This window comes from Caballeronia zhejiangensis, from assembly GCF_022879815.1.
Classification (GTDB): Bacteria; Pseudomonadota; Gammaproteobacteria; order Burkholderiales; family Burkholderiaceae; genus Caballeronia; species Caballeronia zhejiangensis.
This window is the reverse complement of record NZ_CP084283.1, coordinates 1,806,576-1,863,063: the sequence shown is the minus strand read 5'-3', so window position 1 is coordinate 1,863,063 and position 56,488 is coordinate 1,806,576. Positions and strand designations below refer to the sequence as shown.

Below are 56,488 nucleotides of genomic sequence, written 5' to 3'. Positions count from 1 at the left end.
CGTTCGAAAGCGTGCTGCCGAGATGGCAGACGCGCTGCCACGTATCGGCGTCGTGCTCGCCCGGATGCGGAACGATGCCGCCATCGCCCGGCAGCTTCTGCAGCAGCAGGCCGACGGCGCGGTCGGTATCGGCGGCGAGCCACAAGCGTGTGTCGAGCTGCTCGGAGTGATGCATGTAGTGCTCGAGCACTTCGGCCATCGACTTGAGCGCGCCATGCTCGTCCGACAGCGGCACGATGCCCTGATACGGTTGCTGCCCCGGCTTTTTGTCGGAGGGATCGAGCGTGATGACGCAGCGGCCGCGCCCGTGACGGTTCAGCAGGTCCGGCAGCGACATTTCGCTGTCGAGCTCGCTCTCGCCGCCATCGGCCAGCTTCGCCGTGGCGCGCAGCGACAGGTTGGAATTGCACTGCACGACCAGCATCTTCACGGGGCCGTCGCCGTAGATCTGCATGATGAGCGTGCCGTCGAACTTGAGGTTCGCGGACAGCAGCGCGCATGCGGCCATCATTTCGCCGAGCACGTTGCGCACGGCCACGGGATACGAGCGGCGCGCGAGCACTTCCTGCCACGTATGACGCAACGAGACGATCTCGCCGCGCACCGGCGCCGCGTTGAACATGAATTTCTGCAACTGGTCGTTCACAACTCTTCCTTGGGTGTTGAGGCTGCTGCGCCGTCTCGTGCGGCGTCCGTTCAGCCGATACGCACGAGGTGCGCCTTGTAATATTCGCGACGGTCGGCATAACTCGCCGTGGCCGCACGCATGCGGGCGATATCCGCCTCGCCGATTTCCCGCACTGCCTTGGCGGGCGCGCCGAGAATCAGCGTATTGTCCGGAAACACCTTGCCTTCGGTGACGACGGCGCCCGCGCCAACCAGACAGTTGCGGCCGATCACCGCGCCATTCAAGACCACCGCCTGGATTCCGATCAGCGAGCCTTCCTTGATCGTGCAGCCGTGCAGCATTGCCTGATGGCCGACGGTGACATCGCTCTCGATCGTCAGAGGAAAACCCGGATCGGCGTGCAGTACCGCGCCTTCCTGCACGTTGCTGCCGCGTCCGACGACGATCGGCTCGTTGTCGCCGCGCAGCGCCGCGCCGGGCCAGACACTCGCGTTTTCCTCGAGCGTCACCCGGCCGATGATGGTCGCGGTGTCCGCGAGAAACACGCTTTCGTGGATGGTCGGGGCGTCGTCGCCGAGTTTGTAGATGGCCACATTGTCTCCTGAGGCGTGATGTCGTGAAGGTGGGACTACAATGCGCGCCTGCCGGTGAGGCGGCGCACGCGCATTGTTGCGCGTTTTGAGGCGTCCGCCGGGATTACCATTTTAGCTGTTTGCCGTAAGCGTCCGCTGGAACGCAGTGTTCGACGCCCGTTTTCGAGACAGTCCGATGCACGACCTTGTCATTTCCCCGGAAGCCGATGACTGCGCCCGCCGCGCAGCGCTCGCGGTCCTGCGCGAGCGCGATCCCGCGACGAAAGCCGCGCGCGCCCGCGCACTTTTCGATGCGGCGCGCGCCCAGCCGTCGCGGATCGATCCACGAGCCGAGTTCGCGGAACCCGGCGATCTGCCTGGCCGGCCCGAGCGTCCGGCGCTCGTGGAGCCATCGTCGCTGAAGCGTCGCAGCATGCAGTCGGATGCGGGGCGCGCCGTGCTGTTGCACGCGCTCGCGCACATCGAATTCAACGCGATCAATCTCGCGCTCGATGCCGTCTGGCGATTTCCGTCGATGCCGCAGGATTTTTATCTCGACTGGTTGAAGGTGGCGGCGGAGGAGGCGCATCACTTTTCGCTGTTGAGCGCGCGCCTCGCCGAATTCGGCCACGCTTACGGCGACTTCCCGGCGCACGATGGGCTGTGGGACATGGCGCAACGCACGCGCGGCGATGTGCTGGCGCGCATGGCGCTCGTGCCGCGGACACTGGAGGCGCGCGGGCTCGACGCGTCGCCGCCGATCAGAAAGCGTCTCGCGCAGGCGGGCGATCACGCGTCCGCGGCGATCCTCGACGTCATCCTGCGCGATGAAGTCGGCCATGTGTTGATCGGCAATCGCTGGTTCCGGTTTCTGTGCGACGCGCGAAATCTGGACCCGCACACGACTTACGGACGCCTCGCCGCGCAATATCACGCGCCGAAGCTGCGCGGCCCGTTCAATTTCGAAGCGCGCCGCGACGCCGGTTTCGACGAAGCCGAACTGCGCGCACTCGCCGGCTTGGACGATGCGAAGTAGGGCAGGTTCTTCGTCGCTATAATCGAACGATCATCCTTTTTTACTTCGAGACGACACCATGAAAGATTCGCGCTCCGAATTCGTCGACGCGCGCGGCGTGCGCCTGCACGTACGCCGCTGGGGCTCGCCCGACGCCCCGATGCTCTTCATGCTGCACGGCTGGATGGATATCGGCGCGTCGTTCCAGTTCGTCGTCGATGCACTCGTGGGCGACTGGCAAGTGCTCGCGCCCGATGCGCGCGGCTTCGGGCTCTCCGACTGGCCGGTCGCGCAGAAGGGCGGCGGCCATTACTACTTTCCCGACTATCTCTCCGATCTCGACGTGCTGTTCGACCATTACGCGCCGGGCGGTCAGGTGAACATCGTCGGCCACAGCATGGGCGCGAACGTCGCGCTGCTGTACGCGGGCGTGCGGCCCGCGCGCGTGCGCCGCGTGGTCGATCTCGAAGGCTTCGGATTGCCGGCGGCGCGCGCGTCGCAATCGCCGGGGCGCATTTCGCAATGGCTCGACGATCTGCGCGCGCCGCCCGCGCTGCGCAGCTACGCGAGCCTCGACGAAGTCGCCGACCGGCTGATCCGCACGAATCCGCGTCTGCCGCTCGCGCGTGCGCGCTATCTCGCGCAACACTGGTCCCGCGAGGAAGCGGATGGGCGCTTCCATCTGCTTGCCGATCCGGCGCACAAATTGCGCGGACCGACGCTGTATCGGCTCGACGAGGTGAGCGCGGCGTGGGCGCGCGTGGCGGCGCCCGTGCTGCACGTCGAGGCGAAGGATTCGCCGACGCTCGCGGCTTTCGCGGGCGAGACGCCCATCGCCGAATTCAAGACGCGCTTTCAGGCGTTTCCCGACTGGCGCGAGGAAATCGTCGACGAGGCCGGTCACATGATCCATCACGATCAGCCGGAGCGCGTCGCGGCGCTCGTCGAATCGTTCTGCGCGTGAGCGGCGCAGCACGGAACGAAGGAACTACATAATCGGCTTGTCGCGCCGATACAGTTAGAATGTGAGTGAAGCCCGATAAACGACGATGAACGCCGATCTGCATTGCCATTCCACCGTGTCCGACGGACAGTTTGCGCCCGCCGATGTCGCCGCGCGCGCGCACGCGAACGGCGTCACGCTATGGTCGCTGACGGATCACGATCAGCTCGGCGGGCAGGACGAAGCGAAGAAGGCCGCCGAGGCGCTCGGCATGCGCTATCTGCCCGGCGTCGAGATTTCGGTGACGTGGGCTTCGCGCACGGTGCATATCGTCGGCATGAACGTCGATCCGCATAACGATGCGCTGCGCAAGGGGCTCGAATCGACGCGCAACGGGCGCGCGGCGCGCGGCGTGGCGATCGGCGAGGCGCTCGCGGCGGTCGGCATTCCGGATTGCTACGAAGGCGCGCTGCGCTTCACCGACGATCCCGACATGATCTCGCGCACGCACTTCGCGCGGTATCTGGTGGAGGCGGGGTATGCGCAGTCCACGTCGGATGTGTTCGCGCGCTATCTCGGCGACGGCAAGCCGGGTTTCGTCGGGCATTGCTGGGCGAAGCTCGCGGACGCCGTGAAATGGATCAAGGATGCGGGCGGCGAGCCGATCATCGCGCATCCGGGCCGCTACGACTTCACGCCGGTCGAGTTCGCCGCGCTCTTCGATGAATTCATCGAGCTCGGCGGCCGGGCCATCGAAGTCGTGACGGGCAGCCATACGCCCGACCAGTACCGCGAATACGCCGATGTCGCGCGCCGCTATGGGTTCGAGGCATCGCGCGGCTCGGACTTCCACGGCGCGGGCGAAGGGCGCGTCGATCTCGGCCTGCTTCCGCCGTTGCCCGACGATCTCACGCCTGTCTGGGAGCGCTGGCTTTAGCGTTCCCGCGGCGCGCGTCTTTCTGCTCGCGCACGGTCTTTGCATCACCTGTGATTTTCCGCACGCTCATCGCGCAGGGCGCGCTCGCGCGCGAGACAAGAAGTCGCGCGCCGCTCGGCCCATCGCGATAACGATCGAAACAATAAGGCGTCGCCATGTCTCAATTCTTTCGCATTCATCCGGATAATCCGCAGCCGCGGCTCATCAATCAGGCCGTGCAGATCATCAAGGACGGCGGTCTCGTCGCGTTGCCGACCGATTCGAGCTACGCGCTCGGCTGCCATCTCGACGACAAGGACGCGGTCGAGCGATTGCGACGCGTGCGCGGCATCGACGACAAGCAGTTGCTCTCCCTGCTCGTGCGCGACCTCTCCGAGCTGTCCAATTTCGCCATGGTCGACAACCAGCAGTATCGGCTGATCAAGTCGGTGACGCCTGGGCCTTACGTTTTCGTGCTGCAGGCGACCAAGGAAGTGCCGCGGCGGCTTTCGCATCCGTCGCGCAAGACGATCGGGCTGCGCGTGCCCGATCACGCGATCACGCTCGCGTTGCTGGAGGCGCTCGGCGAACCGCTGCTTGCATCGACGCTGATCCTGCCGCCCGACACCGAGCCGCTCAACGACGCCGAGGAAATCCGCGAACGCCTCGAAAAACAGATCGAACTCGTGATCGATGCCGGCGCGTGTCCGGCGGAGCCGTCCACGGTGATCGATCTTTCTTCGGGGGAGCCAGTGCTCGTGCGCGCGGGGAGAGGCAGTCTCGAACCGTTCGGGCTCACGGCGTAAGCGCCGCGCAGTAGCGCACACGGGCATACGACCCGATTAAGCGTTTGCTCACACCATGGGCGAAATAGTGCGCGCCCGGCGCCGCCGTGCGTGTCTGATCCAACCTGCCTGCTTGTTACAATACCGCCCTATGGATGCTTCCCTGATACAGACCATCGCGGTCTACGCGCTCCCCGTGATTTTCGCGATCACGCTGCACGAGGCCGCGCATGGCTACGCCGCGCGACTGCTCGGCGACAACACGGCCTACGTTCTCGGCCGCGTTTCGATGAACCCGATGCGCCACATCGACCCGATCGGCACGATCGTCATTCCGATCGTCCTTTACTTCGTGACGAGCGGTGCGTTCATGTTCGGCTATGCGAAGCCCGTGCCCGTGGCGTTCGGCAACCTGCGCAATCCGCGCTGGGGCAGCCTGTGGGTCGCGGCGGCCGGGCCGGGCAGCAACTTCGCCCAGGCGATCGTCTGGGGCGTGATCTTCGTGCTGCTGCGGGCCTTTCACATCGACGAGCCGTTCTTCACGGGCATGGCTCAGGCGGGCATCAGCGTGAATCTCGTGCTCGGCGTGCTCAATCTCTTTCCGTTGCCGCCGCTCGACGGCGGCCGTGTCGTCATGGCGCTTCTGCCGGTCCGCGCGTCCATCGCGTTTTCGAAGCTCGAGCCGTACGGCTTCTTCATCGTGATGGCGCTCGTCGTGACCGGCGTGCTGACGCGCTTCTGGCTCGGGCCGCTCGTGAACGTCGGCTATACGGCGGTGTCGGCTATCTTGAATCCCCTCGCTTCACTATTCCCATAACATCATGTTCCCTGACCGTATCTTCTCCGGCATGCGGCCCACCGGGTCGCTGCACCTCGGCCACTATCACGGCGTGCTGAAAAACTGGGTGCGGCTGCAGTCCGAATATCCGTGCTTCTTCGCAGTGGTCGACTGGCACGCGCTCACGACGCACTACGAGACGCCCGAGGTCATCGAGAAAAACGTCTGGGAAGTGCTCATCGACTGGCTGGCGTCCGGCATCGACCCGGCACAGGCGACGCTCTTCATCCAGAGCCGCGTGCCCGAGCACGCCGAACTTTCGCTGCTGCTCGGCATGGGCACGCCGCTCGGCTGGCTCGAACGCGTGCCGACCTACAAGGAGCAGATCGAAAAGCTGCGCGAAAAGGATCTGTCGACGTACGGCTTCCTCGGCTATCCGGTGCTGATGGCGGCGGACATCCTGCTGTATCGCGCGTCGCTCGTGCCGGTGGGCGAGGATCAGGTGCCGCACGTGGAAATGACGCGCGAGATCGCGCGCCGCTTCAACTATCTCTATGGCAAGGAGCCGGATTTCGAGGAGAAGGCGCTCGAAGCGGCCAAGAAACTCGGCGGCAAGCGCTCGAAGCTGTATCACGAGCTGCGCGTCGCGTATCAGCAGGAAGGCGACGACGAAGCGCTCGAACAAGCGCGCGCGATGCTGCAGGAATCGCAAAGCCTGTCGATGAGCGATCGCGAGCGTCTGTTCGGCTATCTCGAAGGCGCGCGCAAGATCATTCTGGTCGAGCCGCAGGTTCTCCTGACCGAAGCGTCGCGCATGCCGGGCCTCGACGGCCAGAAGATGTCGAAGTCGTACGGCAACACCATCGGCTTGCGTGAGGACGCGGCGACCATCGAGCAGAAAGTCCGCAAGATGCCGACCGACCCGGCGCGCGTGCGCCGCACCGATCCGGGCGATCCCGACAAGTGTCCGGTGTGGCAACTGCATCAGGTCTACACCGACGAAAACACGCACGAATGGGTGCAGAAGGGCTGCCGCAGCGCGGGCATCGGCTGCCTGGAGTGCAAGCAGCCGGTGATCGAAGGCATCCTGCGCGAGCAGCAGCCGATGCTGGAACGCGCGCAGAAGTACATGGACGATCCGTCGCTGTTGCGCGCGATCGTCGCGGACGGCTGCGACAAGGCGCGCAAGTTCGCGACCGAAACGATGCGCGACGTGCGCGAGGCCATGGGGCTGTCTTACAACTGATGGACAGTGCGATCAGTCCGTGGGTCGCGCGCTGGGCGCATCTCGTCGCGCCCGGCGGCGCGGTCCTCGACGTCGCCGCGGGCAGCGGGCGCCACGCGCGCTGGTTCGCGGCGCGTGGTTTTTCCGTGCTGGCGGTCGATCGTGACGCGGACGCGCTCGCGTCGATGGCGGCGCTCGAAGGCATCGAAACGCTTGCCGCCGATCTGGAAAACGGCGCGCCGTGGCCGCTTTCGGGCGATCGAAAGTTCGATGCCGTCGTCGTCACCAACTATCTGCATCGGCCGCTGTTCGGGCACTTCATCGACGCGCTCGCGCCCGGCGGCGTGCTGATCTATGAAACGTTCGCGGCGGGCAACGGCAGTATCGGCAAGCCGTCGAATCCGGCGTTTCTGCTCGAACCCGGCGAACTGCTCGAAGCGGTGCGAGGGCGACTGCGCGTGATCGGCTACGAAGACGGGTTCGTCGATGACCCGCGCCCTGCCTACGTGCAGCGAATCTGTGCGGTTCGCGCACCGCAGTCAGCGGAAAACCCACTCACGATTAGTAACATACCCCCGGGTCCGCCACGTTACGCGCTCGGCGGCTAATCCGCTACAATCGCGTAATATCGCTTTTTGCGATTAAATTCACGATTAAATTCATAGAGTTTCATGACAAACGGAACACACGGCGGCATCCAGATCCGCGGCAGTATCCCTGCCATCGTCACACCGATGCACGAGGACGGTAGTCTCGATCTGCCGGCGTTTCGAAAACTGATCGACTGGCACGTCGAACAAGGCTCGAACGGACTCGTCGTGGTCGGCACCAGTGGCGAGTCGGCCACTTTGTCGGTCGAAGAACACATCCTGATGATCCAGACGGCCGTCGAGCACACGGCCAAGCGCTTTCCGATCATCGCGGGCGCGGGCGGCAATTCGACCGCCGAAGCCATCGAGCTCTCGAAGCAGGCCAAAAAGGTTGGCGCCGACGCCACGCTGCAAGTCGTTCCGTATTACAACAAGCCGACGCAGGAAGGCATGTATCGCCATTTCAAGGCGATCGCCGAAGCCGTCGATCTGCCGGTGCTGCTCTACAACGTGCCGGGCCGCACCGTTGCCGACATGAGCAACGAAACGATCCTGCGCCTCGCGGACGTGCCGGGCATCATCGGCGTCAAGGAAGCGACGGGCAACATCGATCGCGCTGCGCATCTGATCAAGCACGCGCCGGCGCATTTCAGCATCTTCAGCGGCGACGATCCCACGGCGATCGCGCTCATGCTGCTCGGCGGACACGGCAACATCTCGGTGACGGCCAACGTCGCGCCGAAGGAAATGAGCCAGCTCTGCCGCGCCGCGGTCGAAGGCGATGCGATCACCGCGCGCCGCATCCATCTGAAGCTGCTGTCGCTGCACAAGCAACTCTTCTGCGAATCGAATCCGATTCCGGCCAAATGGGCGCTGCAGGCGCTCGGCCGCATGGAAGGCGGCATCCGGCTGCCGCTCACGCCGCTCGACGCGCGCTATCACGACGTGGTGCGTGGCGCGTTGCGCGACGCCGGGCTCCTCGCCTGATCGCATGGGCGGCGCGCCGAGTCACAAGGAATCGAAAGCCGCGCCGCCGCACGTGATCGAAATGAACCACACCTTCAGTCATCAACCGCCGCTCATTGGCCTCGACATTGGCCTCGCTGAGCCGCTCGCCTAGAGCGGGTTCGGCGCGAGGCAATGCGCATCAGCAGCAAAGAAGGACCTCATGAAACGTTCCGCTCTTCTTACTCGTGCCAAACGCCTGGGCGTGCTGTCGCTCGGCGCCGGTGCGGTCTTCGCGCTCGCGGGTTGCGACACGCTCAACGACTGGCTCGCGCCGGATCGCGTCAACTACAAGGCTGCTGAAACCGCACCCTCGCTGGCCGTTCCGTCCGACCTGACCACGGCCGACATCAGCCAGCGTTATGCCGCGCCGCCCAAGATCAACTCGCTCGGCGGCGCCGCGGAGCGAGCGGTCACGCCGGCCGGCAACGCGACGCTCGGCGTGCCGAACGCGCAGGATCCGTTCGGCATGCACATCGAAAGCGATGGCGATCGCCGCTGGCTCGTCGTCGATGGCCGTTCGCCGGACCAGGTCTGGGGACCGCTGAAGGAGTTCTGGGAAGAGAACGGCTTTACGCTCAAGACCGATGCCCCGCAGACGGGCATCATGGCGACGGACTGGGCCGAAAACCGCGCGAACATTCCGAACGACTGGTTCAGGAACAGCGTGGGCAAGCTGCTCGACTTCGCGTACTCGTCGGGTACGCGCGACATGTTCCGCACGCAGGTCGATCGCGCATCCGATGGCTCGACCGACATCTCCGTCACGCACAGCGCGATGGAAGAAGTGCTGACGGGGCAGGACAAGACGTCGTCGCGCTGGGAGGCGCGTCCGCGTAATCCGCAGCTCGAAGCCGCGGTGCTCACGAAGCTGATGCAGAAGTTCGGCCTGACCGAAAAGCAGTCGCAGCAGTTGATGGCGCAAGCGCGTCCGATCGGCGCGAAGGTCGCGGTCGACCCGAGCGCGGGCGGCTCCACGCTCGATCTCGCCGAGCCGTTCGATCGCGCCTGGCTGCGTGTGGGCCTCGCGCTCGATCGCACCAACTTCACGGTCGACAATCGCGATCGCGACAAGGGCATCTATTACGTCCATTTTTCGGACTCCATGGCGGAGCTGAAGAAGGACGGCCTCTTCGGCAAGTTCTTCTCGAGCAACACGCCGAAGCCGACGCGCCAGTTCCTCGTCAACGTGAGGCCGAAGGCCGACTCGGTCACGCAAGTCGGCGTCGTCGATGCGAACGGCCAGCCGGACACGTCGTCCGATGCGCAGCGCATCGTTTCCTTGCTGCACGCGCAGTTGAACTAACGACATCCTGAAGTGAAGACATCGTGAGATTCGCCAGTCTCGGCAGCGGCAGCGAGGGCAATGCATTGCTCGTCGAGGCATCGAGCGGTACGACGACGACGCGCGTGCTGCTCGATTGCGGATTCTCCGGCAAGGAGGTCGAGCGCCGTCTCGCGCGTCTGAACTGCCGTGCCGAAGATCTCGACGCCATCGTCATCACGCATGAGCACACGGACCATATCGGCAGCGCGCTGACGCTGGCGCGCCGCTGGTCGATTCCGCTGTACATGAGCTGGGGCACGGCGCGCGCCATCGGCGCCGATGAAGCCAAGGTCGAATTGAACGTGCTATGGGGCGATGAAAGCGTCGCCATCGGCGATCTGAGCGTGCTGCCGTACACCGTGCCTCACGATGCGCGTGAGCCGCTGCAATACGTGTTCTCCGACGGCGCGAGCCGGCTCGGCGTGTTGACGGATGTCGGCGTGTCGACGCCGCATATCACGAGCGTGCTGAGCGGCTGCGACGCGCTCGTGCTCGAATCCAATCACGATGTCGAGATGCTTGCCGCGAGCCGCTATCCGCCGATGCTCAAGGCGCGTATTGGCGGCACGCATGGACACCTGAATAACGAAGCGGCGGCGGCCATTCTAGCGTCGCTGGATCGCTCCAAGCTGCGCCATCTCGTGGCCGCGCATCTGAGTCAGCAAAACAATCTGCCGCACCTCGCGCAGGCGGCGCTTGCGTCCGTGTTGGGCGCGAGTGCGGTGGACGTCGTCGTCGCGACTCAGGCGGAAGGCTTCGACTGGCTCACGCTCTGAATCGAAGACGCCTTGCGCGCCGACCGACGCCGCAAGCAGATACAAAAGCAGATACAAAAAAACCGGCCCAAGGGCCGGTTTTTTCGTTGGCAGACCGCATGAAGCGGCCTGCGGCGTAGCGCTAGCCTTACTGGCTTGCGCCCGATGCCGGAGCGGCAGCCGAAGCGGCAGCGTCCGAAGCTGCGCCAGCAGCCGAAGCTGCGTCGCTTGCAGCGGCCGAAGCGCTCGATGCAGCAGCGTTTGCGTCCGAAGCAGCAGCAGCCGGAGCCGAAGCAGCCGACGTATCGCTTGCAGCGCTCGGAGCAGCCGTTTCGCTAGACTTGTTGCATGCAGCCAGAGCAACAGCAGCCAACAGGGATGCTACGAGGAGGGATTTCTTCATGATCACGTCCTTTTATGGTTAAAGGTAAGCAACAGCGCAAAGTACCGGTAATGTGTGCTCCAACACCGACCTGGGCCGCTGTGGAGACTCACAATTCTTTTTTATGTGAGACTTCCTACGGCTTGGCCGGAAATTATAGGCACTTTCGTAACGACCGTCGATAAATCAGGGGACGATACGTTGTCTTTCTCATACAAATTTTCATATTGCGGAACAGCAAATTTCTAGCATCTGCTGTATTCCGTGAAATCCTGTAAAGGCACGCCCGTCAAGGCAAAGCGCCCAAAAGAATCCAGCCCGCACGATACCATTCGTGTAGCAGCGCTGTCATTGTCGATTCGTCTGTAAGTGTTACAAAGCGTTTCGCCTCCAGAGACCGAGTATCGGCCAATTCAGGGAGCCACTTTTTCAGCTTCGACGACAAGACTTCCGCTTCGCCATTTACGAAATAAGAACGGGCGTTGTAGAGCAAAATGGTCTTTCTATCCAGCCTGACGCCTGTCTTTTTCGCTCGTTCTACAAATTTTTGCTCATTCAGCGCACGGTCGGGTGCATCGAACACGACGTTCGCTTTCGGCTCGCTCAGATAAGTACCCAGAAACTCCGCGATGTCCTTTTCGTTCCAGTTCACGTTCGCAAGTATCGCGCCAACGCGGTCGATCAGCAGCGCGGGCAGCGCCGCTGGATTCGACACCGGCTCCTGCGCCGGATCGCGATACCGCGCGTTGCCGCGAGCACCCTCCGATGCTTCACCGGCGCGCTCGGCGAGGTGATAGAGGAACTGAGCCGTGAGCTCGTGCGACGAGGGCGCGCGAAAGCCTATCGATGCCGTCATGCATTCGCCCTCGGCGATGCCGTCGTGTGCGATATGCGGCGGCAGATAAAGCATGTCGCCCGGCTCCAGCACCCATTCTTCCTCGGGCTCGAAGTGCTGTAAAACTTTCAACGGCAGTCCGGGTTTTAGCGAAAGGTCGCGCTGCGCGCCGATTCGCCAGCGCCGCTTGCCATGGACCTGAAGCAAGAACACGTCGTAAGAGTCGAAGTGCGGTCCGACGCCGCCGCCATCGGTCGCATAGGAGATCATCAGATCGTCGAGGCGCGCGTCCGGAATGAAGCGGAACCGGTTCATCAGCGCGTGTGCGCGGTCGTGATGCAGGTTCACGCCTTGCACGAGCAGCGTCCATTCACGCTTTTTGACCGATGGCAATTCGTCGGGCGCGAACGGTCCGTGCTCCAGATTCCACGCATTGCGAAAATGCGTGATGAGCCGCGCCTCGACGTCGTCGAGATCGGCAAGTTGGAACAGTTCGTCGCGTGCGAGCGGCGCCGCGATATCGGGAATCGCCTGCCGGATCAAGAGCGGTTTCTTCTGCCAGTAACGCCGCATGAACTGTCGCGGCGTACGGTTGCCCAACAGCGGTGTGAGTTCGTCCGGCAAAGGCGCGCGGGCATGCTCGGGAAGGCCGGAAACGGGGGACGGTGTTGCGTATGAGGGCCGCTTGGGCATCGTATAATCGAGGCTTGTATCTTGGAGGATCCAATGAAAATTGCGAAAGACACTGTCGTTTCGGTCGCTTACAAGCTATCGGATGCGCAAGGCAATCTGATCGAGGAGAGCGACGAGCCGATGGTCTATCTGCACGGCGGCTATGATGGCACGTTCCCCAAGATCGAGGAAGCGCTCGACGGTCACGAGGCGGGCTATGAAACGCTCATTCAACTCGAGCCGCAGGATGCATTCGGCGAGTACGATCCCGAGCTCGTGAAGGTCGAAGAGCGCAGCCGTTTTCCGGAGCCGCTGGAAGTCGGCATGCAGTTCGAAGGCACGCCCGAAGACGGCGATGACGATATCGACTCGCTCATCTACACCGTGACCGACGTCGCCGAAGACAAAGTGGTGCTCGACGGCAATCATCCGCTCGCCGGCATGGCGCTGCGTTTCGCGCTGTCGGTGCAGGAAGTGCGCACGGCGACGGACGACGAAATCGAACATCAACACGCGCACGGCGCGGACGGCCTGCATGTCGTCGATGACGACGAAGACGATGACGACGCACCGCCCAAGGACGCAGGTCCGACGCTGCACTGAGCGCGTCGGCCGATGAAGAAAGCGCAGCTACGGCTGCGCTTTTTTATTGCCCGTTCGTCGCGCCGGTCCCGTTCTGCACGCCCGACGCGGGCACGGGATAGATCGGCGGCAACGACTGCGGCGGCGTGAGGATCGGCGGCAGGTCGGATGCCGGCAGGGGCATCGACGGCGGCGCCGGCAGCGACTCGGGCAGGTCGTTACGCGGCAACGCGCGCGGCGCTGATGCGGGCATCGTCGGCTGAGGCGCGGGGTAGGGCGCGGGGTAAGGAGCCGGGTAGGATGCAGCTGGCGTCTCTGGTGGCGCGACCGGTTCACGCGTGCGCGTGTCCTTCACATTCACATTCACATCGCGCACGCGCAGACGAAACGGCGGATGCCACTGAGCATCGCTCTGCACTTCGAGCCATTGCGATTGCGGCTTCTTGAACGCAATCGCGACGCGCGTGAGATTCGTAACGATCAAGCCCTTGTCGTTGCGCAAAGGTTGATCGATGTGAAAGCCGTTCGGCTCGGGCGCATCCGTGCCGTGAATCACGATCACGGGCCCGCGAAAACTTTCGGCCGCTTTCACGAGGCTGCGTTTCAATTCGAGAAAGCCATCGCGCGGCTGGTTCGTGCGCGAGAAGCGCAGCCACGCGAAGCGCTCGCGCCGTTCGTAGCGCGAAAAATCGGGATCGCCCTGCAACAGGATGACGAGCGCGCGCATCTCGGAACGTCGCGCCGATTCCGCCGCGTGTTCGAGCCAGAATGTTGTCGCGACGGCGCGATCCTCGAACTCGCCGTTGCGCCCGCCCGCGGTCAGATAGTGATTGTTCGGACTCGGTGCATTCAGCCCGATGAACGCGACGCCTTGCGCCTGCCAGCGCACGATTTCCCGGAAGGTCCGAAAGCGCGCGACATCGCTTTCGCGCGAGAGCGTAAGCGGGTTCTGCCCGAGCGACCCGGCATCGGCGAAAAAGAGCTGGCGCACGAAGTCGAGCCGCTCGACCGGATCGTAGGCACCCGCATGCGCGAGTCCGCAATCCGCCCAGTCGTGCTGGCCGAGCAGCAGCACGAGCGGCGTGCGCGACGCGTCGAGCAGATCGTGCCGCGACTGATAGACGCTGTCGCGGCACGGTTCGGCGCCGTCCTTCAAATTGCCGTCGTAGACGATGAACGCGATGTTGGGGTCGCGCCCGATCGCGTCGAGCATGCGGCGCACGGGCGCTTCGTCGGCGGGGCGGGAAATGGCGCCGGACAGAACGGCGAAGCCGAGCGGCGCGCTGCCCTCGGCGCGCGCCTGCGCGATCGTGCCGCACGCGAGTGCGGCGCCGATCGCCATGACGCGCGTCAAACGTGTCGCGGCACGCGCAACGCGCGAAGTGTCACGCTCAACGCGAGGCATCCGGCGCAAGCTTCGCCAGTTCATGCAGTTCGTAGAGCAGATCGAGCGCCTCACGCGGCCGCAGATCGTTCGGATCGAGCGCGCGCAGTTTTTCCATCACCGGATGTTCGGGCGCTTCCTTCGCTGGCGCTTCATCTTCATAAGGCGTGTAAGGCTGGCTCGCGAACAGGTCGAATTGCGCGGCGGGCTGGCTGATCGACTGCTGCTCCAAATGGACGAGATGCTTGCGCGCCGCGCGGATCACGGCGCCTGGCACGCCGGCGAGCTGCGCGACCTGCAGACCGTAGCTCTGATTGGCCGGACCTTCGCTCACCGCGTGCAGGAACACGATGCCGTGATCGTGCTCCACCGCCGACAGATGCACGTTGGCCGCCTGCGCAAATTCCGCGGGCAACTGCGTGAGCTCGAAGTAATGCGTGGCGAAGAGCGTGTAGCAGGCGTTGTGCGTGAGCAGATGCCGCGCGATCGCCCATGCGAGCGCGAGGCCGTCGAAGGTCGACGTGCCGCGTCCGATCTCATCCATCAAGACAAGGCTCGACGCGGTCGCGTCGTTGAGAATCGCCGCTGCCTCCGTCATCTCGACCATGAAGGTCGAACGTCCGCCCGCGAGATCGTCGGCGGCGCCGATGCGCGTGAAGATGCGATCCAGCGCGCCGAAACGCGCGCGCTTCGCGGGCACGTAACTGCCGACGTGCGCCATCAGCGCGATCAGCGCGGTCTGACGCATGAAGGTCGATTTACCGCCCATGTTCGGGCCGGTGATGAGCAACAGCTTGCGGTCCTGGCTGAGACAACAGTCGTTGGCGATGAACTGCTCGACCTGCGCCTCGACGACCGGATGCCGGCCCTGTTCGATATCGATGCCCGCGTCGGCGCTGAATTCCGGTGCGACCCAGTCGAGCGCGCGGGCGCGTTCGGCAAACGCGCACAGCAGATCGAGTTCCGCGAGCGCGCTTGCGACGCGCTGACAATCCGCGATGAAGGGCAACAGGTTCTGCAAGAGCGCGTCGTACAGCGCGCGTTCGCGGGCGAGGGCGCGTTCCTGCGCGGAAAGCGCCTTGTCTTCGAACGCCTTCAGTTCGGGCGTAATGTAGCGCTCGGCGTTCTTGAGCGTCTGACGGCGGCGATAGTCGTCGGGCACCTTGTCGGTCTGCCCGCGCGTGACCTCGATATAGAAGCCGTGCACCTTGTTGTACTCGACACGCAGATTCGCGATGCCGGTGCGCGTGCGCTCGCGCGCTTCGAGATCGATCAGGAACTGATCGCAGTTCTCCGAAATATCGCGCAATTCGTCGAGATCGGGATCGTAGCCGCGCGCGATCACACCGCCGTCGCGAATCAGCGCGGCGGGTTCCGCTGCGATGGCGTTCGTCAGCAGATCGAGACATTCGTGCGGCGGTTCAAGCCCGGCGTCGATGCGCTCGAGCGCCGGCGCATGCGTGGCGACTGCGGCGACGAGGGCGCGCAGATCGGGCAGCGCGGCGAAGGTATCGCGCAGGCTCGACAGATCGCGCGGACGCGCCGACAGCAACGCGAGACGGCCCGTGATGCGCTCGATGTCCGAAATCTTGCGTAGCGCGCCGCGCAGCGTGTCGAGGCCGCCGCTCGTGGGCGCGTCGAGCAATGCGCCGATCGCCTGCTGGCGCGCCTGAGCGATCGACGCATCGCGCGGCGGATGATGCAGCCAGTGGCGCAACAGGCGGCTGCCCATCGTCGTACAGCAAGTGTCGAGCAGCGAGAACAGCGTCGGCGATTCGGTGCCGCGCAGTGTTTCGGTGAGTTCGAGATTGCGTCGCGTGGCCGGATCGAGCCCGATGTACTCCGATTCGTATTCGACTTTCAGACTGCGCACGTGGCGCAACTGCTGGCCTTGCGTGGCGGCGGCATAGAGCAGCAGCGCGCCGGCCGCACCGCACGCGCAGGTGAGCGTTTGCGCGCCGAAACCGTCGAGGCTCGCGACATCGAGTTGCTCTCGCAAGCGCTGCGTGCCCGAGCCGACGTCGAAGTGCCACGCCGGCACGCGCGTGGTCGCGCCGGGATGCGTCACGCCGAGCGACGCCTGAACGTCGGTGATCGAATCGGCGATGAGCGTTTCCGCCGGACGAATGCGCTCGAGCGCCGCGCTGACCTGATTCGGCGCGACTTCCGCGAGACGCAATGCGCCGCTCGCGAGATTGAGCCACGCGAGGCCGACGCTCGTCACCACGCCGCGACGGTTGTGCGCGGGGCAGAGCGCCAGCAGATAGACATCGCTCTTATCGGAGAGCAGGGCTGCGTCGGTGAGCGTGCCCGGTGTGACGACGCGCACGACCTTGCGCTCGACCGGACCTTTAGATGTCGCCGCATCGCCGATCTGCTCGCAGATCGCCACCGATTCGCCCAGCTTCACGAGCTTCGCGAGATATTGTTCGCATGCGTGATGCGGCACGCCCGCCATCCTGATCGGATTGCCGCCCGATGCGCCGCGCTGCGTGAGCGTGAGATCGAGCAGACGCGCGGCTTTCTCGGCGTCGTCGAAGAAAAGCTCGTAGAAATCGCCCATCCGGTAGAAAACGAGCGTGCCGGGATGCTCCGCCTTGATGCGCAGATACTGCTGCATCATCGGCGTGTGCTGCGACAGGTCCGCGAGCGGCGCGGCGGTGTCTGGTGAGGTGTCGGGAGTTGCCGTTTGAGTGCCCATCTTGCGTGCTTTGAAGGCCAGAATGACTAAACGGCCGGGCGCGACGTGCGCCGGCCGTCGTTCAGCCGATAGAGCAGGAGTTTAACCTGTCGCGAGATGACGGCGAGTCGGCCGAATGGCCAACGAGATGTGTCTAGTCGATGTGCATCGCCTGCGCGAACGCCGCCGCCGGCACGGACGCGATGCCGTGCCGGCGGCGATTTCCGATGACGCCGGAGCGCGTCACGCGCGCCCGGCGAGATATCCGACGAGCAATGCGAGACCCGCCACCGCGCCGAGCGTGTGCCACGGCTTGTCGTGAACGAACTCGTCGGCGTAACCGGCTGCGTCGTTCAGTCTGCCGGTGAGCGCCGTGCCCGCGCCGTTCATCTGCGAACGGGCGGTCTTGAGGCGCGATTGCAGTTCCTTGCGCAGCTTGTCGGCATCGACGTCCCTTGCGCCGGAGATCGAGCTTTCCAGATCATCGAGCAGGCTGCGCAACTGGCTGCTCGCCGAATCGACCGCGTCGCTCGCACCGCGTACCGCGCGCTGGCCGACATCGGCTGCGCCATTGATCTTGCTGTCGAGCGTCGAACGTGTGAACAATCCCATTTCCATGCTCCTTTATTGACGTTTGCCGAGGAATGAATATCGCCGGGTCCGTCCGCGATGCGCCATGCGGATGCCCGCGATCGGCCGCGCCGGGCCGTACATGGCGTTACGACCCGACCCCGCCGCCGGCGTTCCTCCCATGGTTTCCTCGTGAGCCGGCGCCGGGGCATGAACCCAGAATACACCGTTCACCGTGGAGCAAGGTTCATTCCTCGACGAGCGCGACGAGATCGGTTTCGCGCTCGTTGTGCGTGTGGCGGCGCATCGCCAGCGCCATCATCAGGCACACGAAGACGCCGAACACGACGATGATCCACTGCACCGGCACCTTCTCCGTCAACAGCAAGGCGTAAGCGCCGAGCATTGCGAGCACGGCGAGATTCTGGTTGAAGTTCTGCACCGCGATGGAATGTCCGGCCGACAGCAGCGTCGCGCCGCGATGCTGCAGGATCGCGTTCATCGGCACGATGAAAAAGCCCGACAGGCCGCCGAGCGCGATCATCAGCGGATAGGCCATCAGGATGTACGCCGGCGCGAAGAGCGGACCGATATGCACGCCCGCGCCGGCCGGAAAGAGGTCCTTGTTGTAGAACGCCATCGCGACCGCGACCGCGCCGATCAGCACGCCGACCGGCAGCACTTTCAGCGACTGGCGCAGCACGATCCACGCGGACGCCGCCGCCGCGCCGAGCGCGATGCCCACGCCCGTCACGCCCTGCAGCACGGCGGCTTTGGAGAGCGACAGGCCGAGGTTCGCATCGGCCCATTTCAGCACGAGCAATTGCAGCGTGACGGCCGCGCCCCAGAGCAGCGTCGTGACCCACAGCGCGATCTGCGCGAGCTTGTCCTTCCACAGCACCATGAAGCAGCGCGAGAAATCGTGGACGAGCTTCGTCGGTTCGTTCAGCAGATTCGGATAGCGCGCGCCGGTATCGGGGATGAATACGTTGATGACGGCCGCCGACGCGTAGATCACCATCACGGCGAAGAGCGCGGCGTGCGCGGCGCTGCTCACGAACGGCAGATGCGCGTGCTCGACCCAGCGCCCGACGACCTGGCTCACGAGCGCGCCGCCGATCACGGTGCCGAGAATCGTCGAGCCGACCGTCGCCGATTCGAGCCACGCGTTCGCCGCGATCAGCTTTTGCGGCGGCAAGAGCTCGGTGAGAATGCCGTATTTCGCGGGCGAATAGGCCGCCGCGCCGAGGCCGACGACGCCATACGCGATCATCGGATGCACGCCCGCGATCATCATCGCGCAGCCGGCCGCCTTGAGCGCGTTCGACGTGAACATGACGTGGCGCTTCTGGATCGCATCGGCGAATGCGCCGACGAATGGCGCGAGCAGAACATACGAAATCGTGAAGAAGATCTGCAACAGCGGCGTGACCCACGGCGCGGAATGCACGACGGCGAGCATGGCGATCGCCGCGATCAGGAGCGCATTGTCGGCGAGCGACGAAACGAACTGCGCGGCGATGATCGTATAGAAGCCTTTCTTCATGAGCGGGAATGACGTGGGGCGCGGCGCGCGGCGTGAGAGCGGGGCGGGCGGAAGAAAGCGCGCATCGCCGTTGCCGGAACGAGGGCAAAGCTTGCACTGTAACGGAGCCCTGCATTCGGTGCAGAGCAGGCGGCGCGCCCGGGATGCGGAAGAGGTCAAACAAAAGGGGCGCAAGACGCGCCCCTTCGATGCAGCTTATTCGCCGGTCAGGCGCGTGCGCGAGTACATGTCGAGGATCTTGACCATCTGCGCGTAGACCTTCGGATTGGCGGCGACGATTTCGTTTCTGAACAGGAAATCCGATTCGCCGGTGTAGTTGCCGACGAGTCCGCCCGCTTCGGTCACGATGAGGCTGCCCGCCGCCACATCCCACGGATGGATGCCTTGCTCGAAGAAGCCGTCGAGACGGCCGGCCGCGACGTTCGCGAGATCCAGCGCCGCCGCGCCCGGACGGCGCAGCCCTGCGCACGACAGCGTCATTTCGCTGAAGAGGCGCATATAGGCGTTCAGACCCTGGCCGTCGCGGAACGGGAAGCCGGTGCCGATCAGCGCATCCGACAGACGGTCGAGCTTGCCCACGCGAATGCGTCGCTCGTTCAGATACGCGCCGCGGCCGCGCGATGCGGTGAAGAGGTCGTTGCGCGTCGGATCGTAGATGACCGCCTGCTGCACGACGCCCTTGTGCGCGAGCGCGATCGACACGCAGTAGTACGGAAAGCCGTGGATGAAGTTGGTGGTGCCGTCGAGCGGATCGATGATCCACTGAAACTCCGACTCGCGATCCGTCGCGCCGGATTCTTCGGCGAGGATCGAGTGATCGGGATAGGCGGTGTGCAGCGTCTCGATGATCGCGGCTTCGGACGCCTTGTCGACTTCCGTCACGAAGTCGTTGTGCTGTTTCTTGCTGACCTGGAGACGATCCAGATCGAGCGACGCGCGGTTGATGATCTGTCCGGCGCGGCGGGCGGCCTTGACAGCGATATTGAGCATCGGATGCATGAGCGAAATCCTCTGACCGCCCAGCAGCTTCGTGTGGACGGGAAAATTGGCGACAACGACTATGTCGACGAAAGACGAATTGAATAAGAGCGGGGCGTTCGCGCGAAGGTTCTTTGGAAGCCATGCAAGAACCGTTCGCCGCGCGCGAAGGCGCCATTTTACCCGAAAGTGGCCGCGCGGTTCCGGCGCATGGCCAAAGCGCGTTAACATATCGGGTCGCACTTTCTTCAAAATTCAGCACGAACCGCGCCTTGGAACCCAACGAACTTTCCGCGCCCGCCGGCGGCTTCACGTCGACGCGCTTCATCCTGGTCGAGCCGAGTCATCCGGGCAATGTCGGCGCGGCCGCCCGCGCGCTCAAGACGATGGGCTTCGCGCGCCTCGTCCTCGTCGCGCCGCGCGTGACCGACGTCAAGAACGAGCCCGAAGCCATCGCGATGGCCTCCGGCGCCGACGACGTGCTCGCGTCCGCGCATGTCGTCGACACGCTCGCCGATGCGCTCGTCGGCGTGCGCTGGTCGGTCGCGCTGACCGCGCGTATGCGCGAATACGGGCCGCCGCAGATGCCGCCGCGCGCGCTCGCCGAACGCGCGCATGAATTCGTGCGCCACGGCGATATCGCGCTCGTGTTCGGCAACGAGCGCACCGGGCTTTCCAACGCGGACGTCGAAAGATGCAGCGCGCTCGCACATATTCCGGCCAATCCCGCCTACAGCTCGCTCAATCTCGCGCAGGCCGTGCAGGTGCTCGCGTATGAACTACGCGTCGCGTTCCAGACGTCCGCGAGCCCGCTTGCCGTGGTGGAATCGGCGGGGCAGAGCGCATCGAGCGATGAAATCGAAGGCATGTACGCGCATCTCGAAGACGCGCTCGTCGCGCTCGATTTTCTCGATCCGGCCAATCCGAAGAAGCTGATGTCGCGCGTGCGGCGGATGTTCGCGCGTTCCGGGCTCGAGCGCGAAGAAGTGAATATTTTGCGCGGCATCGCGAAGCACATCCTCCTTCGGACGAAAAAGGACTGACCGCGCTGGCGTCGGGGGCATCGGGCAGACTGCGCGCGCTCGTCCTACAATCGGCGAAAAACGGCGAACGCCGATAAGCTTTGCGCGATTCGTGCAAAGCACTCGTCCCCCTTTCAGAGACATCGCCATGTTCGACCGACTTCGCGAAGACATCGCCGCCATCCGCGAGCGCGATCCCGCCGCCCGCAGCGCCTGGGAAGTCGTCACCTGTTATCCGGGGCTGCACGCGATCGCTCTGCATCGCATCGCGAACGCGTGCTGGCGCGGACAGTGGCGCTGGCTCGCGCGGTTCGTGTCGCAGATCGCGCGCTTTCTCACCGGCATCGAAATTCATCCGGGCGCGACGCTCGGACGGCGCGTGTTCATCGATCACGGCATGGGCGTCGTGATCGGCGAGACGGCCGAAATCGGCGACGACTGCACGATCTATCAGGGCGTGACGCTCGGCGGCACGTCGCTCACGCGCGGCGCGAAACGTCATCCGACGCTCGGGCGCGGCGTGATCGTCGGTGCGGGCGCGAAGGTGCTCGGCGGCTTCACGGTCGGCGCCGATGCGAAGATCGGCTCGAATGCGGTCGTCGTGAAGCCGGTGCCGGCGGGCGGTACGGCGGTGGGCAATCCGGCGCGCATCGTGATGCCGGCCGTCGCGAAGAAGCCATCCGATGAAACCGCGAAGAGCGGCTTTTGCGCTTACGGCATTACGCCGAACGCGGACGATCCCGTGTCGCTCGCGATCCACGGGCTGATCGATCACGCGTCGACGCAGACGCAGCGCATCGACGACATCGTCGCGGCGCTCGAACGGCTCGGCGCGCGCGTGGAAGCGCTCAACGCCGTCGATGGCGCCGCGCTCGTCGATCTCAAGCGCCTATGCACGTCGATGGATGGCAAGGCGGCGGACGAGCGCGCCGCGTCGCTCGAACGCGCGAGTTAAAGCGGCAGCGGGCGCACGCCTTCTTCATCGACGCGCAGATAGCCGCCGCGCGGCGGGTCCGCGTCGAGTTCCCAGTCGGGCAGAACCCAGCGCACGCCTGCGACTTCGCGATGCATCGCCGGACGATGCGTGTGGCCGTGAATCAGCGTGTTCGTGCGGCTATTGATGAAGAGTTCCGCGACCGCTTTCTTCGTCACGTCGTACTTCGCCTTGACGCCGGTGGTCACGCGCGCGCCCTCGCTTTTCGAGCGCATGCGCTGGCCGATGCCCAGGCGCGTGTCGAGCGGCAACGCCAGAAAGAGCCGTTGCGCGAGCTTGTTGCGCGCGAACGAGCGAAAGCCTTGATAGGCGCGATCGGCGGTGCACAGGCCATCGCCGTGGGCGAGCACGATGCGCTTGCCGAACGCGGTGATGACGAACGGATCGGGCAGCGGCAGCGCGCCTGCATCTTTCATGAAGCGCTTGCCCAGCAGGAAATCGCGATTGCCGTGCATCACATATAGGCCGATGCCGCGTTCCGAGAGCGTATGCATGAGGCGCGTCATGCGGCGCGCGAAGCTGGCGCGCGGGTCGGTTGGCGGGCCGTCGAGAATGTCGTCGCCGATCCAGAACTCGAACAGGTCGCCGAGGATGAAGACCGAATCGGCGTCGTTCGCCGTGACCTCGATGAAATGCTCGAAGGCCGCAACCGTTTTCGGAATCGCTTCGGAAAGATGCAGATCGCCAATGAAAAACAGCGGGCGCGCGTTTTTCGCTGTGCCCGCTGCTTCGCGATCGAATGAAGTCTTCGTATCGATCATGCAATGACCGTGATCAGACCACGACGGCCTTCTCGATCACCACGTCGTCGACCGGAACGTCCTGGTGGAAGCCCTTCGAGCCGGTCTTCACCTTCTTGATCTTCTCGACCACGTCCATGCCTTCGACGACCTTGCCGAACACGGTGTAGCCCCAGCCTTGCGGCGTCGGCGACGAGTGGTTCAGGAAGTCGTTGTCCTTCACGTTGATGAAGAACTGTGCAGTCGCCGAATGCGGGTCGTTCGTGCGCGCCATCGCGATCGAGCCGTTTTCGTTCTTGAGGCCGTTGTTGGCTTCGTTGTCGATCGGCGCATCGGTCGGCTTCTGCTTCATGCCCGGCTCGAAGCCGCCGCCCTGGATCATGAAGCCATCGATCACGCGATGGAACACGGTGTTGTCGTAATGACCCTTCTTCACGTAGTTGAGGAAGTTCTCGACCGTCTTCGGGGCCTTGTCGGCGTCCAGTTCAATCTTGATGACGCCGTGGTTCGTATGCAGTTCGACCATGATGATGTTCTCTCCATTGTGTTTGATTGAGCCCTGGCGCAGCGCGCGCCAGGTCAGCGACAGGCGCTTACGGATTACTGCGGGACCACGGTGGCCGACTCGATCACGGTCGGCTTTTGCGGCACGTCCTGCATCGGGCCGCGCGTGGTGGTCGGGCTGCCTTCGATCTTCTTCACGACGTCCATGCCCGCGACGACCTTGCCGAACACGGCGTAGCCGTTGCCGTCCGGGCTCGGATAGTCGAGACCCGCATTATCGACGGTATTGATGAAGAACTGCGCGGTGGCCGAATTCGGATCGCTCGTGCGCGCCATCGCGAGCGTGCCGGTGGCGTTCTTCAGACCGTTCTTGCTTTCGAGCGGAATCGGCGCGCGCGTCGGCTTCTCGGCGAAGCTCGTGCTATAGCCGCCGCCCTGGATCATGAAGCCCGGAATCACACGATGAAAGATCGTGCCGCTGTACTGACCGGACTTCACGTAGTCGAGAAAGTTCGCGACCGTCTTCGGCGCTTTCTCGGGATACAGCTCGACCTTGATGTCGCCTTGCGTGGTCTTGAAGAGCACGGTGGGGTGCGCGGCCTGCGCGTTCGGCTGCGCTAACGCAGGCGTGGTCGCGATCAGGGCAGCGCTCGACAGCGCCAACATCAGGAATTTCATGAAGGATCGATCCTCGTGTGGTGAATGCAAACAGTCGGCCGCGAATGCGCCTGCTTATGGCTGCGCTTGCGGCGCGACGTATGGCGTGGCCGGCAGCGGGCTCGTCGGGCCGCCGAACGGCGCGTAATCGTCGGGACCGGGCATCGTCGGCGAGGCGGCTCCGGATGCCGGCGCCCATTCGTCCGCGGCCGGACTTGGCGCAATTGCCGCGCCCGTTCCCGATGTGCCTTCTGCCGCGCCCGCGCGCTTCTTCGGCGGGTTGTAGATGTTCTGAATCGCCGTGATGCGCTGGCGCGTGAGCGGACTCTTCGAGCCGAGCGATTGCGCGCGCTTGTACGACTCGCTCGCGAGACGAAGATAAAGATCGCCCAGGTTGTCATAGGCGAGCGCGTAGCTTGGATTCGCCTTGACCGCGGTTTCGAGCGCGACGCGTGCATCCTCGTAGCGGCCCTTCTTCGCATAGAGCGCGGCGAGGTTGTTATACGGCTCCGGCAATTCTGGATAGGCTTGCGTGAGCTCGGTGAAGGCGGCGATGGCTTCGTCGTCGCGATTCAGGCGCGCGAGCACGGTGGCGCGCTTGAACTTTGCCTGCACGTCGCGCGGATTGCTCGCGATGCGCGCATCGAGCTGTGTGAGCGCGGCGTTCCAGTCCTTGCCCGCGATGGCCGAATCGATCTGCGGCGTGTCGTCGCGAGTTGCGGTCGAGGTCTGCGCGAGCGCGGCCCCGGACATGCCGACACATGCGAAGCCGAGCGCCGCGATGGCGAGCGTCCGGGAAACGAGCCGGCAAGAGAGTTGCAGAGGCGTGCGCGCGTGGCGATGAGTCACTTGGAATCGAGTCAATGAATGAGGCGGCGAAAGAAGCCGTGAAAGCGGCGAAAGGGACGGCGAGCGCCCGAACACGCGAAGGCGTGCGAGCACTGGAGAACGAGCGGAAATGCCCGATGCGGCGTCGTGTCCGGCAAGGCTTTCGGCCCGGCCCGGAGCGCGGCTTGCCATGCCCGCCGCGCGGCCGCTTCGAGATTTCATAGGCTCAAGTCCCGGTGTTATACTCCGACCCATTCTAACAAAAGGTCTGCACGTCCCGCGCACGAGTCTTGCGCCTGGATCTCCAGGCGAGCATCTCGCGCCGACTCCAGACTGTCTTTCGCCACTCGTGGCCGTCTCCGTCCTGGTCGCATGACCGTCGTGTTCGCGCTCGCGTGTGGGTCTCTTCGCTCCCGCGCGTATCGCTCACGGCGCTCGCTGCCCGGCACACGGTTGATTCCGGCCCATGCTTCGCCTTCTATGAACTCGCTGCGCATCTACAACACGCTCGCGCGTGACAAGCAAACCTTCACGCCGCTTCGCGCCGGCGAGGTACGCATGTATGTCTGCGGAATCACCGTGTATGACTACTGTCACGTCGGGCACGCGCGCATGTTCGTGGTGTTCGACATCGTTCAGCGATGGCTGCGCGAGATCGGCTACAAGGTGACTTACGTCCGCAACATCACCGACATCGACGACAAGATCATTCGCCGCGCGGTGGAGAACAACGAATCGATCAAGTCGCTCACGCAGCGTTTCATCGAGGCGATGTATGAGGACATGGACGCGCTCGGCGTCGCGCGTGCGGACATCGAGCCGCGCGCGACCGAGTTCGTGCCGCAGATGCTCGGCATGATCGATGCGTTGCACGCCAACGGTTATGCATATCAGGCCAAAGACGGCGACGTCAATTACTCGGTGCGCAAGTTCACCGACTACGGCAAGCTGTCCGGCAAGTCGATCGAAGACTTGCGCGCCGGCGAGCGCGTCACGGCCAACGACGCCAAGGAAGATCCGCTCGACTTCGTGCTGTGGAAGCAATCGAAGGCGGGCGAGCCGGAAGATACAGGCTGGAACTCGAAGTGGGGCCGCGGGCGTCCCGGCTGGCACATCGAATGTTCCGCGATGGGCTGCACGTTGCTCGGCGAACAGTTCGACATCCACGGTGGCGGCATGGATCTCCAGTTCCCGCATCACGAGAACGAGATCGCGCAGAGCGAAGGCGCAACCGGAAAGCAGTTCGTGAACTACTGGATGCACAACGGCTTTGTGCAGATCGACAGTGAAAAGATGTCGAAGTCGCTCGGCAACTTTTTCACGATCCGCGAAGTTCTTGAAAAATTTGATGCTGAAGTCGTGCGCTTCTTTATTGCGCGGGCACACTATCGGTCGCCGCTGAATTACAGCGACGTGCATATCGACGACGCAAAGAACGCGTTGACGCGCCTATATACGGCGTTGAAGGATGTCGAGCCGGACAATCAGCAACTTGACTGGAGCGAGGCGAACGCGCAGCGTTTCCAGTCTGCGATGAACGACGACTTCAACACGCCGGTGGCCGTGTCGGTGTTGTTCGATCTCGCGAGCGAAGTGAATCGTACGCGCGATGCCGCGCTCGCTCGTCAGCTCAAGGGTCTTGCGGGCGTGCTCGGACTGCTTCAGCGCGAGCCGCGTGCGTTCCTGCAGCGGGCGAGCGGCGCAGGCTCGAGCGAGGGACTCTCGCCGCAAGAGATCGAAGCGAAGATCGCCGAGCGCATCGCCGCGAAGCAGGCGAAGAACTATGCCGAAGCAGACCGGATTCGCGCTGCATTGCTCGAAGCCGGTATTGCGCTTGAAGACAAACCGGGTGGGTCGACCGAATGGCGCCGCGTTTGAGCGCGGCCCTTCGAACCCTCTGATCGACTCACCAGGCAGGAGGCAAGATGGCAACGGCCAGGAAGACGCCGGTCAAGCGACCCGCGTCTGTCAGCGATGCGTCGGGCGCAACGAAGCGCGCGAGCAGCGCACAAACGAAAGTGAACACGCAGAAGATCGATGGCGCGGGTGCGGCGGCCGGCAAGACGGCGAAGCCGGCGCGCAGCGTTGCGCTCAAGGCCGCGAAGCCGGAGACGGCAACGCGGCTGAACGGCGCTGCGCGCGCATCGAAAGCGGGCACGGAAGAAGCCGAAGCGTCGCCCGCGAAGGGCAACGGCCGCGCGGTCGCAGGCGATGGCGCGCGCGCTCAGGCGCTGGTCGCCGAACGTGGCGAAGTGGTGCGCAAGTCGCGCGTCGTCACATCGGATGCCGCGGTGCCCGTGCAAATCGGCGGACTCACGCGCGAAGCCGTTCGTCCCGACTACTGGGACCGCGCGTGCGCAGATTTGATGCGACGCGACCGCATACTCAAGAAGCTGATTCCGAAGTTCGGCGAGATTCATCTCGTCAATCTCGGCGATCCGTTCTCCACGCTCGCGCGTTCCGTTGCCGGCCAGCAGATTTCGGTGAAGGCCGCGCAGGCGATCTGGGAACGGGTGAAGGGCGCATGTCCCGAGGTTCATCCGGCGCACTTCATCAAGCTTGGTCACGAGAAACTGCAGGCGTGCGGCTTATCCAAACGCAAGGCCGAGTACATTCTCGATCTCGCGCAGCATTTCGAATCGGGCGCGCTGCACGTCGACGCATGGACGTCGATGGACGACGAAGCCGTCATCGCCGAGCTCACGCAGATTCGCGGCATCGGCCGATGGACGGCGGAGATGTTCCTCATCTTCAATCTGTCGCGCCCGGACGTCCTGCCGCTCGACGATCTCGGCCTGATTCAGGCGATCAGCGTCAACTACTTCAGCGGCGAGCCGGTGACGCGCAGCGAGGCGCGCGAAGTGGCGGCGAATTGGGAGCCGTGGCGCACGGTCGCGACGTGGTACATGTGGCGCAGCCTCAATCCGATTCCGTCAGATCACTAAAATAACCACGCGAAAAGCGCGCGCTATCGTTGCTTTATAATCGATAGTTCACGCGCGAATTTTTGAGGGGCGGACGCGGTTAGAATACGCGCTGCCCGATGTTCCCAGGACTCGAACATATGAAGACCACGTTTCTGGATTTCGAGCAGCCGATCGCTGAACTCGAAGCGAAGATCGAAGAACTCCGCTTCGTTCAGGACGATTCCGCTGTCGATATTTCGGAAGAAATCGAGCGGCTGTCGAAGAAGAGCCAGCAGCTCACGAAGGATCTCTACGCAAACCTGTCGCCGTGGCAGGTTTCGCAGATTGCGCGTCACCCGCAGCGTCCGTACACGCTCGATTACGTCAGCGAGCTTTTCACCGATTTTCATGAATTGCATGGCGACCGCGCATTCGCGGACGACCTCGCGATCGTCGGCGGCTTCGCGCGCTTCAATGGCCAGCCGTGCATGGTGATCGGCCATCAGAAGGGCCGCGACACGAAGGAACGCGCGCTGCGCAACTTCGGCATGCCGCGTCCGGAAGGCTATCGCAAGGCGGAGCGCCTGATGCGTACCGCCGAGAAGTTCAGCTTGCCCATTTTCACGTTCGTCGATACGCCGGGCGCGTACCCGGGCATCGGCGCGGAAGAGCGCGGCCAGTCGGAAGCCATCGGCCGCAATCTCTATGTGATGGCGGAGCTCAAGACGCCGATCATCACGACGATCATCGGTGAAGGCGGCTCGGGCGGCGCGCTGGCGATCGCCGTCGCCGATACCGTGATGATGCTGCAGTTCTCCACGTACTCGGTCATTTCGCCGGAAGGCTGTGCGTCGATCCTGTGGAAGAGCGCGGCGAAGGCGCCGGAAGCGGCCGAAGCGCTCGGCCTCACGGCGCATCGTCTTAAGGCGCTCGGTCTCATCGACAAGATCGTGAACGAACCGCTCGGCGGCGCGCATCGCGACGCGAAGGGCATGGCCGCGCTCCTGCGCCGCGCACTCGCCGATTCGCTGCGTCAGTTCCAGGGCATGAGCGTCAACGACTTGCGCGAGCGCCGCTTCGAAAAGCTGATGGCGTACGGCAAGTTCAAGGAATCGCTGCCGGGCGCGTAATCCGTTCCCGTCATCTTCGTCATCTCATCCATCACGAACTCTCGTGACATCCGATAACGAAACCCCGGCCGGCCGCCTCGTGTTACAGGCGGTGCGCGCGGCGGTTTCGGACGCGGACCTTTCCCCGGATTCACTTCTCGCGGTCGCATTGAGCGGCGGGCTCGACTCCACCGTGCTGCTCGACGCGGCCGTGAGTTGCTTCGGCGCGCGACGTGTGATCGCGCTGCATGTTCATCACGGTCTGAGTCCGAACGCCAACGCGTGGGCCGCGCATTGCGAGCGCTTTGCGGCGTCGCTCGGCGTGCGGTATGACGCGCGTCATGTCGATGTCGCGCGGACCGGCGGCGAGAGCCTCGAAGCCACGGCGCGCGACGCGCGTTATCGCGCGCTCGACGAGCTCTGCGATCAGCATGGCGCGGCGGCGCTGCTCATTGCGCATCATGCCGACGATCAGGCCGAAACCGTGCTGCTGCAACTGCTGCGCGGCGCGGGCGTCGCGGGCGTCGCGGCGATGGCGCCGCAACGTGCGGACGGCGCCGCGCCGCGTGTGCGTCCGCTGCTGCGCCTGCTGCGCGCGCAACTGGAGCAATACGCGCACGAGCGCGACCTGAGCTGGATCGACGACGAATCCAACGCCGACACGCGCTATTCGCGCAACGCGCTGCGCCATGACGTGCTGCCGATGCTCGCGGTGCATTTTCCCGGCTTTCGCGATGCCCTCGCGCGCACGGCATCGCATGCCGCGTCGGCGCAGCGGCTTTTGGATCAGCTTGCGCGCATCGATCTCGGACACGTTCAGAGCGCCGACGAAGAGGGCGCGCTCGTGCTCGACGCGTTTCTCGCACTCGACGACGAGCGCGCGATCAATCTCATGCGTTTCTGGATCCGCTCGCGCGGTTTGATGGCGGCATCGACGGCGCGCATCGCCGACATGTTGCGTCAGTTGCGCGATGCCGCCGCCGCGCGCGATGGCCACGCGCTGCGCGTCGATCATGCGGGGCACAGCTTGCGCGTGTATCGCAATCTGCTGTTCTGGGAAGCCGGCGACAGCGCCGATGCGCCCGATCTCGATGAAGGCGCGGCCGCGCTCAAAGTCGCGGCGGAACTGCTATGGCAGGGCGAAGAGGTGTGGCGTCTGCCGCAATGGCGCGGCTCGTTCGTGTTCGAGCCCGCTGATTCTTCCGCCGACGATGTCGTCGGGGAGGGCGTGTTGCGCGCCGCGCCGCTCGTTGCGCGTTCGCGTGCGGGCGGCGAGCGCATGCGCGTCGCGGCCGAAGCGCCGAGCCGCACGCTCAAGAACCTCTTTCAGGAGCGCGGCGTGCCGGCCTGGAAGCGCGATGTGCCGCTGCTTTTCATCGGCGAGGCGCTGCTGTTCGTGCCGCATGTCGGCGTGAACCGCGAGGCCGCGCCGAGCGCCGCGCACGGACCGCTGCGGCGCATTTCGTGGCGGCCGGATTTGCTGCTCGTGTGAGGCGCTTTGGGCAAACGTTGCGCCGAAGCCGGTAAAATCGCCGTCACCGGTGCCTCATCTTGTAATTTCAGCCTCGATCGGGTACGGTAACTCGTTTTCGCCCAAGCGCGTTTTTGCGCGGCATCTGCGTTCAAAAGACTCGATTTCGCCCGCAACGACGCATCCGCTCGCGTCGCTTATCAATGGCGCGAGCGTGCGAAGGGCGTGCGGCAGCGCCCGCGTATCGTAGCCGGCTTCGACATCCCCTGAAGCGATCGAGCGCGAGTCTCGAGCGTTCTCGCGTCAAAGCGCGTGAAGCGCGGTTTTCTCTCCAGTTCAAGAACGACAATGGCACTCATCGTACACAAATACGGCGGCACTTCGATGGGCTCGGTCGAGCGCATCAAGAACGTCGCCAAGCGCGTCGCCAAATGGCATAAGGCCGGCCACAAGATGGTCGTCGTGCCCTCGGCGATGTCCGGCGAAACCAATCGCCTGCTCGGTCTCGCGAAAGACATCAAGGCCGATCCGGACCCGCGCGAACTCGACATGATTGCCTCCACCGGCGAGCAGGTCAGCGTGGGCTTGCTGGCCATCGCGCTGCACGCGGAAGGCCTCGACGCCGTGAGTTATGCCGGCTGGCAAGTGCCGATCAAGACGGACAGCGCGTTCACGAAGGCGCGTATCAGCGAAATCGACGGCGAACGCGTGCTGAAGGACCTCGACGCGGGCAAGGTCGTGGTCATCACGGGCTTTCAGGGCGTCGATCCGGAAGGCCATATCGCGACGCTCGGACGCGGCGGCTCGGACACGTCGGCGGTTGCGATCGCGGCGGCGATGAAAGCGGACGAATGCCTGATCTACACCGACGTCGACGGCGTCTACACGACCGATCCGCGCGTGGTGGAAGAAGCGCGCCGGCTGGACCGCGTAACCTTCGAGGAAATGCTGGAGATGGCGAGCCTCGGCTCGAAAGTGCTGCAAATCCGCTCGGTGGAATTCGCCGGCAAGTATCAGGTGAAGACGCGTGTGCTCTCCAGCCTGACCGACCCGCTGATGCCGCTCGAAGCCGAAATGCACTCCGGCACCCTGATTACTTTTGAAGAAGACGAGAACATGGAAAAAGCAGTGATTTCTGGCATCGCGTTCCAGCGCGACGAAGCGCGCATCGCGGTCATGGGCGTGCCTGACAAGCCGGGCGTCGCGTATCAGATTCTCGGCCCGGTCGCCGATGCGAACATCGACATCGACATGATCATTCAGAACCAGAGCGTGAACGGCAAGACCGACTTCACGTTCACGGTCGGCCGCGGCGACTATCAGCGCGCGCTCGAAATCCTGAACAACCAGGTGAAGGGCCACGTCCAGGCCGAAACCGTGCTGGGCGACCCGAAGGTGTCGAAGGTGTCGGTGGTGGGCGTCGGCATGCGCTCGCACGTGGGTATTGCGAGCACGATGTTCCGCACGCTGTCGGAAGAGGGCATCAACATCCAGATGATCTCGACGTCCGAAATCAAGATCTCGGTGCTGATCGACGAGAAGTACACCGAACTCGCCGTGCGCGCGCTGCACAAGGCGTTCGAGCTGGATCGCGCGTAAGCGTGTAAGCGTGTGACGGAGATGTGAAGGCTCGCGGGCCTTCACATCGTTGCGGTTCGCTGAACGCGCGATTCCATATTGGCCGTTTCGAAAAAAATCGTCGTGTGAATTTGACCCCGGCCTGCGAACACGCTATTATCTCGATCTCGTTGCACTGCACTCCCGGTGCGGCGAAAAGTTTGGGAGACGTGGCCGAGAGGTCGAAGGCACTCCCCTGCTAAGGGAGCATCTGGCTAAAAACTGGATCGAGGGTTCGAATCCCTCCGTCTCCGCCAGTTGTCGTAGAAAGGCCCCGCAAGGTTAAAAACTTGCGGGGCTTTTTCTTTTTGCCGCGTTAGTCGGCGAAGTGCATTGCGGCGAAGTGCATTGCGGCGAAGTGCATTGCGACGAAGTGCATTGCGACGAAGTGCATTGCGACGAAGTGCATTGCGACGAAGTGCATTGCGACGAAGTGCATTGCGACGAAGTGCATTGCGACGAAGTGCATCGCTTCGTCATCCTTCTGAATCGTCGCCGAAGAGAACGCGAGCGTCGCCGCTCGCGCTCAGTCACATCCTTACTTCCCTGACGCGATCCGGTCCTCGATATGCTTCGCGCGCGCCGGCGACGACGGATGCGAACTCAGCATGCTCGACTTGCCGCCATCGATGGTCGCGAGCTTCTGGAACGCCGTGACCAGTCCTTTCGGGTCGTAGCCCTTCTTCTTCTGCGTATCGAAGGAGTAATCGTCAGCGGCCGATTCCTGCGTTTGCGAGAACTGCGCGTTGACGAATTTTTCCGACAGATCGCCGAGCTGCGACGCCGACAGGCTTCCGACCATACCGCCCGCCGCCGAAGCCACCGTGCGCGCCGCCGACGTCGCGTACGCCACCTGCATCGCTTTCTTCGTATGGCCGAGCGCGACGTGCCCCATTTCGTGCCCGACGACACCGCGCACTTCGTCATCGTTCATCAGGTCCATGAGGCCGCTGTAAACGCGCACGCAGCCGTTCGCCATCGCCCACGCGTTGACGTCCTTCGTCAGATAGACCTTGTAATTGACCGGCACGCCGTTGATGTTGTCGCCGAGCTGCTTCGAAATCTTGTTCAAGCGCTGGGTGTACGGGCTGTTGGCTGCCGCGACTTTGTTTTCCTTGTCGAGTTCGGCACAGGACTTGTCGGACAGCGTGCGGACATCGGAGTCGCTCAGCGACAGCGCCTGAGTCGCCATTTGCCCGGATTGCATCAATTGGTTCGGATCCATGCTGCTCATGCTGCTGCACGACGCAAGTGTGAACACAGCGGAGGCCGCCAGCGCGATGCGGAAGATCATCATAGTTTTACCTTTCGAATGTTGTTGTGATCGTCGTTCTGCGCAGAGTGCGCGAACGCAGCGAAATGCTAATGACAGTCGATTCGTAAGCTATTCGAAAATTCCGATTTTGTCGGCAAAAAAGATGAAAACGCCAGCGGAAACCGTGCATCAGTCGCGCACGGAACGCGAATCAATCGGTCGTGCGCCTGCAGGCGGCGCGCACGCGTGCGGCGACGGATGCGGCGGGTGCGGCGTCCATCGCGATCGAAGCCGCGTCCGGCAAGGCTTCGGCGGCAAGCTGCGTGAGCGTCTGTCCCGGCGGCATCTCGACGAACACCTTCGCGCCGAGTTCGGCGAGCGCGATCGTCGATTCGTGCCAGCGCACCGGATAGCGCAGATTGGTGGCGAGGTCTTCGCGAATGGCGTCGGCGCGACGCAGCACGCGCGCGCCGCGATTGCCGATGTAGGCGATGCGCGGCGCCTCGATCCGCACCTTGCTCGCCGCTTCGCCGAGCCGTTGCGCGGCGCTTTCCAGCAGCACGCAATGCGAGGGCACGCTCACGCACAGCCGTTCGGCGCGCCGCGCGCCGCGCGACAGGGCGATGTCGCGGACTTGCGCGAGCGCGGCGTCGCTGCCCGAAAGGACGATTTGACGCGGCGCGTTCAGATTGCCGATGTAGGCGTCGGCGCCGCAATCGGCGATCGCGCGGGCGATCTCCCTTTCGTTGAGCCCGAGCACGGCGAGCATGCCGTAGCCGCTCGGATACGCGTCTTCCATCAGCCTGGCGCGCAGGCGCACCAGTTCGAGCGCATCGTCGAAGCGAATCGCGCCGCACACGACCGCCGCGCCGAACGCCCCGACCGACAAGCCCGCGACGGCTTCCGGCTCGACGCCTTCCTCCGCGAGCGCGCGCGCCGCGGCCACGCCCGCGACGACGAGCGAAATCTGCACGGCGACGGTCGATTTGAGCGCGTCGGCGCTGTCGAGATCGCGGACGTCCGCGCCGAGCACATCGGATGCTTCGTCGAGCGTGCGGACGATCGCCGGATGCGGCTCGCCGCCGCCGAGCCGATGCAGAAAGCCCGGCGCTTGCGCGCCCTGTCCGGGAAAGAGATAGGCGATCATGCCGCTGCCCACGGATTCGCGACGAGGCGCGGGCCGTCGGCGTGCCGCAGCATGACGCGTAGTCCGACGCGCGCGAACTCCGCGAGCGAGAAAGCCGCGTCGCATGTTTCGATCTGCACGTCGATGCGCGTGTCTTCCTTCTGCGCCGCTTGCGAGAGCGCATCGAAGAGCGCCGATGCGTCTTCGCGGGGCAAGGGCGTCGGCGCGCGCACGACGATATCGAGGTCGCTGTCGCGCGTGATCGCCGGCATCGCGCACGCGAGCTCGAAGCCCGCGCTGCCGGCCGGGCCCCATTCGAGACCGCATCCGTCGATGATCGGCGCGACCGCGCGCAACAACGCGAACGCGGGCAGGTCGCGACGCGCCGGATCCGGCGCGCGCGTGCGCAGCGCTTCGGGCGTGAGCATCGCGTCGATGTGACGCGTCTCGATCCACGCGCCGAAGCGTTCGCCGCGCGCCATTCCGCGCACGCCGACGGGAATCGCAGCGCCGATGCGCGGTGCGCGCCGCACGACGACGAACGGCGCGCGCGCGAGCGACGCGGCGACCCACGCCGGCGCGTTGTCAAAGGCGGCCGTCCCGGGCGCGATCCGCAGCAAATCGTGCGGACGCGGCGCGCGCTCCATCACGCGGTCCATCAAACGCTCCACTGCTCGCGCATGCGCCTGCGCACCTCGATCGATGCGGCGCGCGTGCGTTTCGCATCGGCGGAAGCGAGCCGGTTCGACAGATCGCGCGGACCGTTGCGCGCATCCTTCACCGCCGCCGCGAGCGATGCCTTCACGCGCTCGATGTCGGCGGAAGAGGGCGCGTCGGCGTCGACGCCTTCGATCAGCTCGTGCAGCAAGCCGAGCTTCGCGTAGGCGCTCATCTTGTACGACATCGGCAGGATCGCGTCGCCGAGCGCGTCGAGGCTTTCGACGCTGCGCCGCGTAACGCGCGCCGCAGCTTCCTTGCCCATCGCGTGGACGGCCGTGCCGGGCGCGTCGAGCGCGACGATGCGATTCGCCTGATAGCCGTGCGCGAGATACGCGCCCGACATCGCCGGTCCGACGATCAGCGCGATCACCGGATGGCCCGCGAGCCGCGCGCTCGCGTAGGCATCGACGGCGGCGGCGCACGCGAGATGAATGCCGAGCAGTTCTTCGCGACGTCCGTACGCCTGGCTCTTCACATCGACGACGGCGACGATGGCGCGCTTCACCCCGGCATCGCGATCGGCGTCGATCGTTTCGCGCACGGCGCGTGCGAGCAGCCAGCCCTGTTCGAGGCCGACGACGTTATCGGTCGCGCGCGGAAAGCGGTTCTGCGGATCGGGCACGACGGCAAAGAAGCTCGCGCGTTCGCCATCGAGAGCGCCTTCGCGCACGCGGATCGGCCCGCGCTCCGATTGCGTCGACGCAGAAGTCAGCGCGTCGAGCCAGCGCTCGCCGCGGGAAAGTATGCCGGTCATGATGCGCCCCACAGTTTGCGCAAGGTGTCGGGATCGATGGCGTCGGGGTTGACGTCGGCGAGCCGCGCGATGAAGCCATCCACGTTCTCCGTGCGATGCCGCGGCGGCACGCCGCGCCTGAACGCCGCGAGCACGGCGTCGCGCACCTGCTCGGTATCGTCTTCGACGAGCGTGTCCGCAAGACCGACCGCGACGCGTTCCTCGCCGCCGATCATCGACCAGATGAGGCGCCGGTCGCCCGAATCGAGTTCCTCGATGCCCGCTTCCTGCTCGATCACCTCCGGCCCGTTCATGCCGAGGCGCGCCTGCCGCGTCATCACCAGCTCGGTACAGAGCGCGGCCGCGAGCGACATGCCGCCGAAGCAGCCGACCATCCCGCCGATCACCCCGACGACAGGCACATGAGCCCGCAGCGCGACGATCGCCGCCTGAATTTCGGCGATGGCCGCGAGCCCGAGATTCGCTTCCTGCAGGCGCACGCCGCCGGTTTCGAACAGCACGACGGGACGGATCGCGCGCCCGGCTTCGAATTCGCTCAAGGCCATTTCGAGCGTGGCGGCGATCTTCGCGCCGGATACTTCGCCGATGCTGCCGCCCTGAAACGCCGGCTCGATCGCGGCGATCACCGCCGGTTCGCCGCCGAGCATGCCGCGTGCGATGACCGCGCCGTCATCCGCCTGGCAGACGATGTTCTGCATCGCGAGCCACGGCGATTCGATGCGGTCGAACGGGCCGAGCAGTTCGCGGAACGTGCCTTGGTCGAGCAGCGCGTGCGCGCGTTCGCGCGCCGTCATTTCGATGAAGCTGTGCCGCGCGAGAAACGTGTCGTGCGCGTTCATGGCGTGTCTCCTTCGCTTTCGCTTGCTTCGACGGCTTCGTTGAGTCGCAGCATGACGACGCCGGGCGTCGCGCCGAAATCGTTCAGTTCGATTTTCGCCGCGCCGTCGTAGCGCTGGAAGAAGCGGTCGAGCACGCTTTTCCAGACATGGCCGTAGCCATCGACGCTCGTGCGGATCACCACTTCCGCGTTCGCGTTTTGTGACGGCGAAAGCAGCACTTCGAGATCGCCCGAGCCGACGACGCCCACGTGCGCGCGGCGCGTGACGGGCCGTTTGGCCGGATATTCGTATCGCATGTTTTCCATCGTTCGTTCCTCTTCAGGGCAAGCGCCTGAGACTGTCGAGAAAGAGTGTCGCCGCGAGCAGGTCGGCCGCGCCGCCGGGCGATGCGTTCAGCTTCATCAGTTCTTCGTGAAGCGCCTCGAGCGCGCGACGGCCCGCGACGCTCGCCGCTCCGCCGCAAGCGATCACATCGCTCGCGCCGCGTTGCGCTGCTTCGAGCGCGGGCATTCCGCCGCGATGCAGAAGACACGTATCGTCGAGCGACGCGATGATCGCGACGAGCGCATCGAGCCGCGCGTCGGATTCGTCGAGTCCGCTTGCGCGCGCGGCGTCCAGCGCGGGCAGGCCGACGAGCCGCGCGTGAGGAAAACCATCGCGCGCTTCGCCGCGTGCGCCCGCCACGCGGTAGCGTTCGCTGACGCGCGCACCGTGGCTCTTCGTTGCCGTTAGCGGCGCGTAGCGATCGTCGAAACGGGCGATCTTCGCCGCCGAGAAGCAGATCGCGCCGCTGTCGTCGGGCGCTTGCATCGCCGCGCCCGCGCACAGCAAACCGATGATCCAGATCGCGCCGCGATGCGCGTTGCTGCCTTCGGTTGCGCGCATCATCGCGGATTCGCCTTCGCGGCCGATGCGCGCCAGTTGCTCGCGCAAGATCTGCGACGGCTCCGCGTGCGACGCCGCGCGCGCGATCGCGAGAAACGTCGGATGCAGGGCGCGAGCGGAACGCAGCATCGTGTCCAGATCGAGATCGCGATGCGCGCCGCTGCCACGTTCATCGACGAGCGCGGGCTTCGGCGTGAGACGCGCCTCGGCGATCAGCGCATCGACGGCGCATTGCGCGATGAGCGGCGGCGACGCGACCGCGCGCGCAAGTTCGCGAAGAGCCGGCTTCATCACCAGCTCCGGAAGCGCGCGGGCGGCGCGTATAAGCCGCCCGACCACGCGACGAGATCGTCGATGCTGCGCGCCGCGAGCAGCGAGCGCTTGGCTTCGCCGCGCCGCACGCCCAGATCTTCCGGATACGCGACGATGCCGCGCCGTCTCAATTCCGCCGTCTTCGCGGGATCGGCGCGCATGCCGATCGGCGTCACGCCCGCGACCGCCGCGAGCGCGGCGCGGCGCTCGTCGACGCCTTCGGCCGCGTGCAGATACGCGATGCCTTCTTCCGTCACGACGTGCGTGACATCGTCGCCGTAGATCATCACGGGCGCGATCGGCATGCCGCTTTTCTCGCCGACGGCAATCGCGTCGAGCGCATCGACGATGGTCGGCTCGCCGCCTTTCTTGTACGTCTCGGCCGTCTGCACGACGAGCTTGTGCCCGCGCGCGATCTTCGGATTCGGGCCGTCGTCCTTCAGGAGCTTCAGCCACGCTTCGCTCGAATGACGCCGGCCGCGCGGATCGTGTCCCATGTTCGGCGCGCCGCCGAAGCCCGCGAGCCGCCCGAGCGTGACCGTCGACGAATTCGCGTCGGCGTCCATCTGCAAGGTCGAGCCGATGAAGAGATCGACACCGTATTGCCCCGCGAGCTGGCAGAACACGCGATTCGAGCGCAGGCTGCCGTCGCGGCCGGTGAAGAACACATCGGAGCGCGCCGCGATGTAGTCCTCCATGCCGACTTCGCTGCCGAAGCAATGCACGCTGTCCACCCAGCCGGATTCGATCGCGGGAATCAGCGTCGGATGCGGATTGAGCGCCCAGTTCGTGCAGATCTTTCCTTTGAGGCCGAGCTTCTCGCCGTATGTCGGCAACAGCAGTTCGATCGCGGCCGTATCGAAGCCGATGCCGTGATTGAGCGCCTTGACGCCATAGCGCTCGTAGATGCCGCGGATCGTCATCATCGCCATGAGAATCTGCAATTCGCCGATGTGACGCGGATCGCGCGTGAAAAGCGGCTCTACGGCGAACGGACGATCGGCCTCGACGACGACATCGACCCACGAGCCGGGAATATCGACGCGCGGCAGTTCGTCGACGATTTCGTTCACCTGCGCGACCACGATGCCATGCCGGAACGCGGTGGCTTCGACGATCGTCGGCGTGTCCTCGGTGTTGGCGCCCGTGTACAGATTGCCATGCCGGTCCGCCTGCACCGCGCACACGAGCGCGACCTGCGGCGTCAAGTCGATGAACATGCGCGCATACAGTTCGATGTACGTATAGATCGCGCCGATCTCCAGCATGCCGTCTTCGAGCAGTTGCGCGACGCGCAGGCTTTGCGGCCCGGCGAACGCGAAATCGACCTTGTGCGCGATGCCTTGCTCGAAGAGCGCGAGATGCTCGGGACGGCTGATGCTCGAGATCAGCAGATGGATGTCGTGCACGCGGTCCGGATCGAGCTTCGCGAATGCGCGCGAGAGAAAGTCCGCCTGCTTCTGATTGTTGCCTTCGAGCGCGACACGGTCGCCGGTGACGATGAGCGCACTCAACGCATCGACGATGTGCGCGGCATCGAGCACGGAGCCGTTCATCCACGGCTCGATCAGCTTAAGACGCCGCGCCTTTTCCTGCGCGCGCGTGTTCCAGTTGCGGGTTTCAGCGATGACGTCGTTCATTGGTCGGCCTTGACGGAATTCGATCGGGAAGATGCGCGGCGTTTCTTCTTCTTGACGTGGCTCGATTGCGCGAGCGCCTGGGCATCGGCGAGAAAGCGGTAGAGCAGGTCGCCCGTCGCGAGCAGATGGCGCGCGACGAGCGTCTGCGCCTGTTCGATATCGCGCGCGGCGAGGGCATCGAAGATCGCGCGGTGCTCGGCATCGGATGAATCCTTGTGGATCGGCAGACCGAGCTTCAGCCGCAAATAGCGTTCGCCGCGCCGATGCATCTGGCCGATCAGCTCCATCAGCCGAGGACGGTCGGCGGGCGCGTAGAGCGCCATGTGGAACTGCTCGTTGCGCACGACGTAGAGCGTCGGATCGGGCTCGTTCTCGGCGGCTTCGAGCAGGCGTTTCGCGTCGGCAAGCGTTTCGGGCGTGTGATGCGCGATCGCAATGCCGATCGCGAGACTTTCGAGCGATGCGCGAATCTCGTAGATCTCGCGCGCCTCGTCGGCCGATTGCAGACTGACGGCCGCGCCGCGATTCGGCTCGATTGTCACCCAGCCTTCGCTTTCGAGCTGGCGGAACGCTTCTCGCACCGGAATGGCGCTGACCGAAAACTGCCGGGCGATCGCGTCCTGCCGCAGCGGCTCGCCCGGCAACAGCGAGCCATCGACGATGGCGGCGCGCAGCGCATCCGCGATGAAGCGCGACGTGCTCTGGCGCGGTTCGAACTGCGCGTCGCGAAATGAGGCCGGAGTCGATCCGGCTGAGAGATCTGTCGGCATGGCTAGGTGAAAGTGCGGACTTGTCGTGTCTCGATGTTCAAATATTATATATAAAAACGCACACGGTACTTCGGTGCTTTCCCTAGACGCCATAACAAACATTTTTAACCGGCGCGTCGCTAATTCCTTTGGAGACATGGCCATGCCCAGCACGCTGGATCGACAGATAAGCGCCACGCGCGCCACGAAGACACCGCTCAACCGGTCGCAGATCACCGGTTTCTGGGGTGCGTGGGCCGGCTGGACGCTCGACGGAATGGATTCGTTCATCTACGCGCTCGTGCTCGCGCCGGCGCTCACCGAATTGCTGCCGCGTTCGGGCTATGCGGCGACGCCGGCGAACATCGGGCTTGCGGGCTCAATTCTCTTCGCGCTCTTTCTCGTCGGATGGGGACTGTCGTTCATCTGGGGACCGCTCGCCGACCGTTTCGGACGCACGAAAGTGCTCGCGGCGACCATCTTCACGTTCGCGATCTTCACCGGCCTCGCGGCGACCGCGCATAACGTGTGGGAGCTCGGCTTCTATCGGTTTTGCGCGGGCGTGGGGATCGGCGGTGAATGGGCGCTCGCGGGCACGTATGTCGCGGAAGCGTGGCCGGAAGATCGCCGGAAGATGGGCGCGGGTTATCTGCAGACCGGCTACTACGCGGGCTTCTTCCTCGCCGCCGCGCTCAATTACACGATCGGCGCGACGTTCGGCTGGCGCGCGATGTTTCTCGTCGGCCTGTTTCCGGTCGTCGTGTCGATCATGGTGCTCCTGCGCGTGAAGGAAACCGACAAGTGGGAACGCGCCGAAACCGCTCATCCGCACGTCAAGCACGAGAGTTCGCTGAAGGCGATCTTCAATGCGCAATATCGCAAGCGGACGATCGTCGCGGCCGTGCTGCTGACGGTGGCGATCATCGGCTTGTGGGCGGGCGCGGTGTATGAACCGTCGGCGGTCGTTCAGCTCGCGACGAAGGCGGGCATGGACAAGCACGATGCCGCGCGCATGGCGTCGATCGCGACGGGGTTGCTTTCGATCGGCACGATCGTCGGCTGTCTCGCGCTGCCGCCGATGGCCGAAAAGATCGGCCGCAGAAAGACGCTCGCGGTGTATTTCGTCGGCATGGCAGCGTCGATCGCGCTCGCGTTCGGCTGGGCGTTCTATCTGCCGAACGGGCTGGTGCCGTTCATCGCGCTGCTCGTCGTGCTGGGCTTTTTCGGCGGCAACTTCGCGCTCTTCTCGCTGTGGCTGCCCGAGCAGTTCGAAACCCGCGTGCGTGCGACGGCCTTCGCGTTCTGCACGTCGGTCGGGCGCTTCTTCGGCGCGATCGTGAACTTCGGCATCGGCGCGATGGTGCTCAACATGAAGACGCTCGGCGTGCCGATTGCCATTACCGCGATTGCGTTTCTCATCGGTCTCGCGGTGATCCCGCTCGCGCCGGAAACCAAAGGCCAGGAACTGCCGAACTGATCTTCGCTGCGCCTCTCACGAACGGCGATCTTCGCGATGCGAGGGCCGCCGTTTTTCCATCTGCACGAGCTTACTTTTCGTAAGTTTTTCCTCGGTAATAGCAGGTTACGAAGTCGAACACTCGATGCGGCATCCGTCCGATATAGTCCGGTCAACACAACAAACAACCCATCGGGGTGGGGCTTTACATGAACAAGGTATCGAAGGCTTCCGTGCTGGCTGGCGCCGTGATGTTCGGCGGTCTGATGGTGTCCGGCGCGGCCAATGCGGGTGTGTCCGTGGGCGTGAACATCGGGGTGCCCGCGCCCGTGTACGTCGCGCCCGAGCCGGTCTATGCGCCGCCTCCGCCGCCCGTCGTGTACGCGCCGCCTCCGGCGCCGGTCTACGTGCAGCCGGCCATCGTGGTCGGCTGGCATGGCGATCGTTACTGGGATGGCCGTCGCTACTGGGATCGCGACGATTACTATCGCCACTACGATCATGGCCGCGGCCACGATCACGACGGCCATGACCACGGCCGTCACAACGGCTGGCGTTGATCGTCCCGCGCCGCCCGGCGTCCGTCGCCGAAAGCCACTCGTTCGTCACGGGTGGCTTTTTTGTTGCCGCTTGAACGTGGAAGGGCGAATTCCCAGTAAAACAACAACGCCGCGAATTCTCACCCGCGCGATGTAACAAAAGGTAAGGTTTCTCCAGACGTAAAGCGCGAGCAGGCAATAACTTACAAAGCTGAAATATTGCGTCGAAAGGTTTTCGTTATATTTGGGCGCAAGCGAACAAGTACAAAGCGAGGTCCGGTTGCATATGAAAAAGAAGTTCTCGGGACGAATCGTGGCCGGTGTGCTGACCATGGCGGCGCTGAGCGCGACGGGCATCGCGCGCGCGGCGGATGTTCATGTCGGCGTGAATATCGGCATTCCGGCGCCGGTCTACGTCGCGCCGACGCCGGTCTATGCACCGCCTCCGCCGCCCGTCGTCTATCAGCCCGCGCCGATGTACGCGCCGCCGGTCGTCATCGGCTGGCATGGCAGCCGGTACTGGGACGGCCGACGCTATTGGAGCCGCAACGACTACTATCGTCATTACGGGCACGGCCGTCCGCCGCCTCCGCCGCGCCCGCATGGTCCGCCGCCGGGGCACGGTTACGGACATGGCAACGGGCACGGCAACGGACATGGCGGCCCGCACGGCTATCGTTGAGCGCAGGGCGCGGTCATCGCGGCAAATAAAAAGCGCCGCTCACCTGAAGTGAGCGGCGCTTCATTTTGAAGCTGCGAACGGGCGCTTATTCCGCGTCGCCGCCCATTCCGCCGACGACCGCATGGAATCCGGCATCGACGTGGACGACTTCCGCGCTCATGCCGCTCGACAGATCCGACAGCAGGAACGCGGCGACATTGCCCACTTGCTCGATCGTCACATTGCGCTTGAGCGGCGCATTCTGTTCGACGAAGTTCAGAATCTTGCCGAAGCTCTTGATGCCGCTCGCCGCGAGCGTCTTGATCGGGCCGGCCGAGATGGCGTTGACGCGCACGCCCTTGGCGCCGAGCGACTGCGACGCCGCCATGTAACGCACGCTCGCCTCGAGCGATGCCTTCGCGAGGCCCATCGTGTTGTAGTTCGGCAGCGCGCGCTCGGCGCCGAGATACGACAGCGTGAGCAGCGACGAGCCGTCTTTCAGCATCGGCAGCGCGGCTTTCGCGAGCGCGGGGAAGCTGTAGGCGGAGATGTCGTGCGCAACGCGGAAGTTCTCGCGCGTCATGCCGTCGAGGAAATCGCCCGCGATCGCCTCGCGCGGCGCGAAGCCGATGGAGTGCACGAGGCCGTCGAGCGAGTCCCAGCGTTCTTTCAGCGACGCGAACAGCGCATCGATTTGCGCGTCGTCGGCGACGTCGCACGGATAGACCATGTCGCTGCCGAACTCGGTCGCGAACTCGGTGATGCGCTCCTTGAAGCGCTCGCCGACATACGTGAACGCCAGTTCCGCGCCTTCGCGCTTGCAGGCCGCGGCGATGCCGTAAGCGATCGAGCGGTTGGACAGCAGGCCCGTCAGCAGAATTCGTTTTCCAGCGAGAAAGCCCATGAATGCTCCTTCTTTGATGTCAGTGTCGCGGCGCGCACCGGTTGTCCGATGCCGCGCGGGGTCGTGCGTGGCGCGATCGGCCAGTCGACAACCCTTGGGTCGCAGGCCGAGCGGTGCGTGATTTTGGGTAGAATTCTCTCACATCGCAATGCCTCGCCTTAAGATTCCCGCGGCTCGCGCTTCGGGTTTCCGGCCGGGTCACTCCATCGCGTCACACACTCAAATCGCGCCCAGAGGCACATGACGATCCGTTTATGCAGCGCCTCACGCTTGGTCCTGACCTGGTCGCTGGCCGCATCGGCTGCATGGCTCGCGAGTCCGGCTTACGCGGTGCATGCCATCGCGCAATACGGCGAGCCGAAATACCCGGCCGGTTTCAAGCACTTCGATTACGTGAATCCCGACGCGCCGCGCGACGGCACGCTCGTCCTCGCGAACCCGAACCGGCTGACGAGCTTCGACAAGTTCAATCCGTTCACGTTGCGCGGCAATCCCGCGCCCGGTCTTTCGCTGATGTTCGAGAGTCTGACGACAGGCAGTTCCGACGAAGTATCGACCGCTTACGGCCTGCTCGCCGATGACATTTCCGTCGCGCCCGATGGCATGTCGACCACCTTCCACATCAATCCGAAAGCGCGCTTTTCCAACGGCGATCCGGTCACGGCGGAAGACGTGAAGTTCTCGTTCGAGACGCTCAAGAGTCCGCTTGCCGCGCCGCAGTTCTCCGTGTACTTCGGGCAGATCGCGCGCGCGGTGATCGTCGATCCGCAGACGATCCGCTTCGAGTTCAAGATCGCGACGCGCGAGATGCCGCTGCTCGCGGGCGGCATTCCGGTGTTTTCGCGCAAGTGGGGCATGAAGCCGGACGGCACGCGCATTCCGTTCGACAAGATCGCGTTCCAGAAGCCCATCGGCAGCGGGCCGTATCTGATCGATCGTTACGACAACGGCCGCACGATCTCGTACCGGCGCAATCCGGATTACTGGGGCACGGCGCTGCCGGTGCGTGTCGGCACGTTCAATTTCGCGCACATCGACTACAAGCTTTACGGCGATCCGACCGCGCGCCTCGAAGCGTTCAAGGCGGGCGAGTACGACGTGCTGGTCGAGTACGTCGCGCGCAGTTGGGTGCGGCGCGATATCGGCAAACGCTTCGACAGCGGCGAGCTCATCAAGCGCGAGTTCCCGCACCACAACGGCACCGGCATGCAGGGCTTCTTCATGAACACGCGCAAGCCGCTCTTCAAGGACGTGCGCGTGCGTCAGGCGCTCGATCTCGCGCTCGATTTCGAGTGGCTCAACCGGCAACTGTTCTTCAATCAGTACAGGCGCATCGACAGCTTTTTCGTCAACACGGATCTGCAGGCGAAGGGATTGCCGAGCGAAGGCGAACTCGCGATATTGAACCCGCTGAAGAAGCAGCTCGATCCTTCCGTGTTCGGCGAGATGCCGCGTCAGCCGGACACCGATCCGCCCGGCTCGCTGCGCGCCAATCTCATCAAGGCGCGCGAATTGCTCGCTCGAGCCGGCTGGACGTATCGCGACGGCGCGCTGCGCAACGCGAAGGGCGAGCCGTTCGTCTTCGAGATTCTCGACGACACCGGCGGCGGCGCGTCGATGGAGCCGGTCGCGGCCGCGTTCGGGCGCAATCTGCAGAAGCTCGGCATCACGATGAACTTTCGCACCGTCGATTACGCGTTGATCCAGAAACGTCTCGATGCGTTCGACTTCGACATGACGAGCGTGCGCATGCCCGACGTGCAGGTGCCGGGCACCGAGCAGGTTTCGCGCTTCGGCAGCAAGTCCGCGGACGAGCAGGGCTCCGACAATCTCGCAGGCGTGAAGTCGCCGGCCGTCGACGCGATCCTGCAGAAAGTGATCTCCGCGCAGACGCGCGAGCAACTGGTGGACGCGACGCACGCGCTCGATCGCGTGCTGATCAACGGCTACTATGTGGTGCCGCACTGGTACTCGGCGACGCATCGCGTGGCGTATCGGAATACGCTGGCGTACCCGTCGACGCTGCCGCTGTATTACGGCGCGGAAGAGTGGGTCATATCGACGTGGTGGGCCAAATCCGGGCCCGTCGCGCACGCGGCGAAGTAACGAGGACGCGCCATGTGGAGCTACATCCTTAAACGCATTCTCTTGATGATCCCGACGCTCATCGGCGTGTTGACGCTCACGTTCGTCGTGATCCAGTTCGTGCCGGGCGGTCCGGTCGAACAGGCGGTGCACGACTTGCGGCGCGGACAGTCCGAAGGCGGCGGCGGCTTCGGGCTGCGCACGCATACGGGCGTCGATGCGCAGCAGGTCGAGCAACTGAAGAAGCTCTACGGCTTCGACAAACCGCCGCTGCAACGCTACTTTCTGATGCTCGGCAAGTTCGCGCGCTTCGATCTCGGCGAGAGTTATTTCAGGCATCAGAGCGTGTGGTCGCTGATCGTGTCGAAGCTGCCGGTGTCGATCAGCATCGGCTTGTGGACCTTCTTCATCACGTATCTGATATCGGTGCCGCTCGGCATCGCCAAAGCCGTGAAGAACGGCTCGAAGTTCGATGTCGCGACGAGTCTCATCGTGCTCGTCGGCTTTGCGATTCCGGGCTTCGTGCTCGGCGTGCTGCTGCTCGTGCTGTTCGGCGGCGGCACGTTCTGGCAACTGTTTCCGCTGCGCAATCTCACGTCCGACAACTGGGCGACGCTCTCGCTCGGCGGCAAGATTCTCGATTATCTGTGGCACATCACGTTGCCGGTCGTGGCGTCGGTGGTGGGCAGCTTCGCCGTCGTCACGATGCTCACGAAGAACGCGTTCCTCGACGAAATCCGCAAGCAATATGTGCTGACCGCGCGCGCCAAAGGCTTGAGTGAGCGGCGCGTGCTGTGGAAGCACGTATTCCGCAACGCGCTCTTGCCGCTGATCGTCGGTTTTCCGGCGGCGTTCATCGGCGCGTTCTTTACGGGCAGCCTGCTGATCGAGACGCTCTTTTCGCTCGACGGCCTCGGACTGCTCTCGTACGAATCCGTCGTGCGGCGCGACTATCCGGTCGTGCTCGGCACGCTTTATCTCTTCACGCTGATCGGCCTCGCGACGAAGCTCATCTCGGACCTCTGTTACGTCTGGGTCGATCCACGCATTCAATTCGAACAACTGGAGCGCTGATTTGAATCGAGCCGCTTCACCGGAATCGTCACGGCGCGGTGCCAACGGCAGCGATGCGCAACCGCTGCGCGGCGCGGCATCGGTGCCGCCAGGACGGCGCGTATGGCTGCGCTTCAAGCGAAACAGGCTCGGATACTGGAGCCTGATCGTGTTCATCGCGGCGTTCGTCATCAGTCTCGCGGGGCCGCTGTGGTCGAACGACAAGCCGCTCGTCGTGCGCTATCAGGGCCACTTTTACTTTCCGCTCGTGAAGACGTATGCGGAGACGACCTTCGGCGGCGACTTTCCGACGCCCGCCGATTATCTCGATCCGTTCGTGCGCGATCGCTTCAGCGCGCCCGGCAACTTCGCGATCTATCCGCCGAATCACTACTACTACGACACGCTCAACTATTTTTCGAAGGGCTCGAACCCGGCGCCGCCGTCGCGCGAGAACTGGCTCGGCACCGACGATCGCGGCCGCGACGTGTTCGCGCGCCTCGTCTACGGCTTTCGCGTGTCGGTGCTGTTCGCACTCGTGCTGACGGCGATCGGCACCGTGCTCGGTGTCGTCGCGGGCGCGGTGCAGGGCTACTTCGGCGGCAGGATCGATATCACCGGGCAACGCCTGATCGAAATCTGGAGCGCGTTGCCGGAGCTTTATCTGCTGATCATCTTTGCGTCGATATTCGAGCCGAGTCTCATTCTTTTGATCATCCTGCTGTCGCTGTTCGGATGGATCGGCCTGTCGGATTACGTGCGCGCGGAGTTTCTGCGCAACCGCACGCAGGACTATGTCCGCGCCGCGCGCGCGATGGGTTTGTCGAACTGGCAGATCATCTGGCGGCACGTCTTGCCCAATAGCCTGACGCCCGTCATCACGTTCCTGCCGTTTCGCATGAGCGGAGCGATTCTCGCGCTCACGAGCCTCGATTTTCTCGGCCTCGGCGTGCCGTCGCCGACGCCGTCGCTCGGCGAGTTGCTCGCGCAGGGCAAGGCCAATCTCGACGCGTGGTGGATTTCGCTGTCGACGTTCGGCGTGCTCGTCGCGACGCTGCTCCTGCTGACCTTCATGGGCGACGCCTTGCGCAACGCGCTCGATACGCGTATTTCCGATGCCGTGAAAGCCGGAGGCGGGCAGTGACGGAGCCGCTACTTTCGATCGAAGACTTGCGCGTGCGCTTCGGCGACACGCTCGCGGTCGATGGCGTCAATCTCGACATTCGCGCGGGCGAGCGTGTGGCGCTCGTCGGCGAATCGGGCTCGGGCAAGAGCGTGACGGCGCTGTCGGTGTTGCGCCTCGTGCACGAGGCCGAAGTGAGCGGATCGATCCGCTTCAACGGCGAGGAATTGCTGTCGAAAAGCGAGCGCGCGATCCGAGGTCTGCGCGGTTCCGACATCGCGATGATCTTTCAGGAGCCGATGACCGCGCTCAATCCGCTCTACACGGTCGGGGACCAGATCGGCGAGACGATCCGCCTGCACGACGGCACGAGCCCGCGCGAGGCGAGAAAACGCGCAATCGCGCTGCTCGCGCGTACCGGGATCACCGAGCCGGAAAGGCGCGTGGACAGTTATCCGCATCAGCTTTCGGGCGGACAGCGTCAGCGCGTGATGATCGCGATGGCGCTCGCCTGCCGGCCGCGGCTTCTGCTCGCCGACGAGCCGACCACCGCGCTCGATGTGACGATCCGCGCGCAGATCGTCGAGTTGCTGCTCGAACTTCAGCGCGATGAAGCCGAAAAGCGCGGCATGGCGGTGCTGCTCATCACGCACGACCTGAATCTCGTGCGGCGTTTCGCCGAGCGCGTCGCGGTGATGGAGAAGGGCGTGCTCGTCGAAAGCGGCACGGTGGAGGCCATTTTCGCGTCGCCGCAGCATCCGTACACGAAGCGGCTCATCGAGAGCAAGCCGAAGCGCAGCGTGCTGCCGGTGCTGCCCATCGCCCCGGTGCTGCTCGATGCGAAGGATGTGTCCGTCGATTACCCGACGCGTCTGCCGGGTTTCGCGGGCTGGTTCCGGCGCGGCCGCTTCAAGGCCGTCGACGACGTCACGCTGACGGTGCGCCAGGGCGAGACGCTCGGCATCGTCGGCGAATCGGGGTCGGGGAAATCGACGCTCGCGATGGCGCTACTCGGCCTGCAGCGCATCTCGAACGGCGCGGTGGAGTTCCAGGGGCGCGCAATCGGCGATTTTCGCGGACGCGAAAAAACCGTGCTGCGCTCGAACCTGCAAGTGGTGTTTCAGGACCCGTTCAGCTCGCTCTCGCCGCGGCAGACGGTGGAGCGCATCGTCGGAGAAGGGCTCGCGCTGCATCGACCGGAACTCGATGCCGCCGCTCGACGGGCGAAAGTGATCGCCGTGCTGCGCGAAGTCGGCATGGAGCGCGCGGCGCTCGATCGCTATCCGCACGAATTCTCCGGCGGGCAGCGCCAGCGCATTGCGATCGCGCGCGCGCTCGTGCTCGAACCGAGCATCCTGATCCTGGACGAGCCGACCAGCGCGCTCGATGTTTCCATTCAAACTCAAGTGCTTGCGCTTCTGGCCGATATTCAGAAGAAGCACAATCTTGGTTACGTTTTCATAAGCCACGACCTGCAGGTGATCGGCGCGATGGCTCATCGCGTCGCGGTCATGCGGAATGGTTTTGTCGTGGAGTCGGGGGAAGTAGAGAAGATTTTTGCGAACCCTTCTGACGAATACACAAGAAAGCTTCTGAAAGCATCGCTAGTTTCCTAAAAATCTTTCTTTTTCGCCAATTGGGTGCGCGTCTCAATTGTATTTTTCTATTTCTTTTGACAGTTAAATACTTTATGGCTAGTATCCCTCCAAACTTTCACGTATCTCCCTGATTTAGCAGCTTTTAATTGTAAAACCTACCGACCGATGCAGCCACTAACGATGACTCAGACATGTGCGCGCGCCGCCGCGAGCATGTTAATCGGCCTCCTGATGACAACAACTTCCGGCGCGTTCGCCGACGAAGTCAGCAGTAGCAGCCAAAATGCCAACAACGGCATTTTCTCCAGCAAATCCAGCGATGCAGCAAGCGCAGACGCCGCCAGCAATCCGGGCGGCGCGAAGTCGTTTCTGTCGGGCGTGGCGAGCAAGGCGGGCGACGTCGTCGTCGGCGCGCTCAACATGATCGGCGTGCGTTATCGCTGGGGCGGCAACACGCCGGATTCCGGTCTCGATTGCAGCGGCTTTGTCCGCTACGTTTTCCAGGACACGCTCGGCATGACCTTGCCGCGCCGCGCCGAGGAAATGAGCCGGGTCGGCGAGAAAGTGACCGTCTCCGATCTGAAGCCGGGCGACCTCGTGTTCTTTAATACGATGCGCCGCTCGTTCTCGCACGTCGGCATCTATATCGGCGACAACAAGTTCGTGCATTCGCCGTCGACCGGCAGCACGATCCGTGTCGACGACATGGAAGACGGCTATTGGGAAAAGCGTTTTCAGGGCGCGCGTCGCATCGAGAACGCGCAAGTCGGCGACGGCGCGGAACTGCGCCAGCGCGTGAGCGCGTCGATCGGCGGTTACTGATCGTCTGTCGGCATCGAAAAAAGCCTGCCTCCTTTGCGGACGCAGGCTTTTTTGTTTTGCGTTCGGGCGCGAGGTAAAGTCAATCGGCGCAATCGGAAAGCCTCATTGCACACGTCATCAAAAGTCGTTATAGTTTTTGAATGAACTTTTTCACGTTCCCCTTCTCGTTGTTTCCGGCTAGTGCGTCGCTACGCGCACTATCGCTGCTAGCGCGCCTACCGCGCTGATCCTTCACGCCTCCCGTCTGCTCGTCCATTCAGGTTTTCGACGCCAGCGGTGGCGCGAACACCCGAATTCCCTTTTGAGTTTCGTCTCGATATCTCCAACAATCGATAAATCTCCCCACAGGAGCCCAACATGGCAGCAGACAAGTTGATCATCTTCGACACGACCTTGCGCGATGGCGAGCAGTCCCCCGGCGCGTCGATGACGAAGGAAGAGAAGATCCGCATCGCGAAGCAACTGGAACGCATGAAGGTCGACGTGATCGAGGCGGGCTTCGCGGCCAGCTCGAACGGCGACTTCGACGCGATCCACACCATCGCGGGGCTCGTGAAGGACAGCACGGTCTGCTCGCTCGCCCGCGCGAACGACAAGGACATCCAGCGCGCCGCCGATGCGCTCAAGCCCGCCGGCCAGTTCCGTATCCACACGTTCATCGCGACGTCGGCGCTGCACATGGAGAAGAAGCTGCGCATGACGCCGGAGCAGGTCTACGACCAGGCGCGCCTCGCGGTGCGTTTCGCGCGCAAGTTCACGGATGATGTCGAATTCTCGCCGGAAGACGGCAGCCGCTCGGATATCGATTATCTCTGCCGCGTGCTCGAAGCCGTGATCGACGAAGGCGCGCGCACCATCAATATCGCGGATACGGTCGGCTACGGCGTGCCGGAGCTCTACGGCAATCTCGTCAAGACGCTGCGCGAGCGCGTGCCGAACTCCGACAAGGCGATCTGGTCGGTGCATTGCCACGACGACCTCGGCATGGCGGTCGCGAATTCGCTCGCGGGCGTGCAGATCGGCGGCGCGCGTCAGGTCGAATGCACGATCAACGGTCTGGGCGAGCGCGCGGGCAATACGTCGCTCGAAGAAATCGTGATGTCGGTGAAGACGCGCAAGGACTACTTCGGCCTCGATCTGGGCATCGACACGACGCAGATCGTGCCGACCTCGAAGCTCGTCTCGCAGATCACCGGTTTCGTCGTGCAGCCGAACAAGGCGGTCGTCGGGGCGAATGCGTTCGCGCACGCTTCGGGCATCCATCAGGACGGCGTGCTGAAGGCGCGCGACACCTACGAAATCATGCGCGCGGAAGACGTGGGCTGGAGCGCGAACAAGATCGTGCTCGGCAAGCTGTCGGGCCGAAATGCGTTCAAGCAGCGTCTGGAAGAACTGGGCGTGACGCTCGAATCCGAAGCCGATGTGAACGCGGCATTCGCGCGCTTCAAGGATCTCGCTGACCGCAAGGCCGAAATCTTCGACGAAGACATCATGCAGATCGTCTCCGAGGAATCCGCCGAGGCGCAGGCGAAAGAGCACTTCCGCTTCGTGTCGATGAAGCAGCATTCGGAAACCGGCGAGCAGCCGCAAGCGAAGGTCGTGTTCGCGGTGGAAGGCACCGAAGTCACGGGCGAAGCGCGCGGCAACGGTCCGGTCGATGCGACGCTGCACGCGATCGAATCGAAGGTCGAGAGCGGCGCGGAGCTCGTGCTGTATTCGGTCAACGCGATCACGACCGGCACGCAGGCGCAGGGCGAAGTCACCGTGCGTCTGTCGAAGAGCGGTCGCATCGTGAACGGCGTGGGCACGGATCCGGACATCGTCGCGGCGTCGGCGAAGGCGTACATCGCCGCGTTGAACAAGCTGCATTCGAAGGTCGAAAAGCTCAATCCGCAGCTTTGATTCGATCGGTCGAAACGCAAAAAAGCCCTCTTCGCGAGGGCTTTTTACATGGCGTCGATGCGCTCAGAACAGATTGCGCCGATCCGGATCGTGCAACGGATCGGGCGTTTTCTGCGTCATGCGCAAGATGCCCTGCTCGTCGAAATAGAAGTTGTACATCAGATACCAGATGTTCGCCTCCATGTAGCGATAGCTCCAGACTTCGCGCTTCATCAGCGGAAAGTACGACGTCTCCACGGGCCGCCCGAAGTTCACGAGCACGTCCTGCCTCGTCCAGGTGCCGATCTGCGCCTTGTAGAACTCGTTTTCGTCGAGCACTTGCCGAACATTGACGATCTTGCCGGAAGCGTCGATATCGGCGGCGGTGGTGAATTCGCCGAGCGGTTGCGTCGGCCACATCAGCCGCTTGCCGCCATTGGGCAGATCGTAGATTTCGCGCGGCGGGCCGAGGCGGGCGGTGATCGTCGAGGCATCCGCGCCAGCCTGATAGTTCTGCCACGGCTGCGCGCAGGCGGACAGAAGGAGCGCGACCCCGGCGCATGTCAGCGATGCGCGCATGCGGTTGAGTATGTGCAGCATTGAAGCCTCCACGTGCTTGCTCCTCGCGGCGGCGAGCAGCGTTTGTTCGATGTTTCCCGTGATTTTGACATGCGCGCGCGGCAAAGCATTCTCCGATACGTCGCGGCATTCAAGCCGATGTGTCGGCAATCGCGACTTGCGCGGGGCGCGCGCTGCAGCCTATGATCCGCGCTTTCGGCGGATCGGCGGAAACTCATGAAGAACGGAACCAGCGCGCGCGCGATGCAATGGCTGCGCATCGCGGCATCGGCGTGTCTTGCCTTGTCCATGACGGCGCGGGCGGCCGAATTGCCACCCATCAAGCTCGCGCTGATCGAAGGCATGTCCGGCCCGTTCGCGAACGCCGGCGCAATGGTCGAGCGCAATCTGCGTTTCGGCGTCGAGCGCGTGAACGCGCAAGGCGGCGTGAAGCTCGCGGACGGCGCGCATCCGCTGCAACTCGTAGTGCTCGATGGCAAGGGCAGCAGCGAGGCGAGTCTCGTGCAGCTGCGTGCGGCGATCGACGAGAAGATCGGCTTCGTCCTGCAGGGCAATAGTTCGGCGGTGGCGGCGGCGCTCGTAGGGGCTGTCGACCGCCAAAACGCTCGCGAGCCGGATCGCCGCGTGCTGTTCCTCAATTATTCCGCCGACGATCCCGCGCTCACCAACGACGCGTGCAGTTTCTGGCATTTCCGCTTCGACGCGCACGCCGGCATGCGGATGGATGCCCTCGCCGATGCGCTGAAAGACGATCGCGCGGTGAAGAAGGTCTATCTGCTCAATCAGGATTACAGCTTCGGCCACGACGTGAGCCGCGAGGCACAGCGCGCGCTCAGGGAGCGGCGCCCGGACATCGCGATCGCGGGCGACGAATTTCATCCGATCGGGCGCGTGAAGGATTTCGCGCCTTACATCGCGAAAATCCGCGCGAGTGGAGCGGACGCGGTAATCACTGGAAACTGGGGCAACGATCTGACGCTTCTCGTCAAAGCCGCGCGCGAGCAGGGGCTCGACACGAAGTTCTACACGTTCTACGGCAACAGTCTGGGCGCTCCGGCCGCGCTCGGCGATGCCGGCGTGAAGCGCGTGATCGCCGTGGCGGACTGGCATCCGAATGCGGGCGGCGCTGCGTCGGACGCGTACTATCGCGCGTTCAGAGCCCGCTATCCTGCCGCCGCGGACGATTACCTTGTCGCGCGTATGCCGCTGATGGTAGAAATGCTCGCCGCCGCGATGACGCGCGCAAAAAGCGCGGACCCGCTCGCGGTGGCGCGCACGCTCGAAGGCATGAAGTTCGACGGCGAAGGCTTCCACCCGATGACCGTGCGTGCCGAAGATCATCAGGTGATCCAGCCCCTTTACGTCATGGAAATGGACAAGGCGGGGACGAAAGGCGTCGCGCTCGATAACGAAGGTTCGGGCTACGGCTTCCGCACGCTTCTGAGCGTCCCCGCCGACAAGACCGCGCAACCGACGACGTGCCGTATGTCGCGCCCGCCGCGCTAAGGCGCCGATTCGCCCCGCGCAGAAGTGCTTCGGCGAGACATTGCACTGTGCTATACTCTGCGCTTCGTTTTTGGCGCATTGCCGGAAACGATTCATTTTTTGTAAATCCACGGCACGGCCTTTCTTCCGTGACCGCCTGTCTGTATCAAAGGAAAAGCAAATGTCCGTAGCAGAAATCAAGAAATCCGACATCGTCGCTGAATACGCACGCGGCGCAAACGACACCGGTTCTCCCGAAGTGCAAGTCGCACTGCTGACGAGCCGCATCAACGAACTCACCGTCCACTTCAAGTCGCACTCGAAGGATCACCACAGCCGCCGCGGTCTGCTGCGCATGGTGAGCCGTCGTCGTAAGCTGCTCGACTACCTGAAGGGCAAGGACGCGGATCGTTATCGCTCGCTGATCGAAAAGCTGGGTCTGCGCAAGTAATTGGCGCCAAGCGTGGCTTTGCGGCCAACGTCCTAATGAAGTGCCTGTGTCAGTCCGCTGATACAGGCACTTTGTTTTTGTGCGTTTCGGTCGCGAAGTGGTGCCCGATCGTGTTTTTGGCAATCGGCGCCCGGAGTTGCCACGCAGTCGGAAGTTTCGGCAGTTCATAAGCTTTATCCCGGATGAGTCCATCCGGTCCGACACTCGGTCCAGCCTCGCAGCGGAGCTTTGTGTCATTCCAGCGCGACGACGTTCATCGAAACGCATCGCGCTGGAATGGCATAACACACCTCTCAAGCGTGGCTCCGGACCTTCCCGCACGCGCCAGTCGACCGGCGCGGCGCAAACGTAGAAGGAGTCGAAATGTTCAATAAGATCGTCAAAGAGTTCAAGTGGGGACAGCACAACGTCCGCCTCGAAACGGGTGAAATCGCCCGTCAGGCGAGCGGCGCGGTGATCGTCGATGTCGAAGATACCGTCGTGCTCGCAACCGTCGTCGGCGCGAAGACCGCCAAGCCGGGCCAGGACTTCTTCCCGCTGACCGTCGACTACCTCGAAAAGACCTATGCCGCCGGCAAGATCCCGGGCGGCTTCTTCCGCCGCGAAGGCCGTCCGTCGGAAGGCGAAACGCTGATTTCGCGTCTGATCGACCGCCCGCTGCGTCCGCTGTTCCCGGAAGGCTTCTATAACGAAGTTCAGGTCGTGATCCACGTCCTGTCGCTGAACCCGGATGTTCCGGCCGACATTCCGGCGCTGATCGGCGCGTCCGCCGCGCTCGCCGTGTCGGGACTGCCGTTCAACGGTCCGGTCGGCGCGGCACGTGTCGCGTACATCAACAACGAGTACGTGCTGAACCCGACGCGCCCGCAGATGAAGGAATCGGCGCTCGATCTGGTCGTCGCGGGCACGGAGCGCGCGGTGCTGATGGTCGAATCGGAAGCGCAGCAGCTCTCCGAAGAAGTGATGCTCGGCGCGGTCGTTTTCGGCCACGAGCAGATGCAGACCGCCATCGACGCGATCCATGAACTCGTGCGCGAAGGCGGCAAGCCCGAGTGGGACTGGCAGCCGGCGCCGAAGAACGAAGCGCTCATCGCGCGCGTCACGGAAATCGCCAAGCCGGAACTCGAAGCGGCTTATCAGTTGCGCAACAAGCAGGCGCGCTCGGCCAAGCTGAAGGAAGTCTACGCGGCGACGTCGGCGAAGCTGGCGGAAGAAGCCGCGACGGGCGGCACGGTCGCGGCCGATGCGGCGACGGTCGGCAACGTCCTGTTCGATATCGAAGCGAAGATCGTCCGCACGCAGATCCTGAACGGCGAGCCGCGCATCGACGGCCGCGACACGCGCACCGTCCGTCCGATCGAAATTCGTACGGGCGTATTGCCGCGCACGCACGGCTCGGCGCTCTTCACGCGCGGCGAAACGCAGGCGCTCGTCGTCGCGACGCTCGGCACGAAGGGCGATGAGCAAAGCATCGACGCACTCGAAGGCGAATACCGCGAGCGCTTCATGCTTCACTACAACATGCCGCCGTTCGCGACGGGCGAAACCGGCCGCG

General features: G+C 64.1%; 54 protein-coding genes and 1 tRNA gene (2 of these 55 only partly in view). 31 read left to right on the top strand and 24 right to left on the bottom strand.

Annotation, left to right across the window (positions count from 1 at the left end; genetic code table 11):
- Positions 1-646 carry the 5' portion of an Hsp33 family molecular chaperone HslO gene (hslO, locus tag LDZ23_RS08940; protein WP_008341872.1) on the bottom strand. The gene continues 305 nt to the left of window position 1, outside the view, so 646 of the gene's 951 nt are visible here — the first part of the coding sequence; the start codon lies at positions 644-646; its stop codon lies beyond the left edge, outside the window.
- A 50-nt stretch (positions 647-696) separates the two neighbouring features.
- Complete coding sequence (locus LDZ23_RS08935) at positions 697-1,221, bottom strand: gamma carbonic anhydrase family protein (RefSeq protein ID WP_008341871.1); 525 nt, start codon at positions 1,219-1,221, stop codon at positions 697-699.
- A gap of 175 nt (positions 1,222-1,396) precedes the next feature.
- Between LDZ23_RS08935 and LDZ23_RS08930 the strand changes: the two genes are divergently transcribed.
- The 10 genes from LDZ23_RS08930 to LDZ23_RS08885 all read left to right on the top strand — a co-directional run bounded on the left by LDZ23_RS08930 (position 1,397) and on the right by LDZ23_RS08885 (position 10,560).
- Positions 1,397-2,236: a ferritin-like domain-containing protein gene (locus tag LDZ23_RS08930; RefSeq protein ID WP_008341870.1), complete on the top strand. Its 840-nt coding sequence runs from the start codon at positions 1,397-1,399 to the stop codon at positions 2,234-2,236.
- 58 nt (positions 2,237-2,294) lie between these two features.
- Positions 2,295-3,179 (top strand): alpha/beta fold hydrolase, encoded by an 885-nt coding sequence (locus LDZ23_RS08925; protein ID WP_244807429.1) that lies wholly within the window; start codon positions 2,295-2,297, stop codon positions 3,177-3,179.
- Between the two features lie 85 nt (positions 3,180-3,264).
- The gene (locus LDZ23_RS08920) at positions 3,265-4,095 is read left to right on the top strand and encodes a 3',5'-nucleoside bisphosphate phosphatase (RefSeq protein ID WP_008341867.1); all 831 of its coding nucleotides are present in this window, start codon (positions 3,265-3,267) and stop codon (positions 4,093-4,095) included.
- 155 nt (positions 4,096-4,250) lie between these two features.
- Entirely contained in the window at positions 4,251-4,880 is a 630-nt protein-coding gene (locus LDZ23_RS08915; protein WP_008341865.1) for an L-threonylcarbamoyladenylate synthase, read from the top strand.
- A gap of 130 nt (positions 4,881-5,010) precedes the next feature.
- Positions 5,011-5,676, top strand: coding sequence for a site-2 protease family protein (locus LDZ23_RS08910; RefSeq protein WP_008341863.1), 666 nt, complete (start codon positions 5,011-5,013; stop codon positions 5,674-5,676).
- Positions 5,677-5,680: 4 nt separating this feature from the next.
- A complete protein-coding gene (locus LDZ23_RS08905) occupies positions 5,681-6,883 on the top strand; it encodes a tryptophan--tRNA ligase (RefSeq protein ID WP_008341861.1) in 1,203 nt (400 codons plus the stop codon).
- The gene (locus LDZ23_RS08900; RefSeq protein ID WP_244807428.1) at positions 6,883-7,470 is read left to right on the top strand and encodes a class I SAM-dependent methyltransferase; all 588 of its coding nucleotides are present in this window, start codon (positions 6,883-6,885) and stop codon (positions 7,468-7,470) included. Before LDZ23_RS08905 ends, LDZ23_RS08900 begins: the two co-directional genes overlap by 1 nt.
- 63 nt (positions 7,471-7,533) lie before the next feature.
- Positions 7,534-8,439 carry a 4-hydroxy-tetrahydrodipicolinate synthase gene (gene dapA, locus LDZ23_RS08895; RefSeq protein ID WP_244807427.1) on the top strand — a complete coding sequence of 302 codons (906 nt, stop codon included), beginning with the start codon at positions 7,534-7,536 and terminating at the stop codon, positions 8,437-8,439.
- A gap of 181 nt (positions 8,440-8,620) precedes the next feature.
- Positions 8,621-9,763, top strand: coding sequence for an NlpB/DapX family lipoprotein (bamC, locus tag LDZ23_RS08890; RefSeq protein WP_244807426.1), 1,143 nt, complete (start codon positions 8,621-8,623; stop codon positions 9,761-9,763).
- 23 nt (positions 9,764-9,786) lie between these two features.
- On the top strand, positions 9,787-10,560 hold the full coding sequence (locus tag LDZ23_RS08885) for an MBL fold metallo-hydrolase (protein ID WP_008341854.1): 774 nt from the start codon (positions 9,787-9,789) through the stop codon (positions 10,558-10,560).
- A 127-nt stretch (positions 10,561-10,687) separates the two neighbouring features.
- Here the strand turns inward: LDZ23_RS08885 and LDZ23_RS08880 are convergent, their stop codons facing one another.
- Both LDZ23_RS08880 and LDZ23_RS08875 read right to left on the bottom strand, forming a co-directional pair.
- A complete protein-coding gene (locus LDZ23_RS08880; protein WP_074168913.1) occupies positions 10,688-10,942 on the bottom strand; it encodes a hypothetical protein in 255 nt (84 codons plus the stop codon).
- Positions 10,943-11,210: 268 nt separating this feature from the next.
- A complete protein-coding gene (locus tag LDZ23_RS08875; protein WP_244807425.1) occupies positions 11,211-12,449 on the bottom strand; it encodes a cupin domain-containing protein in 1,239 nt (412 codons plus the stop codon).
- A 33-nt stretch (positions 12,450-12,482) separates the two neighbouring features.
- Between LDZ23_RS08875 and LDZ23_RS08870 the strand changes: the two genes are divergently transcribed.
- Positions 12,483-13,031, top strand: coding sequence for an FKBP-type peptidyl-prolyl cis-trans isomerase (locus tag LDZ23_RS08870; RefSeq protein WP_008341850.1), 549 nt, complete (start codon positions 12,483-12,485; stop codon positions 13,029-13,031).
- A 43-nt stretch (positions 13,032-13,074) separates the two neighbouring features.
- Here LDZ23_RS08870 and LDZ23_RS08865 read toward each other — a convergent pair whose 3' ends face one another.
- From LDZ23_RS08865 to LDZ23_RS08845, 5 genes are all read right to left on the bottom strand, one after another.
- Complete coding sequence (locus LDZ23_RS08865; protein WP_244807424.1) at positions 13,075-14,352, bottom strand: hypothetical protein; 1,278 nt, start codon at positions 14,350-14,352, stop codon at positions 13,075-13,077.
- Between the two features lie 49 nt (positions 14,353-14,401).
- Entirely contained in the window at positions 14,402-17,095 is a 2,694-nt protein-coding gene (gene mutS / locus LDZ23_RS08860; RefSeq protein WP_404989929.1) for a DNA mismatch repair protein MutS, read from the bottom strand.
- A gap of 222 nt (positions 17,096-17,317) precedes the next feature.
- Positions 17,318-17,686 (bottom strand): ElaB/YgaM/YqjD family protein, encoded by a 369-nt coding sequence (locus tag LDZ23_RS08855; protein WP_008341847.1) that lies wholly within the window; start codon positions 17,684-17,686, stop codon positions 17,318-17,320.
- 205 nt (positions 17,687-17,891) lie between these two features.
- Positions 17,892-19,190, bottom strand: coding sequence for a lysophospholipid transporter LplT (gene lplT / locus LDZ23_RS08850; RefSeq protein ID WP_175982702.1), 1,299 nt, complete (start codon positions 19,188-19,190; stop codon positions 17,892-17,894).
- Positions 19,191-19,385: 195 nt separating this feature from the next.
- Positions 19,386-20,189 (bottom strand): inositol monophosphatase family protein, encoded by an 804-nt coding sequence (locus LDZ23_RS08845; RefSeq protein WP_008341842.1) that lies wholly within the window; start codon positions 20,187-20,189, stop codon positions 19,386-19,388.
- Positions 20,190-20,311: 122 nt separating this feature from the next.
- On the opposite strand from LDZ23_RS08845, the gene LDZ23_RS08840 reads away from it, so the two are divergent.
- Positions 20,312-21,211: an RNA methyltransferase gene (locus tag LDZ23_RS08840; protein ID WP_244807423.1), complete on the top strand. Its 900-nt coding sequence runs from the start codon at positions 20,312-20,314 to the stop codon at positions 21,209-21,211.
- A gap of 127 nt (positions 21,212-21,338) precedes the next feature.
- Positions 21,339-22,145 carry a serine O-acetyltransferase gene (cysE, locus tag LDZ23_RS08835; RefSeq protein WP_175982701.1) on the top strand — a complete coding sequence of 269 codons (807 nt, stop codon included), beginning with the start codon at positions 21,339-21,341 and terminating at the stop codon, positions 22,143-22,145.
- Here cysE and LDZ23_RS08830 read toward each other — a convergent pair.
- The 4 genes from LDZ23_RS08830 to LDZ23_RS08815 form a co-directional block, all read right to left on the bottom strand.
- A complete protein-coding gene (locus tag LDZ23_RS08830; RefSeq protein WP_175982700.1) occupies positions 22,142-22,945 on the bottom strand; it encodes a UDP-2,3-diacylglucosamine diphosphatase in 804 nt (267 codons plus the stop codon). The genes cysE and LDZ23_RS08830 overlap by 4 nt on opposite strands.
- 13 nt (positions 22,946-22,958) lie before the next feature.
- Positions 22,959-23,450, bottom strand: a complete 492-nt coding sequence (locus LDZ23_RS08825; RefSeq protein ID WP_008341836.1) for a peptidylprolyl isomerase — start codon at positions 23,448-23,450, stop codon at positions 22,959-22,961.
- Positions 23,451-23,524: 74 nt separating this feature from the next.
- The gene (locus LDZ23_RS08820) at positions 23,525-24,106 is read right to left on the bottom strand and encodes a peptidylprolyl isomerase (RefSeq protein WP_008341835.1); all 582 of its coding nucleotides are present in this window, start codon (positions 24,104-24,106) and stop codon (positions 23,525-23,527) included.
- A 54-nt stretch (positions 24,107-24,160) separates the two neighbouring features.
- Positions 24,161-24,838: a tetratricopeptide repeat protein gene (locus LDZ23_RS08815; RefSeq protein WP_244808123.1), complete on the bottom strand. Its 678-nt coding sequence runs from the start codon at positions 24,836-24,838 to the stop codon at positions 24,161-24,163.
- Positions 24,839-25,393: 555 nt separating this feature from the next.
- Between LDZ23_RS08815 and cysS the strand changes: the two genes are divergently transcribed.
- The 6 genes from cysS to LDZ23_RS08785 all read left to right on the top strand — a co-directional run bounded on the left by cysS (position 25,394) and on the right by LDZ23_RS08785 (position 32,273).
- Complete coding sequence (gene cysS / locus LDZ23_RS08810) at positions 25,394-26,791, top strand: cysteine--tRNA ligase (protein WP_244807422.1); 1,398 nt, start codon at positions 25,394-25,396, stop codon at positions 26,789-26,791.
- A gap of 47 nt (positions 26,792-26,838) precedes the next feature.
- Positions 26,839-27,858: an endonuclease III domain-containing protein gene (locus LDZ23_RS08805; protein WP_175982698.1), complete on the top strand. Its 1,020-nt coding sequence runs from the start codon at positions 26,839-26,841 to the stop codon at positions 27,856-27,858.
- A 119-nt stretch (positions 27,859-27,977) separates the two neighbouring features.
- Positions 27,978-28,949: an acetyl-CoA carboxylase carboxyltransferase subunit alpha gene (locus LDZ23_RS08800; RefSeq protein ID WP_008341830.1), complete on the top strand. Its 972-nt coding sequence runs from the start codon at positions 27,978-27,980 to the stop codon at positions 28,947-28,949.
- Between the two features lie 43 nt (positions 28,950-28,992).
- Complete coding sequence (tilS, locus tag LDZ23_RS08795; RefSeq protein WP_244807421.1) at positions 28,993-30,420, top strand: tRNA lysidine(34) synthetase TilS; 1,428 nt, start codon at positions 28,993-28,995, stop codon at positions 30,418-30,420.
- A 327-nt stretch (positions 30,421-30,747) separates the two neighbouring features.
- Positions 30,748-31,998, top strand: coding sequence for an aspartate kinase (locus LDZ23_RS08790; protein WP_175982697.1), 1,251 nt, complete (start codon positions 30,748-30,750; stop codon positions 31,996-31,998).
- 182 nt (positions 31,999-32,180) lie between these two features.
- Positions 32,181-32,273: transfer RNA gene (locus tag LDZ23_RS08785), tRNA-Ser, on the top strand.
- A 281-nt stretch (positions 32,274-32,554) separates the two neighbouring features.
- Here the strand turns inward: LDZ23_RS08785 and loiP are convergent.
- The 9 genes from loiP to LDZ23_RS08740 form a co-directional block, all read right to left on the bottom strand.
- Positions 32,555-33,313 (bottom strand): metalloprotease LoiP, encoded by a 759-nt coding sequence (gene loiP / locus LDZ23_RS08780; protein ID WP_033535773.1) that lies wholly within the window; start codon positions 33,311-33,313, stop codon positions 32,555-32,557.
- A gap of 169 nt (positions 33,314-33,482) precedes the next feature.
- Positions 33,483-34,418 carry a malonate decarboxylase subunit epsilon gene (mdcH, locus tag LDZ23_RS08775; protein WP_244807420.1) on the bottom strand — a complete coding sequence of 312 codons (936 nt, stop codon included), beginning with the start codon at positions 34,416-34,418 and terminating at the stop codon, positions 33,483-33,485.
- On the bottom strand, positions 34,415-35,056 hold the full coding sequence (locus LDZ23_RS08770) for a malonate decarboxylase holo-ACP synthase (protein ID WP_244807419.1): 642 nt from the start codon (positions 35,054-35,056) through the stop codon (positions 34,415-34,417). Before LDZ23_RS08770 ends, mdcH begins: the two co-directional genes overlap by 4 nt.
- Positions 35,056-35,871 carry a biotin-independent malonate decarboxylase subunit gamma gene (gene mdcE, locus LDZ23_RS08765; RefSeq protein WP_244807418.1) on the bottom strand — a complete coding sequence of 272 codons (816 nt, stop codon included), beginning with the start codon at positions 35,869-35,871 and terminating at the stop codon, positions 35,056-35,058. Before mdcE ends, LDZ23_RS08770 begins: the two co-directional genes overlap by 1 nt.
- Positions 35,868-36,710 (bottom strand): biotin-independent malonate decarboxylase subunit beta, encoded by an 843-nt coding sequence (locus tag LDZ23_RS08760; RefSeq protein ID WP_244807417.1) that lies wholly within the window; start codon positions 36,708-36,710, stop codon positions 35,868-35,870. The genes mdcE and LDZ23_RS08760 overlap by 4 nt, the downstream gene beginning before the upstream one ends.
- Entirely contained in the window at positions 36,707-37,015 is a 309-nt protein-coding gene (locus LDZ23_RS08755; protein WP_244807416.1) for a malonate decarboxylase subunit delta, read from the bottom strand. Before LDZ23_RS08755 ends, LDZ23_RS08760 begins: the two co-directional genes overlap by 4 nt.
- Positions 37,016-37,028: 13 nt before the next feature.
- The gene (locus tag LDZ23_RS08750; RefSeq protein WP_244807415.1) at positions 37,029-37,886 is read right to left on the bottom strand and encodes a triphosphoribosyl-dephospho-CoA synthase; all 858 of its coding nucleotides are present in this window, start codon (positions 37,884-37,886) and stop codon (positions 37,029-37,031) included.
- Positions 37,886-39,547 (bottom strand): malonate decarboxylase subunit alpha, encoded by a 1,662-nt coding sequence (mdcA, locus tag LDZ23_RS08745; protein WP_244807414.1) that lies wholly within the window; start codon positions 39,545-39,547, stop codon positions 37,886-37,888. Before mdcA ends, LDZ23_RS08750 begins: the two co-directional genes overlap by 1 nt.
- Positions 39,544-40,317 carry a GntR family transcriptional regulator gene (locus tag LDZ23_RS08740; RefSeq protein ID WP_244808122.1) on the bottom strand — a complete coding sequence of 258 codons (774 nt, stop codon included), beginning with the start codon at positions 40,315-40,317 and terminating at the stop codon, positions 39,544-39,546. Before LDZ23_RS08740 ends, mdcA begins: the two co-directional genes overlap by 4 nt.
- Before the next feature lie 142 nt (positions 40,318-40,459).
- Between LDZ23_RS08740 and LDZ23_RS08735 the strand changes: the two genes are divergently transcribed.
- The 3 genes from LDZ23_RS08735 (at position 40,460) to LDZ23_RS08725 (ending at position 42,973) form a co-directional block, all read left to right on the top strand.
- On the top strand, positions 40,460-41,773 hold the full coding sequence (locus tag LDZ23_RS08735; RefSeq protein ID WP_244807413.1) for an MFS transporter: 1,314 nt from the start codon (positions 40,460-40,462) through the stop codon (positions 41,771-41,773).
- A 188-nt stretch (positions 41,774-41,961) separates the two neighbouring features.
- A complete protein-coding gene (locus LDZ23_RS08730) occupies positions 41,962-42,312 on the top strand; it encodes a hypothetical protein (protein WP_008341804.1) in 351 nt (116 codons plus the stop codon).
- Between the two features lie 265 nt (positions 42,313-42,577).
- A complete protein-coding gene (locus tag LDZ23_RS08725; protein ID WP_008341803.1) occupies positions 42,578-42,973 on the top strand; it encodes a hypothetical protein in 396 nt (131 codons plus the stop codon).
- Between the two features lie 85 nt (positions 42,974-43,058).
- On the opposite strand, the gene fabI is transcribed toward LDZ23_RS08725, so the two are convergent.
- The gene (fabI, locus tag LDZ23_RS08720; protein ID WP_008341802.1) at positions 43,059-43,856 is read right to left on the bottom strand and encodes an enoyl-ACP reductase FabI; all 798 of its coding nucleotides are present in this window, start codon (positions 43,854-43,856) and stop codon (positions 43,059-43,061) included.
- A 240-nt stretch (positions 43,857-44,096) separates the two neighbouring features.
- Here fabI and LDZ23_RS08715 point away from each other — a divergent pair, with 240 nt between their 5' ends.
- The 6 genes from LDZ23_RS08715 (at position 44,097) to LDZ23_RS08690 (ending at position 52,439) form a co-directional block, all read left to right on the top strand.
- Positions 44,097-45,962: an extracellular solute-binding protein gene (locus LDZ23_RS08715; RefSeq protein WP_244807412.1), complete on the top strand. Its 1,866-nt coding sequence runs from the start codon at positions 44,097-44,099 to the stop codon at positions 45,960-45,962.
- Positions 45,963-45,974: 12 nt separating this feature from the next.
- Entirely contained in the window at positions 45,975-47,015 is a 1,041-nt protein-coding gene (locus LDZ23_RS08710) for a microcin C ABC transporter permease YejB (RefSeq protein ID WP_008341800.1), read from the top strand.
- A gap of 1 nt (position 47,016) precedes the next feature.
- A complete protein-coding gene (locus tag LDZ23_RS08705) occupies positions 47,017-48,138 on the top strand; it encodes an ABC transporter permease (RefSeq protein WP_008341799.1) in 1,122 nt (373 codons plus the stop codon).
- On the top strand, positions 48,135-49,733 hold the full coding sequence (locus LDZ23_RS08700; RefSeq protein ID WP_175982685.1) for an ABC transporter ATP-binding protein: 1,599 nt from the start codon (positions 48,135-48,137) through the stop codon (positions 49,731-49,733). The genes LDZ23_RS08705 and LDZ23_RS08700 overlap by 4 nt, the downstream gene beginning before the upstream one ends.
- A gap of 147 nt (positions 49,734-49,880) precedes the next feature.
- Positions 49,881-50,537 (top strand): C40 family peptidase, encoded by a 657-nt coding sequence (locus LDZ23_RS08695; protein ID WP_008341795.1) that lies wholly within the window; start codon positions 49,881-49,883, stop codon positions 50,535-50,537.
- 357 nt (positions 50,538-50,894) lie between these two features.
- Positions 50,895-52,439, top strand: coding sequence for a 2-isopropylmalate synthase (locus tag LDZ23_RS08690; protein ID WP_008341793.1), 1,545 nt, complete (start codon positions 50,895-50,897; stop codon positions 52,437-52,439).
- A 63-nt stretch (positions 52,440-52,502) separates the two neighbouring features.
- Here LDZ23_RS08690 and LDZ23_RS08685 read toward each other — a convergent pair whose 3' ends face one another.
- Positions 52,503-53,018, bottom strand: coding sequence for a hypothetical protein (locus LDZ23_RS08685; protein ID WP_244807411.1), 516 nt, complete (start codon positions 53,016-53,018; stop codon positions 52,503-52,505).
- Between the two features lie 195 nt (positions 53,019-53,213).
- Between LDZ23_RS08685 and LDZ23_RS08680 the strand changes: the two genes are divergently transcribed.
- From LDZ23_RS08680 to pnp, 3 genes are all read left to right on the top strand, one after another.
- Complete coding sequence (locus LDZ23_RS08680; protein WP_244807410.1) at positions 53,214-54,503, top strand: branched-chain amino acid ABC transporter substrate-binding protein; 1,290 nt, start codon at positions 53,214-53,216, stop codon at positions 54,501-54,503.
- Positions 54,504-54,663: 160 nt separating this feature from the next.
- Entirely contained in the window at positions 54,664-54,933 is a 270-nt protein-coding gene (gene rpsO / locus LDZ23_RS08675; protein WP_008341789.1) for a 30S ribosomal protein S15, read from the top strand.
- A 363-nt stretch (positions 54,934-55,296) separates the two neighbouring features.
- Positions 55,297-56,488, top strand: the 5' portion of a protein-coding gene (gene pnp / locus LDZ23_RS08670; RefSeq protein ID WP_008341788.1) for a polyribonucleotide nucleotidyltransferase. 947 nt of this gene lie beyond the right edge of the window; only the first 1,192 of its 2,139 coding nucleotides appear in the window; the start codon lies at positions 55,297-55,299; its stop codon lies off the right edge, out of view.

Coding starts and splice junctions, on each gene's coding strand:
- LDZ23_RS08685 (WP_244807411.1), bottom strand. CDS start 53,018: ATGCTGCACATACTCAACCGCATGCGCGCATCGCTGACATGCGCCGGG.
- LDZ23_RS08870 (WP_008341850.1), top strand. CDS start 12,483: ATGAAAATTGCGAAAGACACTGTCGTTTCGGTCGCTTACAAGCTATCG.
- mdcE (WP_244807418.1), bottom strand. CDS start 35,871: ATGACCGGCATACTTTCCCGCGGCGAGCGCTGGCTCGACGCGCTGACT.
- LDZ23_RS08735 (WP_244807413.1), top strand. CDS start 40,460: ATGCCCAGCACGCTGGATCGACAGATAAGCGCCACGCGCGCCACGAAG.
- LDZ23_RS08880 (WP_074168913.1), bottom strand. CDS start 10,942: ATGAAGAAATCCCTCCTCGTAGCATCCCTGTTGGCTGCTGTTGCTCTG.
- dapA (WP_244807427.1), top strand. CDS start 7,534: ATGACAAACGGAACACACGGCGGCATCCAGATCCGCGGCAGTATCCCT.
- LDZ23_RS08755 (WP_244807416.1), bottom strand. CDS start 37,015: ATGGAAAACATGCGATACGAATATCCGGCCAAACGGCCCGTCACGCGC.
- LDZ23_RS08825 (WP_008341836.1), bottom strand. CDS start 23,450: ATGGTCGAACTGCATACGAACCACGGCGTCATCAAGATTGAACTGGAC.
- LDZ23_RS08875 (WP_244807425.1), bottom strand. CDS start 12,449: ATGCCCAAGCGGCCCTCATACGCAACACCGTCCCCCGTTTCCGGCCTT.
- rpsO (WP_008341789.1), top strand. CDS start 54,664: ATGTCCGTAGCAGAAATCAAGAAATCCGACATCGTCGCTGAATACGCA.
- mdcH (WP_244807420.1), bottom strand. CDS start 34,418: ATGATCGCCTATCTCTTTCCCGGACAGGGCGCGCAAGCGCCGGGCTTT.
- fabI (WP_008341802.1), bottom strand. CDS start 43,856: ATGGGCTTTCTCGCTGGAAAACGAATTCTGCTGACGGGCCTGCTGTCC.
- LDZ23_RS08760 (WP_244807417.1), bottom strand. CDS start 36,710: ATGAACGCGCACGACACGTTTCTCGCGCGGCACAGCTTCATCGAAATG.
- LDZ23_RS08925 (WP_244807429.1), top strand. CDS start 2,295: ATGAAAGATTCGCGCTCCGAATTCGTCGACGCGCGCGGCGTGCGCCTG.
- LDZ23_RS08710 (WP_008341800.1), top strand. CDS start 45,975: ATGTGGAGCTACATCCTTAAACGCATTCTCTTGATGATCCCGACGCTC.
- LDZ23_RS08805 (WP_175982698.1), top strand. CDS start 26,839: ATGGCAACGGCCAGGAAGACGCCGGTCAAGCGACCCGCGTCTGTCAGC.
- LDZ23_RS08855 (WP_008341847.1), bottom strand. CDS start 17,686: ATGGGATTGTTCACACGTTCGACGCTCGACAGCAAGATCAATGGCGCA.
- lplT (WP_175982702.1), bottom strand. CDS start 19,190: ATGAAGAAAGGCTTCTATACGATCATCGCCGCGCAGTTCGTTTCGTCG.
- LDZ23_RS08680 (WP_244807410.1), top strand. CDS start 53,214: ATGAAGAACGGAACCAGCGCGCGCGCGATGCAATGGCTGCGCATCGCG.
- cysE (WP_175982701.1), top strand. CDS start 21,339: ATGTTCGACCGACTTCGCGAAGACATCGCCGCCATCCGCGAGCGCGAT.
- LDZ23_RS08790 (WP_175982697.1), top strand. CDS start 30,748: ATGGCACTCATCGTACACAAATACGGCGGCACTTCGATGGGCTCGGTC.
- LDZ23_RS08730 (WP_008341804.1), top strand. CDS start 41,962: ATGAACAAGGTATCGAAGGCTTCCGTGCTGGCTGGCGCCGTGATGTTC.
- LDZ23_RS08725 (WP_008341803.1), top strand. CDS start 42,578: ATGAAAAAGAAGTTCTCGGGACGAATCGTGGCCGGTGTGCTGACCATG.
- LDZ23_RS08770 (WP_244807419.1), bottom strand. CDS start 35,056: ATGGACCGCGTGATGGAGCGCGCGCCGCGTCCGCACGATTTGCTGCGG.
- LDZ23_RS08820 (WP_008341835.1), bottom strand. CDS start 24,106: ATGAAATTCCTGATGTTGGCGCTGTCGAGCGCTGCCCTGATCGCGACC.
- LDZ23_RS08845 (WP_008341842.1), bottom strand. CDS start 20,189: ATGCATCCGATGCTCAATATCGCTGTCAAGGCCGCCCGCCGCGCCGGA.
- LDZ23_RS08800 (WP_008341830.1), top strand. CDS start 27,978: ATGAAGACCACGTTTCTGGATTTCGAGCAGCCGATCGCTGAACTCGAA.
- cysS (WP_244807422.1), top strand. CDS start 25,394: ATGAACTCGCTGCGCATCTACAACACGCTCGCGCGTGACAAGCAAACC.
- LDZ23_RS08900 (WP_244807428.1), top strand. CDS start 6,883: ATGGACAGTGCGATCAGTCCGTGGGTCGCGCGCTGGGCGCATCTCGTC.
- LDZ23_RS08815 (WP_244808123.1), bottom strand. CDS start 24,838: ATGTCCGGGGCCGCGCTCGCGCAGACCTCGACCGCAACTCGCGACGAC.
- LDZ23_RS08840 (WP_244807423.1), top strand. CDS start 20,312: ATGCAAGAACCGTTCGCCGCGCGCGAAGGCGCCATTTTACCCGAAAGT.
- LDZ23_RS08695 (WP_008341795.1), top strand. CDS start 49,881: ATGCAGCCACTAACGATGACTCAGACATGTGCGCGCGCCGCCGCGAGC.
- LDZ23_RS08830 (WP_175982700.1), bottom strand. CDS start 22,945: ATGATCGATACGAAGACTTCATTCGATCGCGAAGCAGCGGGCACAGCG.
- bamC (WP_244807426.1), top strand. CDS start 8,621: ATGAAACGTTCCGCTCTTCTTACTCGTGCCAAACGCCTGGGCGTGCTG.
- mutS (WP_404989929.1), bottom strand. CDS start 17,095: ATGGGCACTCAAACGGCAACTCCCGACACCTCACCAGACACCGCCGCG.
- LDZ23_RS08910 (WP_008341863.1), top strand. CDS start 5,011: ATGGATGCTTCCCTGATACAGACCATCGCGGTCTACGCGCTCCCCGTG.
- LDZ23_RS08915 (WP_008341865.1), top strand. CDS start 4,251: ATGTCTCAATTCTTTCGCATTCATCCGGATAATCCGCAGCCGCGGCTC.
- LDZ23_RS08865 (WP_244807424.1), bottom strand. CDS start 14,352: ATGGCGATCGGCGCCGCACTCGCGTGCGGCACGATCGCGCAGGCGCGC.
- loiP (WP_033535773.1), bottom strand. CDS start 33,313: ATGATGATCTTCCGCATCGCGCTGGCGGCCTCCGCTGTGTTCACACTT.
- LDZ23_RS08740 (WP_244808122.1), bottom strand. CDS start 40,317: ATGCCGACAGATCTCTCAGCCGGATCGACTCCGGCCTCATTTCGCGAC.
- LDZ23_RS08690 (WP_008341793.1), top strand. CDS start 50,895: ATGGCAGCAGACAAGTTGATCATCTTCGACACGACCTTGCGCGATGGC.
- LDZ23_RS08930 (WP_008341870.1), top strand. CDS start 1,397: ATGCACGACCTTGTCATTTCCCCGGAAGCCGATGACTGCGCCCGCCGC.
- LDZ23_RS08905 (WP_008341861.1), top strand. CDS start 5,681: ATGTTCCCTGACCGTATCTTCTCCGGCATGCGGCCCACCGGGTCGCTG.
- mdcA (WP_244807414.1), bottom strand. CDS start 39,547: ATGAACGACGTCATCGCTGAAACCCGCAACTGGAACACGCGCGCGCAG.
- LDZ23_RS08715 (WP_244807412.1), top strand. CDS start 44,097: ATGACGATCCGTTTATGCAGCGCCTCACGCTTGGTCCTGACCTGGTCG.
- LDZ23_RS08750 (WP_244807415.1), bottom strand. CDS start 37,886: ATGAAGCCGGCTCTTCGCGAACTTGCGCGCGCGGTCGCGTCGCCGCCG.
- LDZ23_RS08920 (WP_008341867.1), top strand. CDS start 3,265: ATGAACGCCGATCTGCATTGCCATTCCACCGTGTCCGACGGACAGTTT.